Here is a 57,671-nt window from a genome sequence, read left to right as displayed (position 1 = left end):
GTCATATCCACAGGCTGGCGTAATAATGCACGTAAGTAGCGATCATTTTTTAATTCAGTCATAAATTTTTAATCCTCTGCACAGAGTGCTAATGTTGTTTTAATTAATTTGCGCGCAATTGTTCCTTCGGGCGGTAATTGCGGTAACGGTTTATCATAACGGAACCATTTTGCATCATGAATTTCACTATCTTGTAGGTGAATATCGCCACTCTCATAATCAGCTAAAAAGCCAACCATCAAAGAATTAGGAAATGCCCAAGGCTGACTAGCAAAATAACGAACATTTTTTACTTTAATACCTACCTCTTCAAAAATTTCACGATGTACGGTTTGTTCCAAACTTTCTCCCGCTTCTACAAACCCGGCTAACGTTGTATAAATACCACCAATATGGCGTTGATGATTGGCTAATAAAATTTCTTTTCCTCGTCTTACTGCAACAATAATCGACGGACAAATGACTGGATAGTGACGGTAGCCACATTTTGGACATTCCACTGCAAATTCATCTGTTGGTAAGTAATTATGTTCACCACATTTACTGCAAAAACGGTGTGTTGTAAAAAAATAATTTAACACCACACCTCTATTTAATAGATTGAACTCATCTTCGCTGCGATAAAGTTGATCCCGTAAAGAGGTATATGAATGTTGCTGATCATTTGGAATTTCTGCAATTAACCATAATGGTTGCTGTCTAAATTCACCAATCACACAGCCCTGTAATCCAACAACACCACATTGTTCAGCAGTGCCAAAAGGTAATTCTCCATCTTGTAAATAAAGTGCTGATCCTTGAGTTAATAACCAATATCCTTGATCTGTTAGTTGAATAGTCTGCATCATTGTTTTTTCCTCATTTTAATTATTAACGTGCGACTTTCTAAAAAGTTCTTTTCCCGGCAGCTATTATAGCTGAATTTCCAGTGTTTCTTGGCTTTTTCCTTAATCTTCTAACGGATTTAATGCATTAATTACCCGAATCTCTTCAAATAACGATAATTCATCCACATAAATCGGACGTAATTGTAATTGCTGATGATCTAAAAGATATTGGCGTTGTGTTCCTGCAAGTAATGGTGTATCCGGTGTGAACCATTCTCCTTGTCGTAAAAAAGCTAAATTACCAATACTGCAATCAGTCACTTTATCTTGTTGAATAATCAAAATCTCATCTGCTGTTTTCCGCTGTTGATATAACAGGTTGAGTTGCTGACGATCACAATACTTAAATTGATAATTTAGATTTTCAGCCACAATAGGCTGGAAAGAACGAAACTGGCGCCGTTGATAAGGATAAAACTGAACCTGAATTTGGGTTTTGCCGTAATCAACTCGACAGCGTACTAGCCCTTGCTGAAATTCAGGTGGAATAGCAATCATACTTGCTAAATCAACCAATCCATTCTCATCCTGTGGATAAAGCGCTTCCATCGTCCGCTGATAACGTGCTTGATGGTATGCCAAACGCTGAATTCGCCCGTCCTGGATCGCTAATGTTTCAAAACATCGAAACATACTTTACCTCTTATTTATCGGAATATAGACTTTTGCCAATAATTCTTCATATTCACTAGTAACTTCACTATGTCGAGTAATGCCGCCTCCACTGCGAAATTGTAAGCCTTCTTCTGTCTGTTCGATATAACGAATAATCACCGCACTTTCTAAATTTTCACCATCAAAATAACCAAATATACCAGTATAAAACCCACGAGGCTGTTGTTCCGCTTGTTGAATAATTGCGATAGTTTTCTCTTTTGGAGCACCACTAATGGAACCAGCAGGCAATAATGTTTTCAGTAATGAAATAGGATCTTCACGCCAGCTTTCATTGAGATCACCACAAATTTCTGAACTTGTTTGCCAGATTGCACCACGTGCTGTCTGAATTAATTCAGCATAACGAAAGCGAGAAACTTCTATATTTGTTGCGACCATCGCAAGATCATTCCTGAGCAAATCTACAATGGTATTGTGTTCCCAAAGCTCTTTTTTACAGGACAAAAGCTGTTCTCTAGCATTAGGCACATCTGCTTTAATCGTCCCTTTCATTGGATAGGTATAAATTTTATTGTTGTTGATCCTGATAAAACATTCTGGAGAAAAACACACAAAACGATCTTGGAAATATAATTTATATGGCGCTTCACTCAGCATAAAAATATCACGCAAACTATAATTAGTTTCAATCTTTGTCGGATAAGTCAAATTTAATAAATAACTATTTCCACGCTGAATCTGCTCCTGTACCAAATTAAACCCTTGCTGGTAATCACTAAATGCCATTGGTTTGGCTGTTAAAGAAAGTGGTTTTACCGGTGTAATAAATGATGAAGGAATGTTATTAATCCCTAAAATATTAAAATAAATTCCTTGTTCTGCTGCTTCGGCAAATGGGATAACTCGTGGCTGTTGCTGTTCAAAATCAATTAAAAAGAAAAAAGGTTCAGTCATGACATTACAATAAAAATGGTGCGCAACACTGTTTAAATTTTTTGCCTGATTCACATAAACAAGGTTGTTTCATAGTTAATTTTGGCAGCACTGTTGGATCAAGAAAATACCAACGATCATGGCTATACACAAAGGCGGATAATTCATGATGGGCCATAGTTGTGCCATTTTGTTGATAATAGGCTTTAAATTCAACTAAAGCGTGATTCTTATCTGCTTCAGGAACAAATTTTATTACTTCTAGCCCACACCATTCTGTACTTAGTGACCATTGTCGCAGTGCTTTAGCATTTAATAATGGCTGTTGAGCAGGCACAGTAGTTGCAATGATATAATCAATTTCTGCTAATACAAATGCTGCATAACGTGAACGCATTAATTGTTCTGCATTTTGTGCAAACTTTGTTTGTTGGTGTAATGGCTGACAACAATCTGTATAGTTTAAACCTGATTGGCATGGACACTGCATAACTTCTGACCTATAAAAAATAATTGCGTAGAATACGAAAAATTCCAGCAAAGAGAAAGAGTTATCTAGAGTTTATAGACGTTTTATTTTTCTATTTGTATGGTAGGCAAATGGTTGTCATTGATTTTGACAATATTAGAAAAACAAAACCTCAGCCAACCGACTGAGGTTTTTATGTATCTAGAATAATTAGAAATTATTCTGCAACAATAATTACGTTTAATGACGCAAACACTTCGCCATGGAATTGGAAACGCACTTCGTGTTCACCAAGGGCACGTAATGGGCCAGTAGGAAGACGCACTTCGCTCTTCGCAACTTCAACACCTTTTGCAGTGATCGCATCAGCGATATCACGTGTACCAATAGAACCGAATAAACGTCCTTCATCACCTGCTTTAGAAGCGATAGTCACTGAACCTAATGCTTGAAGTTTTTCAGCACGGTCAAGTGCAGCTGCTAATGCTTTCGCAGCTTTTTCTTCTAATTCAGCACGACGAGTTTCGAAATACTCGATGTTTGCTTTAGTTGCCATAACTGCTTTTCCTTGTGGGATTAAGAAGTTACGTGCATAACCAGATTTTACATTTACTTGATCACCTACATTACCAAGGTGAACAACTTTATCTAAAAGAATGACTTGCATTACCGTATCCTCTCTTGTTGATTACTGATGATTGTCAGTGTACGGTAACAACGCTAAGTAACGTGCACGTTTGATTGCACGAGCTAATTGGCGTTGGTACTTCGCACGAGTACCGGTAATACGGCTAGGGACAATTTTGCCGCTCTCTGTAATGTAGTTCTTTAATGTAGCGATATCTTTATAATCGATTTCTACTACATTTTCCGCTGTGAAACGGCAGAACTTACGACGACGGAAATAACGTGCCATGTGGCTATTCTCCTAATCTATAAATTCGATTTGCTCGGCATGTAACACTAATTGGTCAATACCCTGATTAGTTTTATGTGAGTGGATAAATCCTGAAACACAAACTTTACTGCCGACCGTAATGCCTTGAGTTTTACTTGTTAATTGATGACCGCTAAGTTGAATAGGGATTTTGCACCATGCTTGCCTAGTTAATCCAGCTTCTTGCTGCTGTGAACGATGTTCTAACCAAAATTGGCAATGCGCTATTCCACTTGGGCTTTGATGTCGTTTTGGCTGTGAAACTACAGTTCCGATTAGCGAAAAACGATTATCAATCCTCAAATTACTCTTCAGCATCCTCAAAATCGTTGTTATCAACATCAGCTAAAGCTTTACGATCATCTTTTGCTTTAACCATTGGGGACGCTTCGGTTACGGCGTGCTTAGTACGAATAATTACGTTACGAAGAATTGCATCGTTGTAACGGAAAGTTGTTTCAAGCTCGTCGATGACTTCTTGCGGTGCTTCTACATTCATTAACACATAGTGTGCTTTATGTAGTTTATTAATTGGGTAAGCCAATTGACGGCGGCCCCAATCTTCTAAGCGATGAATTTGACCACCAGCTTCTTTTACAGAACCTGTGTAGCGTTCAATCATGCCAGGTACTTGTTCACTTTGATCTGGGTGAACCATAAACACGATTTCGTAGTGACGCATTACTGCTCCTTACGGGTTAATCAGCCTCCGACTATAGACCAGTCGCCAATCTGCGGAAGCAAGGAACGAAAAAACGGAACGACTGTGAGGCGCAGATTTTACTCAAATCTGCTCAAAAAGCAAGTTAAAAAACTATTTTAGCTGTAAAAGTTGCCACATTTTTTCTGCCACTTGATCCACACTAATCTGTGCCATCAAATCCTTACCGTACACTTTAGTTCCCCACGGTAATTCCTGCCACTTTTTACCATATTGCTTTTGTGCATTTTCTGCATAGACAGAAACAACATTTTCAACATCATAATAAGGGCCAGTACGTTGTGGATTATGATACGCATATAGTCCCAACACACGAGTTCCTTGCATTGTTGCCATATGTGCTGGCCCTGAATCTGGCGTAATTACAAGATCGACTTCTCCCAGTAAGGCAACTAATTGTTGCAAGCTTGTTTTACCAGCCAAATTCAAAATAGGGAGTGGGCAACGTTGGCAAATTTGTTCTGCCACCGCCATTTCATGTTGAGTTGGTGCACCAGAAATAATCACCTGTACATTTTTTTTGGCGGCCAAACATGCAATTTCTACATAACGTTCTAGTAACCAATCCTTCTCTTTTTTACTTGAACAAGGTGAAATTAATACTGTTTTACGGGTTGAATCGACAAATTGGCGAACATACTGAAGCTCTTGTTCACTGATTGGGAAATGCCAGCGAGGTGTCTGAATCGGTACACCAATATATTCAACAAAACTTAAAAATCCATCTAATACGTGATAGCCTTTGGCCTCCCCTACTTTTTTATTGGTAAATAACCACTGCCCCTCTTTCGCTCTTTGTTTATTAAAACCAATTCGATACGTTGCTCGAATACCTAACGAAAGAATCGAGGCTCGAATAGCAACTTGCATATCTAACAACGCATCGAATTTATAAGGGCGTAATTTTTTCCATAACGCTAATACCCCTTTCCAACCCTGTTTTTTATCAAAAACAATAAATTCAATTCCCGGGATATTTTGCAATAATTGCGCTTCTACCTTACCAATAATCCAAGTAATTTTTGTATTTGGATAAAATGCTTGTATCTGTTGAACCGCCGCTAACGCATTACACACATCCCCAATAGCGGATAATCGTAAAATACATAATGATTTTGGTGGTTGAGAAAATAGAGTCATTATCTTTGCTCACAATATGCTAAAATTGTTGCCTATTTTAATCAAAAACTGGTTTGTTCGCAGTACATTGAGTATAAAAATGAGTCAAATCCACTATTTATTCCACCCCAACTTAGCACAACAAAATCTAGAAAATTATTTTGACCCTGCTTATTGGAAACGACAAAACAAAATTTTAGGCTCCGCAACAGGGCGCGGAGTAACTTGGTTTCTCGCTACTGAGCAGCAAGTAAAGTGTAATTCAGCGTTACGCCATTACTATCGTGGTGGCTTATTCGGTAAGCTTATCAAAGATCACTTTTTGTTTACTGGCTTAAATCAATGTCGCAGTATCAAAGAATTTCAGCTATTGCAACAACTAAAACAAAAAGGATTACCTGTTCCTACGCCTATTGCTGCGAGAGTAAAACGGACATTACTCTGTTACCAAGCAGATATTTTGATTGAATTAATTGAAAATGGACGAGATCTTGTTGCGATATTGCAAGAAAAAATCTTATCTGATGACATTTGGCGACAAATCGGCAAGCTAATTCGCCAATTACATGACCAACAGGTATTTCATAGCGATCTTAATGCTCACAACATTCTGCTGCAATCGCTAGATAATCAGCAATATAAGTTATGGTTACTTGATTTTGATAAATGTGATTTTCGTCAAGGAGATGAATGGAAAGCCGCCAATTTACAACGGCTTTATCGATCATTTCAAAAAGAGATACATCGTTATCAAATTCAGTTTACACCACAAAATTGGCAAACTTTACTGCAAGGTTATCATTCACATTGAGCAATATATTGAAAAACACGCTCTGGCACTAATTTACCAATATCCCCACCATGCAGTAAGATTTCTCTCACCATAGTTGAAGAAACATAAGACCATTTTTCTGATGGTGGGAAAAATAGACTCTCTACTCCATTGGTTAGCAGACGATTTAGATGAGCTAATTGTAGTTCATAGTCAAAATCACTTGATGTTCTTGCACCACGAATAATCCCTTGCACATTTTTCTCTAAAATAAGGTGAGCCAATAACCCATCAAAAGCAATAATCTCAACATTTGGTAATTCCACCGTTGCTGCTTTTACCATTTCCAACCGCTGTTGCAAAGAGAACATCGGCTTTTTACTTGGGCTAGCCGCAACCGCTACAATTAATTTAGGAAATAACTTCGCCGCACGACAAATAATATCAAGATGTCCATTTGTAATTGGATCAAACGTTCCAGGATAAATCATTGTAATCATGATGTTTTTACTCACTCAAATAAGGTTTTAATAAAGCTAAAGTTTGCTGTAAAGCACCACGGTTTTGTTGTAAAAAAGAAAATCCTTTTTCTCCATACTGTTTTACGGCTTCAGGATCGGCAAGTAGTAATGATAATGCTAAAGCTAAACTTGTCACCGAACTTTCCACAATCATTACTGCTTGGATTAAGGTTAATTGTTGATAAATTTGTTTAAAATTAAAGGTATATTGACCAGAGATAACAGGAATTTTAAATAACAAAGGCTCTAATGGGTTATGCCCACCTCGCTCAATAAGACTACCACCTACAAAAGCAAGATCGGCTAAAGCATAGAGTTTCAACAACTCTCCCATTGTATCTCCTAACATGACTTGCGTATCTGCAGAAATTATCCCACCCTCACTACGTTTTTGATAACTTAATCCTGAATTTTGTACTAAGGCTTCCACTTCCGCAAATCGCGCTGAATGACGAGGAACTAAAATTAATAATAAATTAGGATAAGTTGCCAGCAGTTGTTGATGTACCTCTAAAATTAATTTCTCTTCGCCTGCGTGTGTACTTCCTGCAATCCAAACAGGACGATCATTAAACATCTGTTGCTTTTGCTGACGATAAGTCGCAATCACCTCATCCGATAAATTTAAATCAAACTTTAAATTACCTGTACAGCTCACTTTTTCTGCTGGTACGCCTAAATCTCGATAACGCATAGCACTTAATTCATCTTGTGCTGCAACGGCAGTAAATCCTTGCCATACATTGGTTAGTGCAGCCTGAAAATAACGATAATGTTTTGCTGATTTTGCTGATAATCGTGCATTAATTAATAAGGTAGGAGTTTGTGTTATGCGTAATTGATGTAATAAATTAAACCACAATTCAGTTTCTACAATAATAAATGCTTTTGACTGTAACTGTTGTAAAAACCGCTTCATCAACAAAGGTAAATCAAACGGCAGATAACAATGTTGCACTTGTTCACCAAATAACGATTTAACTTGGTCAGAACCACCTGGTGTGAATGTAGTAATGGTTAATCTTGTGTTGGGATATTGTGCCAATATCTGTCGAATCAGTGGTGCGAGCAATAATACTTCACCCACAGAAGCTGCATGAATCACAATACTGTTTTTCTGCAATGGAACTTTAAATAAAGCAAAACGTTCTGCCCACCGTTGCCGATACCCTTTTTCCTTACGGCTTTTAACCAAAAACAACAGTAAGATAAATGGTAATAATAGAAAGAATAATAGTGTATAAATTAGACGTAGCATCTTTATCCATCATTAATGATTATAAGCCTGAATCTTATCATCTTTTTACTGAATATGTTAAACTGAACGCATTATTCTAAAGATTCAACATTCTCAAGGAAAGAACTATGTCATCACCACGTCTTGCTGTAGCATTAATTGTTAAAAATGAAGCAGAAAATCTAATTTCTTGTTTAGAAAGTATTAAAGATTGGGTTGATGAAATTGTTATTGTTGATTCAGGTAGTACCGATTCAACTTTAAATATAGCTCATCAATATACTAATAAAGTTTTTTCTCATCCACATTGGCAAGGTTTTGGAAAACAAAGGCAAATTGCACAAAGCTATATTGAAAGTGAATATGTATTATGGTTAGACGCAGACGAGATCATTACTCCTGAATTAAAACAAAGTATCCTTTCTGCTATACAACAAAATAAACCTAATACAATCTACCAAATTGGTAGACTTAGTGAAGTTTTTGGCAGAGAAATTCGTCACTCTGGTTGGTATCCTGACTTTGTTACTAGACTTTATCGCACTCAAGATACTCAATATAATGATTCCCTTGTTCATGAAAAAGTTATACAACCAAAAGGCTTTACTTTAGAAAAATTAAATGGTGATTTATTACACTATACTTATAAAGATCTTCATCATTATTTAGTTAAATCAGCGAACTATGCAAAAGCATGGGCTGACCAAAAAGAGACTCAAGGTAAAACATCTTCTCTTGCTAAAGGTCTATCTCATGCTTTAGGTTGCTTTATCAAAATGTATCTACTTAAAGCTGGATTTCTAGATGGTAAACAAGGATTTTTATTAGCAATCTTATCATCACACTCTACTTTTATTAAATATGCTGATTTGTGGATTAGAAAACAAAATCATTAAAGATTCAATGACTTAATAAACGGTATAGCTCTTTCTATCACTACTGTAATATCTATTTGTGACATTTGTGTTTCTTCTGGATTTTTATGATCTGCACTAATTAATAACTGCTTAGTTGTTTCATTGATTGGTTGCCAACGCAATGCACAAGCCGATCGTTTACTAGGATAAAACCCGATAACAGGTTTATTTAATGAAGCTGCCAGATGTAAAGGTCCTGTCGAACCAGCAATAAACAAATCACAACACGCAATAGACTTTGCGAAATCCACTAATCCATCATTTTTATCGTATATGATTACTCGCTCATCATTAATAAGACGCTGTAATTTTAATGCATTTTCACACTCACCTTTACCAGCAGTTAATATAATTTGATAATCAAAATAACTCATTAATGCCTTAGCTAATTGAGCATACTGCTGTAATGTTAAATTTTTTGCTGATCCTCCAGTACCTGAGTGAATAAAACACCACTTTCTCTCTGTTGATAATTTAAGTTGTTGAATAAGTTTAGTACGTTGCAATTTAAGGATATCATTTTCAAATTGAAAGTAAGGTAATTTTGGCTCAATAGCTTCAATATTATTTGTTTTTAGAAAATATCTTACAAGATCCAAATTATAAACAAACTCCGGTTTTTCTGATTTAGAACGTCGTTGGGATAGCCGATAGTTATATAAGAATTGAATTATTTTTGTTGCAGGTGCTAACCGATAAGGTATTTTTGCTCTCCATAACAAAGTAGCATTATACCGATCTGAGAAAAAAGCAATTACACTATCAAAATGTTGTTGCCGTATTTTTGATAACATTTTTTTCTTTTCAGCTTTAGAACTATTTTTTCCTACATCAATAATCACATTATCAATGTAAGGGCATGCTTGAGCTAACTCCGAAGTATATTCAGGAACAAGTGCCGTAATTCTGGATAATGGTAATGAGCGTTTTAACATAGCAAACGCAGGCCATGCTAATAAAAAGTCTCCTAACTTATCATTTCTAACAACTAAAATATTCTGATTCTTCACTTTAGTCTCCTTTTAATGTTCATAAAAATACCCTAAATAATCTCTTATTTAGGGTATTTCATTATCCACTAATACTTAATTATTAGTCCTTCACACGTGATACATATTCGCCAGAACGAGTATCAACACGGATTACTTCACCAATTTGTACGAAAAGTGGTACACGAACAACTGCACCAGTGCTTAATGTAGCTGGTTTACCACCAGTTCCCGCAGTATCCCCTTTTAAACCTGGATCAGTATCAACAACTTCTAACTCTACGAAGTTTGGTGGAGTTACACTGATCGGTGAACCATTCCATAAAGTAACGATACATTCTGCTTGATCTAACAACCATTTATCATTATCACCAACTGCTTTTGCATCCGCTGCAAGTTGTTCAAATGTTTCGTTGTTCATAAAATGCCAGAACTCTTCATCTTTGTATAAGAAAGTTAAGTTAGTATCAACAACATCAGCTGCTTCAACAGTAGTACCTGATTTGAAGTTTACATCTAATACTTTGCCAGAAATAAGTTTGCGAATACGAGTACGGGTAAATGCTTGACCTTTACCTGGTTTCACAAATTCATTTTCAACAATTACACAAGGCTCACCGTCTTGCATAAATTTAAGACCTGGTTTGAAATCACTGGTAGAATAACTTGCCATAATATCCTCATTAATGAAAAAATAGCGTCCTTTATTTTAAATACAAAGGCTCACGTTTTTAAAAGTGCTTATGATAACTCAAAACCACCTGATTAGAGAAGTATCAAGTTGGACAGATTATCTCGCGACTGCAATTTCTGATCCAATTGAATTACTCAAATTATTAGAGCTTCCTATTGAAAACTATCAGCAAGACTTAGCCGCACGCCGCTTATTTGCTATGCGTGTTCCATCACCTTTTATTGCAAAAATGCGTAAAGGGGATGCTAATGACCCACTTTTTTTACAAGTTATGACGAATCAATCAGAGTTTTTAGCAACACCTGGATTTGTCAAAGATCCTCTACAAGAACAAGATAATCCTGTTCCTAATTTATTACATAAATATCACAATCGTGTCTTACTAATGGTTAAAGGTGGCTGTGCTATTAATTGTCGTTACTGTTTTCGTCGTCATTTCCCTTATGCAGACAACCCTGGCAATAAAGCTAATTGGCAACAAGCATTAACGTATATTGCTCAACACCCAGAAATAGAAGAAGTGATTTTTTCTGGTGGTGATCCTTTAATGGCAAAAGATCATGAGCTTGATTGGCTGATAACTGAATTAAAAAAAATTACCCACCTTAAAACGTTGCGGATTCATACCCGCTTACCGGTGGTAATTCCACAACGTATTACAGATGATTTGGTACAACGATTAGCTCGTTTATCGCTTAATAAAGTCATGGTGTTACATATTAATCATGCAAATGAAATTGATCCTTTATTATCCAGTTATCTGAATAAACTCAAACAAGCGGGTATTGTATTACTGAATCAATCTGTTTTATTAAAAGGGATTAATGATCGTGCAGAAATTTTAAAAGCATTAAATGATAAGCTGTTTGCTAATGGTGTACTACCTTATTATTTACACCTTTTAGATAAAGTAGAAGGTGCTAGCCATTTTTGGATCGATGATCAACAAGCTCTTGCCATCTATCGTAAACTAATAACCCTTTCTTCTGGCTATCTTGTGCCTAAATTAGCCCGAGAAATTGCAGGAGAACCGAGTAAAACTTGGTACAGTTAAAATTTTCTACCATAAATCAAGATTAGGCTTAGTAATACAACTTTTTTTCCTTTAAAATAGCAAATCTAACTAAGCCTAGTGAGTAACAAAACTTCTCACACAGCATTAAGAATTCTCAATATAAGGCTATCATCCATAGTCCTTATACTATTAGCAAAAATCTTTACCCTATGTATTTAATAATTTGAGGTATATCGTGAGTAATATCGACAAGGAACAGCAACCTGATCAAGCAGATAATAAACAAAATGAATTGAACTTAGATTTTGATGAGTTCGAACCAATCACTCCAAAAAGAGCAACAAAAGCACCTGAAGCAGCACCTTCATTTTTAGATAAATTAAAAGGATTACTGCCGAAAAAAGCAGCAAAACAAGAGACTGCACAACCATCCTTTGAACCAGCTCAGGACAATAATCAAGCTCAATACAATGAATTTGATGCTGAGCCTGTTGCCGTAACTAAAGCAAGTGCAATTAAAAACTTACCAACACGTTATCGCCGTTTAGCTATTAGTTTGGTTGTTCTATTGGTTATTATCGGTTTATTTATTTGGTTAAAACCAAATAGTCAACCAGTCGATAACCTACAATCACAAGATAATAATTTACCAATTGAATTCCAACCAATTGATCCAAATGCAGCAGCAGAAGCAAATACACCGCCGCAACCAAATGCGACACCAGAAGGAGCTACTGCACCAACAACTGAAACCGCAACTACTACAAATGATGCTGCTGCGACAGCAAATACTTTAACCCAAGATGCAGCAGTAAATCCAACAGCTCAACCTGCGCCAGTCGATAATACGCCAATCACTACTGATGCGCCTACTGCTGCGAACGTTGCTGGATCTGATAGTTCAAGTGTTACACCGGCAGCACCAGCTGAAAAACCAGCTCAACCTGCACTTTCTCAAGAACAAATTAATCAAATTGAGAAAAAAGCTTACCAAGAAGAACAAGCACGTCTTATCGCTCAAGCTAAAGCGCGTGCTGAACAACGTGCTCGCGAAGAATTTAGAGCAAAACAACAGCAAGAAAGTCGTAAAGCACAAGCCTTATTAAATGGCAAAGAAGTTCCTGTTGTTGAAGCTAAACCTGTACCAAGAACAGCGCCAAAAGCGACAACTTCATCTACCGCCTCTACTTCCGGTGGGCAAAGTAAGATGTTAACTGTTCCAGCTGGTACTTCATTAATGCAGGTATTCCGTGATAACAAATTAAATATTGCTGATGTTAATGCAATGACTAAAGCAAACGGTGCAGGTAATGCATTAAGCAGCTTTAAACCTGGCGATAAAGTAGCCGTCAAAGTAAATAATGATGGTCGCGTTTCTGAACTACAATTACCAAATGGTTCAAAATTTATTCGCCAAAGCAACGGTACCTATATCTATAAAAAATAATCTGATAAAAAGCCTATTGCCAAGTGGCAATAGGCTGTTTTTTATATTCCAATATTACCTACTGCTTCTCTATCGTCTATTCAGCCAATAAACCAATGACAGCATAACTGGTACTTCGACTAATACGCCAACAACTGTTGCTAATGCAGCGCCTGAATGTAACCCAAACAATGAAATTGCAACTGCAACAGCTAATTCAAAAAAATTACTCGTTCCAATTAAACAGGCTGGTCCAGTAATATCTTTAGGCAACTTCAATATTCTTGCAGAAAAGTATCCAAGGAAAAAAATTCCATAAGTTTGCACTAATAACGGAATCGCAATCAGAATAATAATAAAAGGTTGTTGTAAAATAACTTCTGCTTGAAATGCAAACAGTAACACAACAGTAAGTAATAAACTTAATATAGAAAAAGGTTTCATTTTTAGACAAAAATCACTTACCGATTTTTGCTTATCTAATAAAGCCTTTCTTGTTAGTACCCCAAATACAAGAGGCAAAATGATATAAAGCACTGTACTATAAAATAAGGTGGCTAATGGAATTTCAATCTGATTTATACCAAGTAAAAAATTCGCAATTGGAACAAAAGCAAAGATCATTACAATATCATTTACGGATACTTGTACTAATGTGTAATTAGGATTTCCTCTCACTAATTGTGACCAAACAAATACCATTGCAGTACAAGGCGCGACACCCAATAAAATCATACCGGATATGTATTCTTTAGCAGCTTGAGGCTCAACCCAACTTTCAAAAACAAAGTTAAAAAATAACCATCCAATTAATGCCATTGAAAAAGGTTTAATTAACCAGTTAATCACTAAAGTTAGGAATAGCCCCTGCGGTTTTTTCCCTACATCTTTTATTGCATCCCAATCGACTTGAATCATCATGGGATAGATCATCAGCCAAATTAGAATAGCAACTGGAATATTAATATGTGCTACTTCAAGTAAAGCAATATTCTTTATCTGTTCAGGTATTATCATACCTATCAATACACCTAAAACAATTGCTAAACTTACCCATACACTTAAAAAACGTTCGAATAATCCCATAATTATCTTGCTCTCGCTGCAATAATTTCACCATCTTCTTTAACAAAATCTTGAGTCAATGTTTTCGGTAAAATTGTTAAAACAGTTTCTGATGGGCGACATAATTTCACTCCCATTGAAGAAATAACAATTGGACGATTAATTAAGATTGGAAACTCAACCATTTTTTGAATCAAAAAATCTTCTGTTAAATCAAGACTATCTAAATGTAATTCTGTATATGGCGGAACATTCACTCTCAATAGTTGACGAGCTGTTATCTCCATTTTTTGTAATAAATTACGCAGCTCTTTTTCAGTCGGTGGGGTATCTAAATAATAGATAATATTTGTAGGGAACCCTAAATACTTAATTAAAGCTAATACATTTCTAGAGGTTCCACAATTAGGATTATGATAAATTGTAATAGTTTCCATAAATAAACATTTCAATAATTATTGAAATAAAATAGTAAAAAATTTTGCAATTTATCTGCAAAATTCTTCACAACGATGATAGCTATCACTTTTCGCACAACAATTCTTAGTAAGAAAAGAAATAAGCGCTGTCATTAAATCTAAATTTGCATAGTATCTAACAAATCGACCATTTATTTCACACGAAACTAATCCTGACTTACTTAAATTTTTCAAATGGAAAGAAAGATTATTTGGTGCAATATTAAGTACTTTAGCCAGATCCCCAGCTATCATTCCTTCTACACCTGTTTCCATCAGAGTTTGAAAAATCCGCAAGCGAACTGGCGAAGCTAAACTATCAAAAAGTATACTAGCTGTTTTTGTATTCATATTTTCTATCATAAACTTCTCTCTCAATTATTTCAATAATTATTGAAATAATAGTAATTACTGAATATAAAAAGGTCTAGCAAATTGCTAGACCTTAAACTTCAACGATAAAACTAATTAAAAGAATCTTTTAGACGTTCGCTAGCTCGTCTTGCTTCTCCTTTATGTTGTAATTTATTAAGTTGGCGTTCTAATTTTTCTTGTACATCATTAATTGCACAATACATATCTTCATGTTCTGCTTTTGCGACCAGATCTCCGAACGGAGTTCCTATCATTGCTTCCACCCCAAATCCTTTTGGTAGTTTTTGTAAAATAAAATGAGGATTAATTAATTGGGTTTGCCATTTGCCTAATTTCGCTAAGCGTTCCTCAATATGAGAACGAATTGCAGGGGTAATATCCATTTGTTTACTAGTAATATTTAGGGTCATAACATTTACCTCTCATTGTATGAAAGCTGTTTCCAGCCAAGAAAAAAATCCTGTTCTTGTTTAAAAACATAATGCCATCAAATTCTCTTTTCAAGCCTTTTTATGTTTATTTTTCAGAATAGTGAAGTAAATCAAACTTACTGAATAAATTACTTCATCTTAAAATTTCTCTGTTTTTTTATCCTATTAGATTTTTATGTTAGAATCCCGCAATTATTTTGTGCAACCAAGAAAATTATGCAAACTGATTTCTCTGACTTACAATACTCCACTCAATTAGAACAGAAAAAAAATTATTTATCTCAATTATTTAAACCGTTTTTTGATGGTCAAATTGCAATCTTCCCATCTGAGAAAAAACATTATCGGATGCGTGCCGAATTTCGAGTTTGGCATGAACAAGATGAATTGTTCCATATTATGTTTGATCCTCAAACCAAACAACGTCAGCGCATTGATACTTTCCCCATTGCGAGTCAATTAATCAATCGCATGATGAGTGAGCTATTACCCTTATTAAAACAACAAGAATTATTACGCTATAAACTATTTCAGATTGATTATCTCAGTACATTAAGTAATAAAATTATTGTTAGCTTGCTCTATCACAAAACACTTAATGATGACTGGATTAGTGCTGCAAAAAACCTTAAACAACAACTACAACAATTAAACTTTGATGTGCAAATTATTGGTCGTGCCAATAAGCAGAAAATCTGTTTAGATCAAGATTTTATTGATGAAGTACTTCCTATCAATGGCAAGAACTATATCTATCGCCAAATTGAAAACAGCTTCACCCAGCCTAATGCGGGCGTGAATTGTAAAATGATTCAATGGGCTTTAGATTGTACTAAAAATGCACAAGGTGATTTATTAGAACTCTATTGTGGTAACGGAAATTTTTCTGTTGCTTTAGCACAAAATTTTAATCAAGTGCTTGCAACAGAAATAGCTAAACCTTCCGTTCATGCAGCACAATTTAATATTGCAGCTAATCAAGTCGATAATTTACAAATTATCCGAATGTCTGCGGAAGAATTTACCCAAGCATTGCAAGGTGTACGTGAATTTAATCGCTTAAAAGGGATTGATTTAAAACAGTATCAATGCCAAACCATTTTTGTTGATCCACCGCGTGCTGGGCTTGATCCAGCAACATTAAATATGGTGCAACACTACGAGAATATTCTCTATATTTCATGCAACCCAGAAACATTAGTGCAAAATTTAGCGACACTCTCACAAACCCATCGAATTGAAAAAGCAGCGCTTTTCGATCAATTCCCTTATACCCACCATATTGAAAGTGGTGTTTATCTTGTGAGGAAATAATGGAAATTCAATTAATTAATGAAAGCCAACAATCCGAAAAATTTCAACAATTAATTGATAAATGGCAATTCTCTCACTATCAGCAGGCATTATTTGCATTAGTTTTGACTGAACAACAACTAGAATTACGTAAAACTGATGAACCCAAATTAGGTGCTATTGCGGTTGATTTTGTACAAGGTACGATGGCACATCGCCGTAAATTTGGTGGGGGTCGAGGGGAAGCTGTTGCCAAAGCTGTTGGTATCAAAAAAGGTAAACTTCCTCATGTTCTTGACGCAACGGCAGGCTTAGGCAGAGATGCATTTGTATTAGCCGCTATTGGCTGTCAAGTAAGCCTCGTTGAGCGTCATCCCGTTGTAGCTGCATTATTAGAAGATGGCTTACAACGCGCCTATCAAGATGAAGAAATTGGTGAGTTTATGCGGCAACGAATGCAATTACTACCAATAAAAACTATCGCAGAATTAGATCCTACAACAGATAGATTTGATGTTGTTTATTTAGATCCTATGTTTCCACATAAAAATAAAAGTGCTTTAGTAAAAAAAGAGATGAGAGTATTTCAATCTTTGGTTGGTGCTGATTTAGATGCAGATGCCTTACTTGAGATCGCATTAAAATTGGCACATCGAGTAGTAGTGAAACGTCCCGATTATGCCAATTATTTGGCTGATAAAGTCCCTCATTTCAGCCAAAAAACGAAAAATCATCGTTTTGATATTTATATTGCAAACGAAACTTAACTTTGCATTTCTGCTGTTTGCGCAAGACTTAATAATGCTAACTTGCGCATAATCGCATTTAATGCGACACCATAAATTGGTACAAAAAATAATAGTCCAATCAATAGTTTAAATAAATAATCTACAAAACCAATTTCAACCCAATTCGCTGCCATAAAGGGATCGCTACTTTGATAAAAAGCAATCGCAAAGAACGCAAAGGTATCACATAAGCTCCCAAACACCATTGAGCTTGTTGGTGCAATCCACCAAGTTTTTAGCTGTCTTAATCGATTAAAGACTAATACATCCAGCAGTTGTCCTAGCACATAAGCGGAAAAACTCGCAAAGGAAATACGAAATACAAACATATTAAAAGTTGCTAATGCGGATAACCCTTGATATTGCGTATCGGAAAAAAGCGTTGAAATCACATAACTTACTACTAACGCAGGCAACATCACCCAAAAGATAATCCAACGAGCTTCTTTTGCACTAAAAACTCGTACTGTTAAATCAGTCGCTAAAAAGATAAATGGAAAAGTTAGTGTTCCCCAAGTACTATGAAAACTAAAATCTAGCCATGATAAATCAATAGTAAATGGAATTTGAACCAGGTAATTGCTAATTGCAATGATAAAAATATGGAAAAAAGTTAATAAAATTAGTGCGCGACGTTTTTCACGATCGCTAAATAGCGTTTGTGCTGAAATCATTTTGTAGTCCTTTTTATTACATTAACATCATTTGGGGTGAGGGAACCCAACCTAAAAACAAGGTGTTGCATCATACGCCGATCACAAAAATTTTCAATAAAAAAGCGTATAATGTGATCCATTTAACTAAAAAAGGAGAAAGCTTATGACACTAAAAATCGCATTACTTTTAGCTCAAGGTTTTGAAGAAGCAGAAGCATTAGTACCTACTGATGTATTTAGACGTGTTGGGTTACAAGTCGATTTAATCTCTCTAGATAATACAGAAATTGTGACTTCAGCCCATAACGTTAAAGTGGTTACAGATCGCTTATTACAACAAACAGATTTGAACCATTACGATATGCTCTTTTTACCAGGTGGACATGAAAGTCTTGACAGTAAATACAGCAAATTAAACTCAATATATCAACAATTTATCGCAGAAAATAAACGTATTGCCGCAATTTGTGCCGCACCAACCTCATTAGCAAAATTAGGCTTATTAACTGATAAAAATGCGGTTTGTTATCCAACGATGCGTCAGATTTTTACCGACAATCAAGTTCATTATCACCATATCCCTGCAGTAGTTGATGCGCCATTTATCACAGGTCGAGGTCCAGGTGCTGCGTTTGATTTTGCATTAACTATTGTGAGTGAGTTACTCGGTGTAGAAACTGCTGAACAAGTAAAACAACAATTATTTTATTAAACAGGAGGTGCTTATGCGCAATTATGGTGCAACTATTAGCGAATTTGGTGAAGCTGATGTACTGGTATTCCAACCAGAATTACCTATGCCCGTCATTTCAGAACAACAAGTTCTGATCGAAAATCATTTTGCTGGAATTAACCCTGTTGATTTCAAAACACGTAAAGGCTTAGGTTGGGGAGCAGAAAAATTCAAATCTCAATTTCCAGCTATATTAGGTTTTGATGTTGCTGGTATTGTTGCCAAAGCTGGTAAAAATAGTGGTTTCCAAGTTGGTGATCGTGTTGCAGCTTTAACCTTTGAAGGAGGTTGTTATGCTCGCTATGTTGCTGTGAATGCCGATTTAGTAACGAAAGTACCGGAATCCGTTTCGTTAACTGAAGCAGGCGCAATGCCAACCGCAGCAATTACAGCTTATCAAATTGTAAAACAGGCTAACTTACAAGCTGGGCAACATATTTTAGTTTCTGCACCATTAGGTGGTGTTGGTCATTTATTATTGCAACTATTAGCTCAACATCAGGTAAAAATATCTGTGATTTGTTCTCCTGCTAAAAATCAAGCTGCATTAAAATTAGGTGCAATGCAATGCTTTGATTATCATCATCCAGAACAATATCCTGATTTACAGGCAGATCTGTTTATTGATCTTGTGGGTGGTGATAGCGGTGTTGCCGCACTTAAAATGGTAAAACCTGGTGGGCGTGTAATTTGTATTCCAACGATTCATGTGCCATTACTACAACAAGCTGGCGCAGAACAACATTTATTAGTTGAAAAAATGTTAGCTGTACCAAATCGTGATGATCTGGCAACAATGTTAAGCTATCTAGCAGATCACCGTTTGCAATTACAAATTGCACAAGTGTTCCCAATTTCACAAATTCAACAAGCACACCGCGCTCTTGAAAGCGGTCATACCCAAGGGAAAATCGTGTTAGACCTGACAGATAAATAAAAGTCTATCTTGCCATAAAAGCGTTGCTTTAACTTTTAAGCAAGAAAGCACTATACAAGTATTACTATCAGACTTTAAAATAACAATCCGCACGTAAAACGTGCGGTTTTTAGGCTACCCTATAAGGGCCTATTGCTTCACATGCCCCTCAAGGGGCATGTGAAAACTGACAACCGCACAATAGTGCTACCATTACCCCTTAAAGGGGTCAATATATTCTTTCTTTGATAAATTATCTGATATCATATCTTCCTTTTCCTGATTCCTTATATATTCCTCTACTACTTTCGTATTTAATCCTACTGTACTCACATAATATCCTTTTGCCCAAAAATTCCGGTTTCCATACTTATATTTTAAATTAGCATGTCTTTCAAATATCATCAGCGATGATTTCCCCTTCAAATATCCCATAAAACTTGATACAGCTAATTTCGGTGGGATTTTTAATAACATATGAATATGATCCCTCATTGCATGGGCTTCTATTATTTCTACACTTTTGTAATCACATAACTGCCTTAATATACTTCCTATATCCATTCGTAATTTGCCATAAATCGCCTTACGTCTATATTTGGGAATAAAGACTATATGATACTTACAGTTCCAACGGGTGTGTGATAGACTTAAATCGTCATTAGCCTTAGTGGGCATTGATATTTCCTCCTATATTTTGAATTTTGGTTGTCGGCCTTATTCATTATATAGTGAGGATTTTTCTTTTCATCGCTTAAGCTTTTTGACTCCATACGCATAGCGTATGGTTTTTATAGCTAGACCTCGTCTAGCTATAATAAAAAAAGCCGCTCTGTTGAGCGGCAATAACCTAAGGAACTAATTTAAACAACCATTATGTTGCAGCTTATAAGACCAAGCGATTTTGAAAAAGTTCCATTAAAATTTATAAAAAATAAGGATTTTTGTTATGCCGTTATTAGATAGTTTTAAAGTTGACCATATAAAAATGCAAGCGCCAGCTGTGCGTGTTGCTAAAACTATGCAAACACCAAAAGGCGACCAAATTACTGTTTTCGATTTACGTTTTTGCAAACCAAATAAAGACAACATCTCTCCAAAAGGTATTCATACTCTTGAACATCTATTTGCGGGCTTTATGCGTGATCACCTAAACAGTGATAATGTTGAAATTATCGATATTTCCCCAATGGGATGCCGTACTGGCTTTTATATGAGCCTTATTGGTTCACCAACTGAACAACAAGTTGTTGTTGCTTGGGAAAAAGCAATGCAAGATGTGTTAAAAGTGGAAAGTGAAAAACAAATTCCAGAATTAAATGAATATCAATGTGGTACTTATACCGAACATTCATTAGCAGATGCACAACTTGCCGCGAAAAAAGTTTTAGAGCAAGGCATTGGCATCAACAATAACCAAGACCTGCTTCTTGATGAAAGTTTCTTAAACCAATAATTCGAAAGCCAAGTTTATACTTGGCTTTTTTATTTGCACACAACAGAGGAAAACTTATCTATGACAACATTGGGTACACCACTTACACCAACAGCAACCAAAGTAATGATGTTAGGCTCAGGTGAATTAGGAAAAGAAGTCGTTATTGAATTACAACGTTTAGGCGTTGAAGTAATTGCAGTCGATCGTTATGACAATGCGCCTGCACAACAAGTTGCTCATCGTGCTTACACAATTTCTATGTTGGACGGTGATGCACTAAAATCTCTTATCGAAAAAGAAAAGCCTGATTATATCGTACCCGAAGTTGAAGCCATTGCGACAGATACCTTAGTCGCTTTAGAACAACAAGGTTTTACTGTTATTCCGACTGCAAAAGCCGTGAAACTCACGATGAATCGTGAGGGTATTCGCTGCCTCGCTGCTGAAGAACTTTCATTACCAACTTCACCATTCCGCTTTGTAGATAATTTTGCCGATTTTAAACAAGCTGTTAGTGAAATTGGGCTACCTTGTGTAGTGAAACCAATTATGAGCTCATCTGGACATGGTCAGAGTGTATTAAAAACCGAAACTGATTTAGAACATGCTTGGAAATATGCACAAGAAGGCGGTCGTGCTGGAGGCGGACGCGTTATCGTTGAAGGCTTTGTCCGCTTTGATTATGAAATCACCCTCTTAACTGTTCGTCATCGTGGTGGAACGTCTTTCCTTGCTCCGATTGGTCATGTTCAAATTGATGGTGATTATCGAGAATCATGGCAACCACAAGCAATGAGTGAAGTTGCTTTACAAAAAGCACAACAGATTGCAGAGAAAATTACTGGCGCATTAGGTGGCTATGGTATTTTTGGTGTAGAAATGTTTGTATGTGGTGATGATGTCATTTTTAATGAAGTCTCTCCACGCCCACATGATACAGGTATGGTAACGTTAATCTCTCAAGATCTTTCTGAATTTGCATTACATGCGCGAGCTATTCTTGGCTTACCAATCCCGCAAATTAAATTGCTAGCACCAAGTGCTTCTAAAGCGATTGTCGTAGAGGGGAAATCAACACAAGTCAGTTTTGGCAATTTAGAAAATGTATTAGCTGAACCAGATACAGGCTTACGCTTATTTGGTAAAGGTGAAGTGAATGGCCACCGTCGTTTAGGCGTTTTATTAGCCAGCGCAGAAAATACTGAAAAAGCTCGAGAAAAAGCAAATCGGGCTTATGAAAAATTGGAAATTACCCTTTAAATTAAATACTCATAGATAAAACCGAGCAACGCTCGGTTTTATTTTTAGACTCAACGAATTAGCGTATTTTTTCCAAATAAACTTTGAACTAATTCTACTGCAATATTTCCAGTTAAATTACGCACATCTAATGCTGGATTTAACTCAACAATATCGAGCGATCCCATCAATTTGGTATCTGCAATCATCTCCATACATAACTGCGCTTCTCGATAATTAACCCCGCCTCGTACAGTTGTTCCTACTCCAGGTGCAATTTCAGGATCAAGAAAATCAACATCAAAACTAACGTGCAGGTGCACATTATCGTTTAATCCCTCTAGTGCTTTCTCCATCACATGTCGCATACCAATTTCATCAATATGTCGCATATCGAAAATTTGAATGCCTGCTTCGTGAATAAAATGTTTTTCCTGTTCATCCACACTACGAATTCCAATCTGTCGGATATTCTTTGCTTCTAATGTTGGAACATGACCTGACAAATTCACTAGCTCTAATGGTCCATGCCCGAATAAACAGGCGACTGGCATACCATGCATATTTCCCGATGGTGTAATCTCTGCCGTATTAAAATCAGTATGTGCATCTAACCAGATTACACGTAATTCTTTATCTTGTTCACGGCAATAACGAGCAACTGCACTGATTGATCCAGCTCCCAAACAGTGGTCGCCACCTAACATGATAGGCATATGCCCACGCGTTAATTCTGCATAAATCGCATCATGTGTTAGTTGATTCCACTGTATCACCTCTTTGAAATGACGATACCCGTCTATTGCTTCCATGCAAGGATTAGCTGGGCCATGTAAATTCCCCATATCATAGACATCTAGCCCCATTCCTTCTAGCATTTCGGTAATTCCTGCAACGCGTAATGCTTCAGGCCCCATACTCGACCCGCGATGGCCAGCGCCCACATCTGTCGGTACACCAACCAAACTCACTTTTTTACGCATGTTGTTTCCTCTTTTGTTCAATAGATTGGTACATTATGATCGTACGAGAACAGAAAAATCACATACTTAACACACAAATATTACAAATTAGTTACATTTTATCAATAAAAAAATAGCTGTGTCGTCTAAACCACACAGCTACCCATTCATATCACATGATCTAAAATCAGGTTACTTAAACAATTTCTATTGCTAATTCGCCCAGCTTATCAATACCTAATCGAATTTTATCGCCCGGCCCAACTTTACTTACACCTTCAGGTGTTCCTGTAAAAATAAGATCCCCCGCTTCTAATGCAAATAATGTTGATAAATGGGCTATTGTTTCTGCAACCGACCAAATCAAATCACTAATATCACTATGTTGTTTTTCCACATTATTAACCGTGAGCCAAATTACACCAGAAGTAATATGTCCTACTTTACTTACAGGGTAGATTGGTCCAATCGGTGCAGAACCATCAAACGCTTTACCAATTTCCCAAGGGCGCCCCATCTCTTTCATTTGATTTTGTAAATCACGACGTGTCATATCTAACCCAACTGCATATCCCCAAACATGTTCTAATGCTGTTTCTACTGGAATATTGCTGCCAGCTTTACCAATTACCGCCACTAATTCTCCCTCATAGTGCAAATTCTGAGTAATTGTTGGGTAAGGAAAAGCATAGGTTTCGCCTGGTTTGACAGGTCTAATCGCATCAGCCGGTTTACAGAAGAAAAAAGGCGGTTCACGATCTGGATCGTGTCCCATTTCTCTTGCATGTGCTGCATAATTACGTCCAACACAATAAATTCGACGTACTGCAAATAAATCTTCACTCTCAATCACTGGAATTGCAGCAACTGGTGGCGGGGTAAAAACGTATGACATTGTGGTGCTCCTTTATTTATTTTATACATTATGCGTTGTTAGCATATCGTTTCTATCGCGTTTGTTGAAGCGACTAATTGCATTTTTTTCTTGATTAAATTTGGTGACTTTAGCCAAATATTCACGACTTTCTGTCCTTCTAAAGAACCTACTTTTGTTAAAAATTTATTTTTTGATCGGCTTCACAAATTTAAACATTGCTTATTTTCAGTCATACAAAACTTCTCTATCATCTCTATCGAAACGTTTCGATGACTAAAAATAGGAGTAAAAAATGAAAAAAGTAGGTATTTTAAATGCACACCTCTCTCACGTCATTGCAACTTTAGGGCATACAGATTTACTTACAATTTGTGATGCAGGATTACCCATTCCAAAACAAGCTGATTGTGTTGATTTAGCATTAACACCGGGGATTCCTAGTTTTTTAGCCAGTTTTGATGCGGTAATTAGTGAATGTTTTGTTGAAAAAGTAATTCTTGCTGAAGAAATTAAACAGAAAAATCCTCTTATCCATAATGCGTTATTACAACGTTTAGAACAGTTAAGTAAACAACAAAATAATCAAATTGAAATAGATTATGTTTCCCATACAGAATTCAAACAATTAAGCCAAGCGAGTAAAGGTTTTGTACGCTCTGGGGAATGTACTCCTTACGCCAATATCATCATCTCTTGTGGTGTTCCTTTTTAAATGGAGAGAATCATGCAGCCAATTCTTAAATTAGACAATATCTGCAAATCCTTCCCTGGCGTACGAGCTTTATATAAAGCGGGGCTTTCTGTTTATCCGGGCAGAGTTATGGCGTTAATGGGCGAAAATGGCGCAGGTAAATCGACATTAATGAAAATTCTTACTGGTATCTATAGCAAAGATGAAGGGACTATTCACTATCTTGGTCAAGAAGTAACATTTAAGAACCCGAAAGCTTCACAGCTCGCAGGAATTAGTATTATCCACCAAGAATTGAATATTATTCCTAACCTCACTATTGCCGAAAATATTTTCCTAGGTCGTGAGTTTACCCATCGTTTTGGTGGAATTGATTGGCAGAAAATGACCGCAGAGTCAGAAAAGTTATTACGTCGTTTAAAAATTAAACACAGCCCTGCTACCCCAGTAGATCAACTCTCTTTAGGTGAATTACAAATGATCGAAATTGCCAAAGCGTTAAGCTTTGATGCAAAAGTGATCATTATGGATGAACCAACAGATGCTTTAACTGATACTGAAACAGAAGCCTTGTTCAATGTTATCAGGGAATTAAAAGCGCAAGGTTGTGGCATTGTCTTTATTTCCCACCGTATGCAAGATATTTTTACTATTTGTGATGATGTGACTATTCTTCGTGATGGTGAACTAATTGCTGAATGTGAACTTAATACCATTAACGAGGAACAGCTTATTGAATTAATGGTAGGACGCAAGTTATCCGAACAATATCCGCACATTCATTCTCCAATTGGCGAAACCGTTTTAGAAGTAAAAAATCTTAGTGGGCATGGTGTACACAATGCTTCATTCCATCTCAATAAAGGAGAAATTTTGGGAATTTCTGGTTTAATGGGTGCAGGTAGAACTGAATTAATGAAATTAATCTACGGTGCGTTACATAAAACTCAAGGAGATATTTATTTACACCAAAAATTACTTTCCATCCGTTCACCACAAGATGGTCTAAATAACGGTATCGTCTATATTTCAGAAGATCGAAAAGGCGATGGCTTAGTCTTAGGAATGACGATCAAAGAAAATATGACTTTAACTGCCTTAAAACAGTTAACTGAACACTATTCTATTAATCATAAAAAAGAAAAGATGACGGTAAATGACTTCATCGATCTCTTTAATATCAAAACGCCTTCAATGAATCAAACTATTGGTTTGCTCTCTGGTGGGAATCAACAAAAAGTGGCTATCGCCAAAGGGCTAATGACTCGCCCTGATGTATTGATTCTTGATGAACCAACACGTGGTATTGATGTAGGAGCAAAGAAAGAAATCTACCAATTAATCAATAAATTTAAAGAAGAAGGGATGAGTATCATCATTGTTTCTTCCGATATGCCAGAAATTATCGGAATGAGTGACCGAGTTTTAGTTATGAATAACGGTGAAATCAGTGCTGAGTTTTTACGTGATGAAGTCACTCAAGAAAAACTCCTCACCGCTGCAATTACACAAATTCATTAATCAATTAAGGATGTATTATGGCTACCCAAACCATGACCAATAAACAATTCAACCTCAAAGAGTTTTTGATTGAGCAACGTTCTATTATTGCGTTACTTGTCTTGATTGTTATCGTTTCGTTTATTAGTCCTAACTTTTTTACTATCGATAATTTACTCAATATCTTACGTCAAACTTCTGTAAACGCCATTATTGCGGTTGGGATGACTTTTGTTATTCTAACTGCCGGAATTGACCTTTCTGTTGGTTCAATTTTAGCGCTAACTGGTGCAGTGGCAGCCTCTTTAGTCAATTTAGAGTTATCCTTTTTTGTTGTCATTCCATTAGTCCTTCTCTTCGGTACCTTACTTGGTGGGATCAGTGGTGTCATTATTGCTAAAGGCAAAGTACAAGCCTTTATTGCGACTTTAGTTACAATGACGCTATTACGTGGTGTTACTATGGTTTACACAGATGGTCGTCCAATTAGTATTGGTTTTTCCGATACAGCAGATTATTTTACATTCCTCGGAACAGGTTACTTATTCGGCATTCCATTCCCAATTTGGTTAATGGCAATCATCTTTTTCGTGGCTTGGTACTTACTCAAACATACCCCAATCGGTCGCTATATTTATGCACTTGGTGGCAATGAATCAGCAACACGTTTATCTGGGATTAATGTCGATAAAGTAAAAATCTTTGTGTATGCCGTAAGTGGATTCTTGGCAACTGTCGCCGGTTTGATTGTTACTTCTCGCTTATCCTCTGCTCAACCAACCGCTGGTGTATCTTATGAATTAGATGCAATTGCTGCTGTGGTTGTTGGTGGTACAAGTTTAATGGGTGGTAAAGGACGTATTGCTGGCACATTAATTGGGGCATTGATTATCGGTTTCCTTAACAATGCACTCAATCTGCTCGATATTTCTTCTTACTATCAAATGATTGCTAAATCTATCGTGATCTTACTAGCAGTACTTACTGATCATTTTTGCAGTCGTAAATCAGCCTAACTTATTTAGTCAACCCTAATTAAAGGAGAAACCTTATGAAAAAACTTACCCTTATCGCTTCTGCATTCGTTTTAGGATCACTTGCGAGCAATGTTGCTTTAGCAAAAGATACTATTGCCCTTGCTGTATCAACGCTTGATAATCCTTTCTTTGTATCCTTAAAAGAAGGGGCTGAAAAAGAAGCGAATAAATTGGGCTATAACTTAGTGGTACTAGATTCACAAAACGATCCTTCTAAAGAACTTGCTAATGTTGAAGACATTACTGTTCGTGGAGCAAAAGTATTATTAATTAACCCAACTGACTCTACTGCGGTTGCTAACGCTGTTCGTGTAGCGAATAAGAAAAAAATTCCAGTCATCACATTAGACCGTGGTGCAGCTCAAGGCGATGTAGTTAGTCATATTGCTTCCGATAACGTAGCTGGCGGTAAAATGGCTGGTGACTTTATTGCACAAAAATTAGGTGATAATGCTAAAGTCATTCAATTAGAAGGTATTGCAGGAACTTCCGCAGCACGTGAACGTGGTGAAGGTTTTAAACAATCTGTTGCTGCACATCACTTTAATGTTTTAGCTAGCCAACCAGCTGATTTTGATCGTACAAAAGGTTTGAATGTAATGGAGAATCTATTAACTGCACAACCAAGTGTACAAGCTGTATTTGCACAAAACGATGAAATGGCTTTAGGTGCACTTCGTGCTGTTCAAGCGGCTAATAAATCTGTGATGATTGTTGGTTTTGATGGTACTGATGATGGTGTTAAAGCAGTGAAAAGCGGCAAACTTGCTGCAACTATTGCTCAACAACCAGAATTAATTGGTGCATTAGGTGTACAAACTGCGGATAAAGTAATCAAAGGTCAAGCAGTTGAAGCAAAAATCCCAGTTCCGTTAAAAGTAGTTACTAAAGAATAATAATTAAAAATAGTGGGTGAAAAATGATTTTTCACCCGCTTATAGTCGTTTACGTTCAAAACAAAACAAGATAAGACAATAAACATAAGACAGGATAAATAATATACCTGACGATGTAACACAGTATTATTTTGCAATCAAACGACTCTATTTAGCCAAGCTATTTAGCCAAGCTATTTACCGTATTAATTCAAATCTAAGGAGTGTTTTATGGCTGTTAAGACAACGCTTACCGTACTTGGTAGTATCAATGCAGATCACGTGATTCAAGTTCCACATTTTCCACAACCTGGTGAAACCCTTGCGGGAGAAAATTACCATATTGTTTTTGGTGGTAAAGGTGCAAATCAAGCAGTAGCCGCAGCTCGCTTAGGCGCAAATGTGAATTTTATTGCCTGCATTGGTAGTGACGATATCGGTCAGCAAATGAAAAACTCCTTTCAACAACAAGGTATCAATGTAGAAACCATCACGACTATTCCACAACAAACCACAGGTATTGCAATGATTCAAGTTGCGAGCAATGGCGAAAACAGTATCGTGATTTCTGCGGGCGCTAATGCACATCTTACTCCTGAAATTGTTGATAAATTTAAACAGCAAATTATTAATTCTGATGCACTATTAATGCAATTAGAAACACCTTTAGAGGCTATTATTCACGCAACTCAAATTGCCAAACAGGCAGGAAAACATACGATTTTAAATCCAGCACCCGCAAAACCATTGCCTGATGAATTACTTTCTCTTCTCACTATGATTACTCCCAATGAAACAGAAGCTGAAGTCTTAACTGGGGTTAAGGTAGTTGATGAACAAAGTGCAGCACAAGCTGCAGCGGTTTTCCATCAAAAAGGCGTAGCGATTGTATTAATTACCTTAGGTGCCAAAGGTGTCTTCATTAGTCATAACCAATTACAAAAAATCATTCCTGGTTTCCGTGTCCAAGCTAAAGATACTACTGCCGCCGGCGATACCTTTAATGGTGCATTGATGACAGCACTACTCGAACAAAAATCACTTGAGGAAGCAATTCAATTTGCACATGCCGCTGCTGCGATTAGTGTTACCCGTTTCGGGGCACAATCTTCCATTCCTACAAGAGAAGAAACACTCGATTTTTTACAAGCAGCTCAATAAAATTAACCTATAAGCAGTATAGTAAGGGGTAATTTATGGCAACCATGAAAGATATTGCAAGGATTGCAAAAGTTTCAACATCTACCGTTTCTCATGTGATTAATAACAGTCGTTATGTTAGTGATGAAATGCGTGAAAAAATTATGAAAGTTGTCCATGAACTAAATTACACCCCTTCTGCCGTAGCCCGTAGTTTAAAAGTTAAAGAAACCAAAACATTAGGAATGTTAGTTACTGCCACCAGTAACCCTTTCTTTGCGGAAGTGGTAAGTGGTGTGGAACATTACTGTAATCAACATCAATATAATTTAATTATTTCCAGTACTGATGGCGATGAAGCTCGTTTATTACAAAATATCCAAACCTTAATTCAAAAACAGGTTGATGGTCTATTATTAATGTATTCTGACTCTCGCCACTCCATTGTTAAACAGCTAAATGTTCAACTTCCTATGGTGATTATGGACTGGTGGCCAACAGCTTTAAATGCGGATCGAATCTATGAAAATTCAGAGTCTGGGGCGTACCTTGCCACAAAAACTTTAATCGAACAGAGACATCAAAAAATTGCAATTATTACCGGTAAATTAGACAAATCCTTAGCCCATAACCGCCTCATTGGTTATAAAAAAGCGTTGCAAGATGCTAATTTAACTGTCCACCCTGAGTGGATTATTGAAAGTCATTTTGACTTTGAAGGTGGCGTAGAAGGTATGAAGAAATTATTACAATGTACTGATCGTCCAACCGCCATTTTTGCGTGCAGTGATACAATTGCAGTAGGTGTTTACCAGGTTGCTTGGCAACATGGATTACGTATTCCAGAGGATCTGTCTGTTATTGGTTATGACAATATTATGCTGTCACAATACTTAACACCACCACTCACTACTATCCATCAACCTAAAGCAGAATTAGGGGAACTCGCTGTTGAAACGTTGTTACAACGCATTAAATCGCCGCAACAAGAATATAAAACATTAATGCTTGAACCACAGTTAATTTGGCGACAATCAATTAAGAAACTTTAATCCAATAAATTATTTCCTTCTTATCTAAATTGTGATCCACCACACAATTCAAATCACACCTACTTGCATATTTATGCATTAACATCTATTTTACAATTTTATTTACTTCCAATAACACAACATCGGGATGGCTCATATGGCAAACTTTAAAACTCTCTTACTTTCATCACTTTTAGTTTCATCTGTCGTTCTTGTTGGCTGTAATGATGAAAAAGAAAAACCTGCAGCAAACACTGCTGCTAATACTTCTGAACAAGCTGCACCAGCACCAGCTGCTAACAGTGCACCAAAACTTGCTTCCAAATTCGTCACTATTGCAACTGGTGGTGCATCAGGTCCTTACAACATCATTGGTACAACTTTAGCTGAGGTGTATTCCACCGAATTAAAAGCCAATTCTAAAACCCAAACCACCGGAGCTTCAGTAGAAAATATTAACCTGCTTAATAGTAAGAAGGTCGAAATGGCATTTGTAATGCGTGATGCATTAAGTGATGCTGTAAACGGTTTAGGTAGCTTTGAAAATAAAAAAATCAATACTGTCAGTGAGTTAGCAGGGCTTTATCCAAACTTCGTACAAATTATTACTTCTAAAAAAACAGGAATTAAAACCATTGCCGACTTAAAAGGACACCGTGTTGCAACTGGCGCACAAAACTCTGGTGTAGAAGTCAACGCACGTAAATTACTCGAGGGTTTTGGTATTACTTATAACGATATTACTGTTGATTACTTAGGTTATGCAGAAGCCGTAGACGCATTAAAAGCAGGACGTATTGATGCAGCATTCTTAACCAGTGGCTTACCAAATTCTTCATTAATGGAATTACAACAAGGTTTTGATTTGCAACTTGTAAGTATTCCTAAAGAGGGTGCTGAAAAAATTATGCAAGAATATCCTTACTTCACTTCAATGGTTATTCCAGCAGGCACTTACAACAATCCTGAAGATATTCAAACTATTGCTATCCGTAACGCCCTCGTGGTTCGTTCAGATTTAAGTGATGATGATGTCTATCTGCTTACAAAAACTTTCTTTGAAGGATTAGATAAATTGAAAGCTTCTCACCAAGCAGCAAAAGATATTACTTTAGAAGAAGCACAAAAAGGCTCAATTGCCCCATTACATCCGGGTGCAAAACGTTATTATGACGAAATGAGTAAAAAATAACGATGAAAACAAGTTTTAAGATCGCTGTATTTCTGCTTATTGTTGCAGTAGCGATCTTAGCTTACCCTCTCGACACGATTTATCTAAAATTTAATGATAAATCGTGTCGTTTACCGATTAACAACTTTACACTACAGTGGAAACACTCTGTCGAAAAACAATTATGGCAAGAACATTACACTTTACAAGGTAATGTCTTGATTTTAGACAAAGTATTTCAGCAAACCTTTGGTGCTGGTTCACCAGCGGATGGTAATAACATTGCTGCACCGGAGGGTTTTGTTGGTTTTGAAAAACACATTACTTTGCCAGAAATTAATTGGATTGTTTCATCCAATATGCAAGGAGTTCTATTTTCTGACGACTTTATTCTTCCTGTTTATCAACTCGTCCCTGATTATAACGAGATAAAAATTATTCCAATAAAACAAAATATTCTATCTTTTTTATTAGGAGTGAAATGCAATGTCAAACCTCGAACACACTAACCAAGAGAAGAATTATCAAGATATTCTCGAAAAATACGACAAAGAATCGGTAGTCAAATCTGTACAATCTAAATGGCAAAATTACGCCATCTCATTTGTTGCGGTTATCTACTCCCTTTTTCATCTCTACATCACTTTTTATCCGATGCCAACATTATTACAACGTGCGCTCCACGTTGGTATCGGTGCATTACTTATTTTCTTAATTTATCCAGTAAGTAAGAAATACAGTAAAAGTGGGATTATGTGGTTTGACTGGATCCTAGGAATTGTTGCACTCGTTACCGCAGGCTATCTCTGTTACGAATATGAAGCACTTATGACAACACGTGGTGGAATTCCTAATCAAGCCGATATTATCTTCGCAATTCTTACAACGTTAATTGTGATTGAAGCTGCACGCAGAATAACTGGGTATATCTTAATTATTTTTGCATTAATCTTCTTAATCTATCCATTTGTTAGTTCCATGGATTTTATGCCCGACCGTTTATTAACTCGTTATTACGATATTGGGGATATCTTTGGACAACTTTATTTAAAAACTGAAGGACTATACTCTTCTGCCATTGGCGCTTCAGTCAGTTTTATTTTCTTATTTATCTTATTTGGTGCATTCTTAGCCAAATCAGGAATGGGAAAATTATTTAACGATCTCGCACTTGCACTCGCAGGTAGTCGCCAAGGTGGGCCAGCGAAAGTGGCTGTTATCTCCAGTGGTTTTATGGGAAGTATTAATGGCGCGGCAGTTGCCAATGTAGTAAGTACTGGTGCATTTACTATTCCATTAATGAAAAAAATTGGGTATCACCCGAACTTTGCTGGTGCAGTTGAAGCAAGCGCCTCTGTTGGTGGCCAAATATTACCACCAATTATGGGGGCCAGTGCGTTTATTATGGCTGAAACAACAGGTGTTAAATACAGTACAATCGCCTTAGCAGCACTGTTACCTGCTCTTCTCTACTACATTAGCGTCATTGCGCAAGTCCATTTCCGAGCTGGAAAACGCAACCTTAAAGGACTCTCTAAAGATCAATTACCACAACTTAAATTAGTGATGAAAGAACGTGGTCATATGTTCATTCCGATTGTGGCTCTCGTTGTATTCTTAATGGAATCTGTTCCTGTTGGTTATGCGGCCGCTTACACTATTTTAATCACGATTATTGTGAGCTGGTTCCGCAAGGAAACTCGGATGGGTGTAAAAGAGATTATTGAGGCACTTGAAGATGGCGCTAAACAGTCCCTTTCTGTTATGGCGGCTTGTGCGGTAGTAGGTATTATTATCGGTGTCGTTAACCTCACCAGTTTTGGTACCGTAATGACTTCTTATATCGTGACTTTTGGTGCAGGTTCATTACTTCTTACCTTAATCTTAACCATGCTTGCTTCCATTGTGCTAGGTATGGGCTTACCATCCATTCCAGCATATATCATCACAGCAACTATGGCAGCGCCTGCTTTAGCGGATTTCAATATTCCACTTTTAGTAAGCCATATGTTTGTCTTCTATTTTGGTATCTTCGCTAACATTACTCCACCAGTGGCTTTAGCCTCTTTCGCTGGTGCTGGAATCGCAGGCGGTAATCCGATGAAAACAGGTTGGCAATCATTACGCTTAGCCCTAGCAGGCTTCATCATTCCATTTATCTTTGTCTATAATCCAAGTATGTTGATGATTGATATTCACAATTCAGCGATTACAGCAAATTCATTCCCATTGCCGGCAATCAGTGAAATTATTTCTGTTTGTGTGACATCGATCTTAGGGGTTATTGGTCTATCTGCCGCAGTAGAGGGCTATTTCAAACATAATATCAATATGGTATTCCGCATTATTCTTGCAATTGGTTCAGTCTTATTAATTTCACCTGAATTTATTTCTGATATTGTCGGTATTGTGATTTTATTGATTATGTTATTTATCAATCTTAAACAGAAAGACAAAATTACATCATAAGTTAGCAATTAAGCACCTATTATTAGGTGCTTAATTTATTTCCTCTGATACCCTACAATCACCTGTAAAAAAGGTTGAGCATAACGTTCTAGTTTTTTAAAACCTACCCCATTAATCTGTAACATTTCTGATAACGATGTTGGCATTTCACGGGTCATTTCTTCTAGAGTGGCATCATTAAACACTGCGTACGGTGGAATATTATCCCGGTCGGCGAGCTGCTTACGTAATTGACGTAATTGATTAAATAATTGTCGATCACCTTGGCGGGCTTGTAGTTGGTGGGCATGATTAATCATCGACAGATTTTGACGTGGTAATGCCAACGATAATGGAATTTCACTACGCAAAATAGGTCTTGCTGCTTCGGTTAATTGTAATGCTGAAAAATTAGTAATATTTTGTGTTAAAAAACCAAGATGAACTAACTGACGAATCACACTGTGCCAATATTCTTGTGATTTATCTTTACCAATACCATAAACGGATAACTTATCATGTTGTAATTCTTGGATCTTTTGGTTATTTACCCCACGTAATACCGCGATCACATAATAACTACCAAAGCGTTGCCCAGTACGATATACGGTAGATAAAATTTTCTGTGCATCAATTAAACCATCATATTTCTGTGGTGGATTTAAACAAATATCACAATTTTGACAAGGTTGATGGCGATGTTCCGCAAAATAATTTAATAACACTAAACGGCGGCAAGTTTGAGCTTCTGCAAATTCGCCCATCGCTTGTAATTTGTGTTGCTCAATCATTTTTTGTGAAGAATCAGGTTTTTCCTGTAATAATTTATTTAACCAAATATAATCCTGATGATCATAGAACAATACCGCCTCTGCGGGTAGGTCATCTCGCCCTGCACGTCCTGTTTCTTGATAATAAGATTCTATGCTGCGAGGTAAATCATAATGCAATACAAAGCGAATATTGGGTTTATTAATTCCCATACCAAACGCAATAGTCGCAACAATCACTTGGATATTATCACGTTGAAAATCGTGCTGAACTCGTTCACGTACTTCATTACTAAAGCCTGCATGATAGGCTTTTGCAGCAATACCTCGCCGTTGTAATAGTTCTGCTAAACGTTCGACTTTATTACGGCTATTAGCATACACAATCCCGCTTTTTCCTTTTTGTGCTAAAACAAACTGGAGTAATTGTTCCTGCGGTTTAAACTTTTCCACCACCGTATAACGAATATTTGGACGATCAAAACTACCAATATAGATAAATGGTTGCTGTAAATTGAGAAGCGATAAAATATCCTGCCGTGTCACACGATCCGCTGTTGCGGTTAAAGCCATAATCGGTACATTAGGAAAAACTCGGGTAAGATTGCTTAACCTTGCATATTCTGGACGAAAATCATGCCCCCATTGCGAAATACAGTGAGCTTCATCAATCGCTATTAAACTCACTTGGCACTGCTGAATAAAATAGAAAAATGCACTGGTCATCACTTTCTCTGGTGAAATATAGAGTAATTTTAGTTGTCCAGAGAGCGCTTGTTGTTCTGTGGCTCGTTGCTGTTCTAACGTTTGGCTAGAATTTAGGTAAGCAGCAGCCACACCATTAGCAACTAACTGATCCACTTGATCTTGCATTAAAGCGATCAAGGGAGAAATTACTAAAGTCAGCCCAGTGAAACAGAGTGCAGGAATTTGGTAACAGAGCGATTTACCACCCCCTGTTGCCATTAAAATAAAACTACTTTGTCCTTGTAGCGTGGCTTCAATAATTTGTTGTTGTCCTTGGCGGAATTGTTGATAGCCAAACACCTCTTGTAAGATGGTTTTAGCTTGTGCAAAAGCAGGTGAATCCGTAACTGATAATGCCACCTGCTCTAGCGGATTAGAAGACATTATTTAAACTAATACCTAGTCCAATACGATCAATGGAACGATTATAATCAATCAAGGATTCACCATAACCATGATAATATTGTGCATATAAACGTACATATTTGGCGATTGGATAACTCCAAGAAAGCTCCATTCCACCTTTATTTGAAGCAGTATTATAGCGCGCAGTTGTTTTCACGATATGATCACCAAAACGATAACCTACGCTTAAATCACCATAACCATAATAATCCACAATATCAGGATTATCATCACTAGCTGCTTTTTCTGGGATCCGCCAATATGGTTTTAATTCCACTAACCAATCATCTTTAGTAAAGCTCGCTCGTAAATATAGACGATTCCAACTGCGTGATTTAGCTTGTTGATCACTACGTCCATTAGAGAGATGCACAAATCCCGTTTCTATATCCGCTAACTTCCACCCCCACCATAAATCATAATTGGTCGCCCAAGCAAGGAATAATTGTGGTTGGTAGTTACTTTCTCTAAATGGTGAAGATTGTTCATGATTACTTAATTGGAACCATGATCGCTGTGTATAAGACCCCGCAAGTACCGAATTCTTACCTAAAATCCCTTTCCACAATGGTAACGCAACACTGATTTGAAACTTCACTTCATCATGTTTCATATTTTCAGGGTAATTAAAGTTTCGATTAGAATAAGTTTCCATTAAGTAGTTCTGTTCGTATGGTCTTAAACCAACAAAATTTTCCGGCGCCGCTTGCAATAATAATGCTGTACGACTCTCATATGGCAACACACTCGCCATGGCAGTTGGTAATGTAATTAAAGTAGAAAATGCTAAAAAATAATGAGTGAAGCGCATCGTTATTCCTTTTTATTAAGTAAAATCAACTTGTTCACCATGAGCAAGACAAGCTGCTGTTAAATAGTCCCAGAAATTTTTTCCTTCTGCATTTAACCATTGTCCTTGCTGATAAGTGAAATGATAACCGCCTAACTTACTTGCCAACCAGAGTTCTTGCAGCGGTTCTTGTTTGTTAATCACAATCTGGCTGCGATCAGCAAAAGTAATCGTAAATACCGATCCTTGAGTGTCGCAATCAACATCGCAATCTTGTTCTTCTAACTGTTCTTCTACTTGTTGCCAAGTCTGTTCTACAGCTTGATGATATTCTGCGTTATTCATAACATACTCCTCAAAAAAATAGCTGGGTCATTATAGAGATTTTCCCCTCTTAGAGATAGCACAAACCACAAATTAATGGTAAAAAGAACACCTATCAAATGAGGAGTTAAGTTATGAAAAAATTATTAATTGCCATGGTTCTAAGTGGCTTTTGTTTAAGTTTAACCGCTTGTGGCGTAAAAGGCCCTTTGTATCATCTCGTTCAAGAACAACCTGTCCAACAAAAAACAGATTCCCAATAATATCGAGGTTTAAGACGTAGTTATGGACTATTTTAATTATAAAAATAATCAACTGATGGCAGAAGAATTGCCAGTAAGTCAGCTAGCACAACAATTTGGTACTCCGTTATATATTTACTCTCGTGCGACGTTAGAACGTCATTGGCACGCCTTTGATTCAGCACTCACTGGTCATCCTCATTTAATTTGCTTTGCCGTCAAATCTAATCCCAATATTGCTTTACTTAATCTGTTAGCAAAACGGGGTTCTGGTTTTGATATTGTTTCACAAGGCGAATTAGAACGTGTCTTAGCTGCTGGTGGCGATCCGAATAAAGTCGTTTTTTCAGGTGTTGCTAAATCACCCACTGAGATCGCGCGTGCTTTAGAAGTTGGAATTCGCTGCTTTAATGTTGAATCAGAAGCAGAATTACTGCGTATCAACCAAGTTGCAGCAGAGATGAAGAAGCAAGCACCAATTTCTTTGCGAGTTAATCCAGATGTTGATGCGAAAACTCACCCTTATATCTCTACAGGTTTAAAGAAAAATAAATTTGGGGTGAGCGTTAAACGTGCTCGTGAAGTTTATCGTCTGGCAAAAGAATTACCTCATATTCAAATTGTTGGTATGGATTGTCATATTGGTTCACAACTTACTGAATTGCAGCCATTTTTGGATTCAGCTGATCGCTTATTAGTTTTATTAGAACAGTTACGTGAAGATGGGATTGAATTACATCATTTAGATTTAGGCGGCGGTTTAGGCGTACGTTATAGTGATGAAACACCTCCACATCCAACAGAATATGCAAGTGCATTACTTGCTAAATTTGTTGATTATCCTAATCTCGAAATTATCCTTGAGCCAGGACGTGCGATTAGTGCTAATGCCGGTATTTTGGTAACCAAAGTAGAATATTTAAAATCCAATGAAGATTTTAATTTCGCGATTGTTGATGCCGGGATGAACGATATGATTCGCCCAGCGCTCTACCAAGCATATATGGAAATTATTGAAGTTGATCGTACCCTAGCCCGCGAAAGCAAAACATACGATGTCGTTGGTCCAATTTGTGAAACTTCGGATTTCTTAGGTAAAGGACGTCAGCTTGCAATTGCTGAAGGCGATTTTATCGCGCAACGTTCTGCTGGTGCTTATGGTGCAAGTATGGCATCTAACTATAACTCACATCCAAAAGCAGCCGAAGTATTAGTCGATGGTAATAAAGCCCATCTCATTAAACGCCGTGAAAGCTTTGCTGAGTTATGGGCAAATGAACAGTTAATTAAAGAATAACTTTACTATACTTGTTGTATCGGATGCCTTACATCCAACAACTGATGCCATTTTCAGGTAGCTAGGTTTAGATAATAGGATTAGATAAATTTCAAAATATGGTGCCAATTATTGACATCCCCCAATAACAAAAAGGTAAATTATGATGAATATGTCCTACATAAAAGAGATGATTGCTCCTTTAACACACATCGAAAAAGAACAGGTATTAACTGAGCAATATAATGCTGCCATTGAACAGGATAATCTAAATTTAGCTGCTGATATTGCTAATTATGTATTAGATGAAGTTCAAACAGAATTCCATATTCGTTTTCGGGCGCATTGCTTTCGTTTTTTGTTGCAATACACTCAGGAAAAATTAAGTAATCTGCCAGAAACAGCTCCTGAAAGTGAATCTGACAAATATTTTGAGAATTTGATGGAGCTGATATGGAAATTCAAATGGATTATTCCACATATACCAGAAGATGCTAATGCTACTATGGAAGAAATAGACTATATGTTGGAATTAATGAAAGATTATTATCAATATTTTGAATTTTCTATGGCTCCTGTTTACACATCCAAAATGCTACAATATATGGCTAGAGGTGATCGGGACAAAGCACAAGAATACTTTAAATTATGGCAAAATGAACCTGCCGATGATATGAATGACTGTCCTGCTTGTGTCGCAGCAGATAAAGTAAATTATTATTATTTTATTGGTGACTATGCCAAAGTATTAGACTTATCCGAAGATATTCTATCTGGGAAATTAGCTTGTGCTGAAGTACCTCACATTACTTATGCTGCAATCCTATATAGCTTATTAGAAACACATCAATTTGATAAAGCAAAGAAACTATTACCAAAAGCTGTTAAATTAATTGAGCAAGAAAAAATGCTAAGAGAATTACCTGATTTAATGATTATTGCTTATCAATTAGGTGAAACTGAAATTGCAGCTAACCTTATTGAAAAATACCATGAATCTATTTTCCAAATAGGAGAAAGCGTCCATATCTTAAAAGTCTTAATGGCACTTTCCTACCACGATACCCAAAATTATGATACTGCAAAAGAGCTTGCATTAACTTTAGATCAACGTAATGGTAACCAATTTTACCAAAATAAGATTGATTCTTTAGGTAAGCAAATCGGTGTGTTACCACATATTTTACAATAATATTTAAACTAAAGTAGCTTAGCAATATTATTGCTAAGCTACAAAAGTCCTGCATATAGGACACAACACATCTAATATATGTATTAAGTTTCTTGATGACTTTTCAAATAAGTTAAAGCTACTGTCGAAATTAACAATACTATTGCAACACCAATATAAAGATCCTGTTTATCCCAGCCTTGATCTAATAATAGACCTGCGATTGTCGGTGCAAGAATTGCCCCGATTCGTCCTACCCCAATGGCTGTACCCACGCCAGTACTACGAATATCTGCCGCATATACACTAGGATTTAAGGTATAAAGTCCACTAATACATCCGTTAATTAATGCACCGACTAAAATTCCTAACACCATCTCCAACCATAACACCGTACTCGATAAAATAAATAGTACTACTACGCCAGCGGCGACAACGGTAAAAAAGAGTAACACTGATTTTGCTCGCCAATAAGTGGCTAATAAACCATATAATAAAGCACCAACTGTCCCACCTAATGAGATCATCATACCGATACTAACACTCTGCTCTACTGTCATTCCTGCTTCTTTTAATAATGCTGGCGTCCATGAACTAATAAAGTAAAAACTAAACATAATTGAGAAGAACGCAAGCCATAACAGAATACTAGAACGGCGATAAGTTTGATCTAATAAGCGAGAAAAAGGTAAGCGTGTTACAGCAGTAGGTACTGGCTTTTCTGGTAATGTCCATTGATTACCTAACCCTATTTTAGCGGTAATACGATTCAATTTCGCTTGTGCATTTTTCGGTTGTTTAACTAACAAGAAATCTATTGATTCAGGCAACCAAACAACAATTACTACCAAGCAAATTGTGGTTAATACCGCTCCAGCTAACAAGACAGAACGCCAACCATACTCTGTTTGTAACATGACGGCAAACATTCCTCCTAATACTGCACCAACCCCAAATCCTGCTGCATAGATACTGATTGCTAAACTACGCCAACGACGTGAAGAATATTCACTGGTTAGTACATTGGTTCCAACTAAAATACCACCCACGCCTAAGCCAGTAATCACTCGCCAAACACCTAACCAAAATTGACTGCCAGAAATAAGCAGAACCAAACATTCCCACAGCAGACAATAACACAGCAATCATCAACAATGGACGACGACCAATTTTATCTGCCATAGGCGCTAAAAAGAGTGAACCTGCTGTCATACCAAACAATCCAGCACTTAACAAAGTTCCCAACTGTATACCATTTAAGCCAAATTCTTGGCGAATCGCCGTTGCGGTAAACGCCAATGCCAAAACATCAAATCCATCTAATAAATTCATAATTGCCGCAATTACCACGACACCCCATTGATAGGCACTCATCGGGCTACTGCTAATCGTATTACGTAAATTCATTGCTCTTCCTTACTCATTTAATCACAACAAAGGTTTTAGATAATGACGGAAATAAATCAGCAAAGAAATGGGTCAATCAGAAAGAGAGATAAAAAAACAGTAGCCGAAACGACTACTGTAAACTGCGGGGTAACTAAAATTTAATTGTTATAATTTAAGAAAGTGACTAGTGACGACAATCTTTAGTGATTATGTTTTCTATGTCTATGTGGAGCATACATCTCCTCTACTTCATTCCTAATAACTTCTGAGGTTACGGCATCAATCCTAACTTCCCTAATTTGTTTCTCCTTAGTAAGAATTTCTACATCATAGCTTGGATTTCCTCGTTTACGTGGTTGGAACTTCGCTTCCAGTACTTTGCCATCTACTTTTTTACTTGCAATATCAATTGCTTCAACAAGCGTAATTTTACTGCTATTTAATGCGGTTTCTAAACGTTGAAAATCAACATCATCGGCCATTGCGAATTTCGCTGTCCCGATCGTAATTAGTGCAATTGTTGAAAAAATTGCCACATTTTTACTTAGTTTAGACATATTCGTCTCCTTTGTTATTATGTTATACCTACTGAAATTCAAAATTTGCCTCCTGTCTCCTTTTCGTCTTTCAGCGGAGCGTAGTCTAGCTAAGCAAAATTAGAGAAAAATTAGTAACTTTAATCTTATGAATATGGTTACCAGAAAAATCGATACAGAATACTGATCATTCCTGAAATCTTAGCTATACTAATTCCCTTTTTTTCATTATTACAATACGTTGTCAGGACAATAAGAATAAATATGCAACAGACAAATAACTCAATCTCTCAAGGTTTCCGAGATGCCTTTCCCGTATTAATCGGTTTTATTCCTTTTGGTTTGGTATTAGGTGCGCAAGGTACCGCCAGCCATATGACTTTATGGCAAGTCCCTTTAATGACCGGAGTCAATTTTGCAGGCGGTTCCGAATTTGCTGCGATTGGCTTATGGGCTTCACCGCCCCCCTTACTGCTGATTATGTTTACCACTTTTCTGGTAAATTGCCGTCATATTTTAATGAGTGCAGCGCTTACACCTTATTTAAAAGGGCTACCCTTACGTAAAACATTACTGGTACTCTTTTTTATGTGTGATGAAGCTTGGGCCTTAGCGTTAAATCATATTAAGCAACGCGCATTACGCCAGCTTGATTTGCGTTATTATTTTTCAATGGCACTTTCTCTTTATCTTGCTTGGATTATTTCAACTGGTATTGGTGCTTGGATAGGCCCATTCTTAGGTGACATCAAACAATATGGTTTTGATATTGCTTTTGTCGCAGTATTTTTGGTATTACTCAAAGGAATGTGGACAGGTTTTCGTCCTGCAATTGCTTGGTTAGTCAGTCTTGTGGTAGCGGCAATCAGTTATCAACTCTTTGCTGGCGCTTGGTATGTGCTGTTTGGCACATTAAGTGGTTTAATCATCGCCTATTTCTTGGAGAAACATAAATGAGTTGGGAAGTATTAACTATTTTTGCAATGGCTTCTGTTACCTATTCTACCCGTCTATTGGGCTTTTTCTTATTACAGAAAAAACAACTTTCACCTATGGCAAAAAACTTATTAGCTCAAGTACCGCCTTGTGTTTTAATTTCGGTGATTGCCCCAGAATTTACTAGCACCAATATCGCTGATTGGATTGGTTTAATCGCCACATTTTTGGCTGCTACACGTTTCTCTGTATTACCCACAGTGGTCATTGGCATTATTGTCACTGCGTTGGCTCGACATTTTATTTAACTAACTGAGAATTCTGCTATTCCGCCTTGTACAGGCTAATGCTAGAATACGGGCAATTTTTTTGTTTTATGATGGAATTTTATTATGCGTACTAGTCAATATTTACTTGCAACTCTGAAAGAAACTCCAGCTGATGCTGAAGTTGTTAGCCATCAGCTTATGTTACGAGCTGGTATGATCCGTAAACTCGCTGCGGGTTTATACACATGGATGCCTACTGGTGTGCGTGTATTGAAAAAAGTGGAAAATATCGTACGAGAAGAGATGAACAAAAGTGGGGCAATCGAAGTGATTATGCCCGTTGTTCAACCTGCTGATTTATGGCAAGAATCACAACGTTGGGATCAATACGGTCCAGAATTATTACGTTTTACGGATCGTGGTGATCGCCCTTTTGTATTAGGACCAACTCACGAAGAAGTAATCACGGATCTTGCTCGTCGTGAGCTTTCTTCTTATAAACAACTTCCATTAAATCTTTATCAAATTCAAACTAAATTCCGTGATGAAGTCCGTCCTCGTTTTGGTGTAATGCGTTCACGTGAATTTATTATGAAAGATGCTTATTCATTCCATCTCTCTAAAGAGAGTTTGCAAGAAACTTATGATGTTATGCATCAAACCTATTGCAATATCTTTAACCGTTTAGGTTTAGATTTCCGTCCAGTTCAAGCTGATACCGGTTCTATTGGTGGTAGTGCTTCACATGAATTCCAAGTATTAGCAGCAAGTGGTGAAGATGATATTGTTTTCTCTACCGAATCAGATTATGCCGCAAACATTGAATTAGCTGAGGCAGTTGCCTTAGGTGAACGTACCGCAGCAACCGAAGAGTTACGTATCGTTGATACCCCAAATGCTAAAACGATTGCCGCTTTAGTTGAACAATTTAATTTACCCATTGAAAAAACAGTAAAAACTTTAATCGTTCATGGTGTAGAAAAAGGTCAATTGATCGCTTTATTAGTGCGTGGCGATCATGAACTAAATGAAGTCAAAGTAGAAAAATTACCTCAAGTAGCAAGCCCACTGACCTTTGCCACAGAAGAAGAAATTCGTGCTGCAGTAGGTGCTGGTCCAGGTTCACTTGGCCCAATTAAGCTACCATTAGAAATTATCATTGATCGTACAGTTGCCAATATGAGCGATTTTGGTGCAGGTGCAAATATTGATGGTAAACACTATTTTGGCATTAACTGGGAACGTGATTTGCCAACACCACAAATTGCTGATTTACGTAATGTAGTAGAAGGCGATCCAAGTCCTTGTGGTAAAGGAACATTGCAAATTAAACGTGGTATTGAAGTTGGGCATATTTTCCAACTTGGTAAAAAATATTCTGATGCAATGAATGCAACGGTACAAGGTGAAGATGGTAAGCCACAAACTATGATGATGGGTTGTTATGGTATTGGCGTAACACGTGTTGTTGCTGCCGCTATCGAACAAAGTCATGATGATCGTGGTATTATCTGGAGTGATGCACTTGCACCATTCCAAATAGCAATCGTGCCAATGAATATGCATAAATCTCCCTCAGTACAACAATATGCAGAAGAACTTTATCAAACCTTAACGCAACAAGGTGTTGAAGTTCTCTTCGACGATCGTAAAGAACGTCCGGGTGTAATGTTTGCAGATATGGAGCTTATTGGTATCCCACATATGATTGTGATTGGCGAAAAAAACCTCGAAAAAGGTGAAATTGAATATAAATCACGTCGTACTGGTGAAAAAGAGATGATTAGCAAACAGCAATTAGTTGAATTCATTATGAATAAATTGAAATAAAACTAAGTTACGCTAAGATGAGAAAGGCTTGATGAGTAATCAAGCCTTTTTGTTCACAACAATATTGTGAAAATTACAGGAAGTCAAAAATAGATGCTATTACAACAGCTCTCTAAAAGGAGATAAAAGTGCAAAAATTTGAACGTTATCGCCAAGCAACAAAAGAGGCAAAAATTACTTTATTTGTTGCAATTCTTTATGTCATTGGTTGGTGTTTATGTGCCTACCTGCCTACAAACACTCATGGTCCATTAGGTTTTCCACTCTGGTTTGAATTGGCCTGTATTTATTTACCTATTCTCTTTATTGTTATCGGGTATTGGACAATTCGGATCTTTTTCCAAGATCTACCATTAGAAAATGATGATAAGGAGTAACCATGAATTTAGGCGTTATTTTTCCATTGGTTATTTACTTAGTCTTTATTTTCGGGGCCGCACTCTACGCATACAGTAAACGTCATCAAGGTGATTTTCTAACTGAATATTATGTTGGTAATCGCTCTATGACGGGATTTGTGTTAGCTATGACAACCGCCGCGACCTATGCCAGTGCAAGTTCTTTCGTTGGTGGGCCTGGTGCTGCTTATAAGTTTGGTTTAGGGTGGGTATTACTTGCGATGATCCAAGTACCTGTGGTTTGGTTCGCCTTAGGCACACTAGGTAAAAAATTTGCTATGCTTTCTCGAGAAACCAATGCCCTCACGATTAATGACTTACTGCTCTATCGTTATAAAAATAAATATCTCGTCTGGATCGCTTGTATCGCACTATTATTAGCCTTTTTTGCCGCAATGACGGTGCAATTTATTGGGGGAGCGAGATTATTAGAAACCACTATCGGCTTAAATTATACGCAAGCGCTCCTTATTTTTGCGGTTACCGTTGGTTTATATACTTTTATTGGTGGGTTCCGGGCAGTCGTACTAACAGATGCTATCCAAGGTACTGTGATGATTTTAGGAACTGTCATTTTATTAGGTGGCGTGATTTATGCTGCTGGCGGTGTAGAATCCGCAGTCAATAAATTAGCAACTATTGATCCCTCTCTAATTTCCCCATATGGGCCAAATGAAATGTTAAGTTTTTCCTTTATGGCATCATTCTGGGTTTTAGTCTGTTTTGGTGTAATTGGTTTGCCTCATACTGCGGTTCGCTGTATGTCTTATAAAGATAGTAAAGCACTCCATCGCGGTATGATTATCGGTACTATTGTACTTAGCGTAATTATGCTAGGAATGCATCTTGCTGGTGCATTAGGACGTGTGATTATTCCTGACCTAACGATCCCTGACCAAGTTATTCCAGCTTTAATGGTTAAAGTGTTACCGCCAATTGTTGCAGGAATTTTCCTTGCAGCACCAATGTCGGCAATTATGTCCACCATTGATGCCCAACTCATTCAGTCTTCTTCTATCTTTGTCAAAGACTTATACCTTTCAGCAAAACCTGAAGCTGCAAAGAATCAAAAGAAGATTAGTCGTTTTTCTTCTTTAATTACGCTATTACTCAGTGCGTTATTAGTTATTGCTGCATTAAATCCACCAGATATGATCATTTGGTTAAATTTATTTGCTTTTGGTGGTTTGGAAGCAGCCTTTTTATGGGTTATTATTCTCGGCCTTTATTGGGAAAAAGCGAATGCATATGGTGCAATTGCTTCAATGATTACGGGTTTAGGCATTTATATTGGCTTTACCACAGCAGCAATTAAACCTTTCAATTTACACGCAATTGTGCCATCTCTTGTATTAGGCTTAATTGCGTTCTTAATTGCAAATAAATTTGGTGAAAAACAAATTAAGGATACTTATGGCGTGGTTACAAATTAGATTAAACAGCACAAATGAACAAGCAGAACAACTTAGCGATAGTTTAGAAGAGCTTGGTGCGGTTTCTGTTACATTTATGGATAGTAAAGATACCCCTATTTTTGAACCATTACCAGGTGAAACTCGCCTTTGGGGGAATACAGATGTAATGGCATTATTTGATGCAGAAACAGATATGCAAGCGATTGTTGAAGCACTATTTGCAGAACAAGCTATTACCGCTGAAACCGCTTATAAAATTGAACAAATTGAAGATAAAGATTGGGAAAGAGAATGGATGGATAACTTTCATCCACTCAAATTTGGCCAACGTTTATGGATCTGCCCAAGTTGGCGAGAGATTCCTGATCCAACTGCGGTCAATGTTATGTTGGATCCGGGGCTTGCTTTTGGCACAGGGACACACCCAACTACCGCACTTTGCTTAGAATGGCTTGATTCTCTTGATTTACAAGATAAAACTGTCATTGATTTTGGTTGTGGTTCAGGTATTTTAGCCATTGCTGCACTAAAATTGGGTGCTAAACAAGCTATTGGTATTGATATTGATCCACAAGCGATTCAGGCTAGTCGTGAAAATGCAAAACGCAATGGTGTTGAGGATCGCTTACAACTTTATTTATCCGCAGATACCCCACAAGATCTCACCGCAGATGTAGTAGTTGCTAATATTTTAGCTGGTCCATTAAAAGAGTTAGCGCCTATCATCTCTAACTTAGTTATTCCACAAGGGCATTTAGGTCTATCTGGGATTCTCGCTACACAAAGCAACGCGGTTGCTGCTGCCTATGCTGATCAATTTGCCTTAGATGACGTTGCTGAACGTGAAGAGTGGTGTCGAATTACAGGAATTAAAAAATAGGCTTACAGGACGAAAAATAATGAATGTCGGATACAGTGTTCCGACATTCATTTATCTAAAGACTTAACGTCTAATTGAACGCAAAAACGCATTGGTTCTTGGGTTAGTGCTATGTTCAAATAGCTGTTCTGGCGTACCCTGTTCAATGATTTGTCCATCCCCCATCAAAATCACATGATCCGCAACTTCACGAGCAAATTGGATTTCATGGGTCACAATCACCATTGTCCATCCTTCACTCGCCAAAGATTTCATTAATGCCAACATACCTTGCACTAACTCAGGATCTAATGCTGAAGTCGGTTCGTCAAACAACATTAATTCTGGCTCAATCGCCAATGCACGAGCAATTCCTACTCGTTGTTGTTGCCCACCAGAAAGTTGGAATGGATAAAAATTAGCTTTATCTGCTAGCTCTACTCGAGCCAATAAATGATGTGCTTTTGCCTCTGCTTCCGCTTTAGCAACTTTTTGCACAACAATTAAACCTTCGGTAATATTCTCTAATGCGGTTTTATGGGGAAATAAATTATAGTTTTGAAAAACCATACCGCTTTTTTTACGTAATGCCTGTACTTTTTCTTTCGTTAAAGGTTTTGCAAAATCAATCGCCAATGAACCATCATCGAATTCTATTGTGCCAGCATCTGGTGTTTCTAATAAATTTAGACAACGTAATAATGTTGTTTTACCCGAACCAGAAGCCCCTAATAATACGATAACTTCACCTTTATTAATCCGTAAATCAATGCCTTTTAGGACTTGGTGATCACCAAATGCTTTATGTAAATTCTTAATCGATAACATACTTACCTCGCCACATACCGTTCAAAATGTTTTTCTAAACGTTGTTGCACATAACTTAATAATGCACACACAACCCAGTACATTAATGCAGCTTCACAATAAATCAGTAAGAACTCATAAGTACGTGATGAGATAATATTTGCCTGACGCATCATTTCTGGCACTAACACCACACTCGCTAAAGAAGTTTCTTTAACTAAGCCAATAAAACTATTGGAAAGTGGCGGTACAGCAACTCGTAACGCTTGTGGTCCAATAATTCGGAAAAAATTCTGCCAATAGCTCATACCAATTGTATAACCTGCCTCCCATTGTCCTTTTGGCACAGATAAGATGGCTGCCCGCACGGTTTCTGAAGCATAAGCCCCTGTATTTAATGAAAAAGCAATAATTGCGGTTGGCAATGGATCTAAAGTAATTCCAACATTTGGCAAAGCATAGAAAATAATAAATAACTGTGCCAATAATGGGGTACCACGAATCGCAGAAATATAAAAATTGGCTACACCATTTGCCACTTTGTGTACAAAATGTTTTTGTGGCGTTACTCGAATTAAAGCAATCGCTAATGCAATTAACATACCGAGTAAAAATGAAATAATAGTTAGTGGAATCGTGAAATAAACCATTCCCTCTAACATAGGAAAAAAAGCATCAATCGCAATTGATGCTTTATTATCATCCATCCAAGGAAGTGCACTCAGAATTGAGTGGGAAATTGCGGAGATGCTCTCCGTAATACTACTGCTCACTAATATCTACTCCAAAAAATTGTTTAGAAATGGCGGCTAATTTACCTTCCTTTTTCAGTTCTGTTAAGGCTTGATTTAATTTTTTTAACTTATCATTGTCATCTTTTCTAACGATAAATCCTGCACTTACTTTACCTTCTTCAGGTAAATCAATTACTTGGATCTTATCATTAGCATTTAATTTTTTCTGGTAATACAACACCGCAAGACGATCATTAAGTGTAAAATCGACACGTCCTTGTGCCACCAGTGCCATTTCTTGACCTAAGCCACCTTCGACTGGTACAACTTCTCCTTGATTCTGACGAACTAAATCAGCAAAGTTACTGGTAAATGCTAAACCACCTTTTAAGCCCTTAAGATCTTTTACTGCATGAACTTGGCTCAAACTACTACGTACGGCTAATGCTGCACCAGAATAACTATAAGGTAATGAACTTTGATATTTCTTTCTTCTTTCATCATTCATAGTAACTTGGTTTACCACTGTATCAAAACGCCCATTATTTAATCCTGCTAATAATGCATTCCAGGCAGTTTCTTTAAATTCAATTTTTAAACCAAGTTTTTCCGCTACTGCTCTAGCAACTTCAACATCGTAGCCGGTTAATTTGCCATTTTCATCATGATAAGTAAAAGGCGGGTAAGTTCCTTCGGTACCGACTGTCAGTGTATCTTTTGTCATCCAATCAGCTTGGTTAGCGAAAGCCGCTGTCGCACTAAAGAAGCCTAACACTACTAATCCTTTAACAATCTTACGTAGTAACATACCCACCTCCACTTATAAATACTGATTTAATTATTCAATAACAGAAACATCTTCACCAAAGAATTGAGTTGAAAGTTCTTTTAATTTACCTTCTTTCTTTAATTTTTCGATAGCTGCATTAAATTTCGCAATCACCGCTTGGTTACCTTTATTGAAGATAAAACCAGAACCGACTGGTTGTGATTTATCACGTAATACAATTTCTAAATTTGCATTTGGGTGTTTATGTAAGAAATCTAATACTGCAAGGCGATCATTTAAGGTGACATCTGCACGGTTTTGTAACACGAGTTGGATTGCTTGTGCTAAGCCATCAACACCAACAATCTCTGCACCATTTTTAGTTGCTAATTCACCGTAATTACTGGTGAAAGATTGTGCTGATTTTAAACCTTTTAGATCTGCCCAGTCTTTAACACGGGTTTCACCTTTACGAGCCACCACAACTGCACCAGAATAGCTATATTCTGTTGTTTTATCATATTTTGCACGACGTTCTGGTGAAGTTAAACCGACTTGGTTAGCAACAATATCAAAACGGTGGTTATTTAAGCCTGATAACATTGCATCCCATTGTGTTTCTTTAAAATCCACTTTCACGCCAAGCTCTTTCGCCACTAAACGAGTTAATTCAACATCATACCCGGTTAGTTTTCCTGACTCATCATGGTAAGTGAACGGAGGATAAGTTCCCTCTGTTCCTACAACGATTGTGCCATGTTCATTAACACGTTTTGCTAAATCTGCCGCTGCTTCTTCATTAGTTAATGCTAATGCAGATTGTGCTAACGCTAAACCTAAAGAAAGAACAAATGTTCCTTTCAAATATTTTTTAAATGTTGTTTTCATTGTGAATTCCTTAAATTAAATTTTAGACTTTATGAATAAATTTTAATGAGATGTTGATAGAAAGGAAAATAGCTATTTTGCTTTATATATAGCTATAAGTTATAAGTAAAACCAATTTTGTGATTAAATTACCGGAAATTAGGTATAAAAATACCCATAATTTCTAGATTACTGCAAATCATGGGTATTTTTTACTTATAACAAAATACAAATGTTTATTACATCACTAAACCACTTAATGTAAAACTAAAACAGATCCGTTCCGTTGCAGGAATACGATATTCAGGGTGGACTTCTGCTCCCCAACTATCATCACCACCTATGCCCATTTGTTTGGCAGCTACGGTCACTACTGTGTAATGGATTGGCGGTAATTCATAATGATGTTGTGCATTTTCTATTTCAAATACTGTATAAGGTAAGAAGTTACACTCTAATGGCTGATCAACGGCTTCTATTTGGAAGCCAGCTGTTGCTGCTTGGTTATAACATTTTACCCAACGTACTCCTGTTCGATTCCCTGTTTCCTGTGGAATACTATAAGGTGCATAATTTTCGCTTACACAATTATGGAAAATCCCTAATTTTGCACCGCGACAACGATCTTGGTAATTTTCTGCTTCACCTAAAGCATACCAACTTAATTGTTGATATTCCGCATCTGTCCGAAAACTTAATGCAAAAATAGGCAAGTCAGGTAATCCCTCTTGCCCTTCATATTCACAAATCACCCTAATTTCACCAGAAGCAAAGACACGATAAATTACAACTACGTTCAGTTGTTGATAAATTGGATAAATATAGGTGAATTTCACCTCCACACACTCATCAGAAATAGATTGCCATACCATTTCTTTGCAACGCCCTGATAAGCTCGCCATTAACCAATATCCTGCTTTAAAACGTCTTGCTGTACCACGATCATTATCTGTTGTTGCACGCCAAAACAGTGGCATTGGTGCGGTCTTGATCAATTCTTTACCGTGATAAACCAAAGAAATTAGGCTTCCCTCTTGGCGAGAAAATAGTGCAGAAAAATGTTCCCCTCTCACGCCAAGATTAATATCCCCATTAATCACTGTTAATTTTTGGGTTACTAATGCGGCTTCAACTGGAGTATCTTCGGCTTGACTAAAAATAAATTGCCCAAAAGCAATCTCACTATCTGCTTCTGCCCACACTGTTTTTTGCTTTAAATGGGCGGTTATTTGTACACAATACTCACCCGCTTGCTGTAAATTTTCTTGAGTCCATTCTAGTGGGATTTCTTCTGTGGATAAGGCAGGAATTATCGGTTCAAATCGAATTTGTTGCTGTTCTACGCCATTCAACAGCAAATGTGCAATAAAGTAATACTCTTGCGTATCAATAAAGCAATTTTCATTACGAATCAAAACCTTATCTTGTTGTGGCAATAATTTTAAATTTTGATAAAGGTATTTCACCTCTTGCATTTTAGGAGATAAAGTACGATCAGCAAATACTAGACCATTACAGCAGAAATTACGGTCCGTTGGACGATCATCAAAATCACCGCCATAAGCAAGATAAGGCTTGCCATAACGATCTTTCTGCAATAATCCCTGATCGATAAAATCCCAAATAAAACCACCTTGATACTGTTCATATTTTTCTAAGGCAATATATTTATTCAGATTGCCATTTGAATTTCCCATTGCATGAGTAAACTCACAGCTAATATATGGCTTAGCAGGTTGTTGTTGCAGATAAGCTTCTATTTCATCTGGTTTTGCATACATTCTGCTTTCCATATCGCTGATCTGATCAAATTCACGACAATGGAATACGCCTTCATAATGTACTAAACGATAAGGATCTTGTTGATGAAAATAACGAGAAACATTTAATAACACTTCTCCAGCATAAGATTCATTACCACAAGACCAAATTAAGATCGAGGCATGATTTTTATCTCGTTGATACATTGATTTAGCACGATCTAATACAATCTCATTCCAACGCAGATCACTTCCTGGAATGTTCCAAGATGGCTCAACTTTTCCCATTTTTTGCCATGAACCGTGTGTTTCTAGATTCATTTCATCTATCACATATAAGCCATACTGATCACAAAGTTCATACCAAAGGGTTTGATTTGGATAATGTGAAGTACGTACAGCATTAAAATTATGCTGTTTTAATATTTGAATATCCCACAGCATATCTTCTTGAGTAATCGCCCGCCCACGAACACAATTAAATTCATGTCGATTTACGCCTTTGAAGACAATGCGCTTACCATTTAATTGCATCACGCCATTCTTTAGTTCAAAACGACGAAGACCTAATTGTTGAGGTATAACTTCAATCAGTTGTTGTTGCTCATCAAAGATTTCTAGATATAACTGATATAAATAAGGGGATTCAGCACTCCATAAATTTGGCGATTGTACGAATAACGCTAATTCTGCTTGTTCTGCTGTGGTAGTACATTCTGTTGTAGCGATTAATTGATCTTGTTGATCAAACAATGAAGCTTTAATTGTTTTTATCCCCATTGGACTAGCGGATAAAAATTGAGTTTTAAGTGTAATGTCTGCGTGGTTGAGATCTTCACTCACCACAATTTTACTATCAAGATCATAGAGATGAATTTTAGGTACGGTATAAAGATAAACATCACGAAAAATCCCTGAGAAACGCCAAAAATCCTGATCTTCTAACCAACTGCCGGTACTACGTTGATAAACTGCTACTGCTAATTTATTTTCGCCTGGCTGTAAAAAAGGCGTAAGTTCAAACTCTGCTGGCGTAAAAGAGTCTTCACTATATCCAACAAATTCGCCATTTAACCAAATGAAAAATGCCGTTTCTACCCCTTGAAACGAAATAAACACAGGTTGAGTTTGCCAAGTTGTGGGAACAGAAAAATAGGTTACATAACTTCCCACACTGTTCTCCGTGACAGGAATCGCTGGTGGGCGAATATTTGCTTTACCGTCCCAAGGATACATCGTATTTACATAATGTGGTTGCACAAACCCTTGTAACTGAATATGTCCTGGTACTCTTATGGTTTGCCAGCTGCGATTATCATAGTCTAATTGATAAAAATCTGATGGCTGTTGTGCTAGGTTCTTTGCATAATGAAAAAACCAATCACCATTCAATGAATATCGCATTGGCATTTCACCTCTGCGTTTTGCTTCTCTTGTTGTAGCGTAATAACGATGATCTGAATGTGCTTGCAATCTATTGACTGCAAAAATGGCAGGATCGGATAACCATTGTAAGTCAGGTTTTCTCTGTTCCATATATTCTCCTTATTCCTTTGCGTTTGCACCTGAGAAATGTCATATGGAAAGAAATCATCGCTTTTTATTCCCTTTTTAGCAATTAGGTTTGATCAATTTTCGATTTTAATCATAAAAATTTTACATTGTTTAAACTTTCAGCGAATTAAGTCGAAAAAAAGTACACTTTTTCTTCGTAAAATCGCATTTAGGGCTTCACTATTGCTATAAAAGTGCGTATTATAAGCGACCGTTTCAGTCCCAAAGACTGGCGATTTTGTCATCATCAATTAATCCATAGAAGAACGAAAAAACGATAGGTAGCAATAGGTAATAAGTGTGCAGATTGGTCAATTTATTTTGAAAAATCCCGTCATCTTAGCGCCTATGGCAGGGATTACTGATCTTCCTTTTCGGCGTATTTGTTCGCAATATGGTGCGGCATTAACTTTCTCTGAAATGATGTCGACAAATCCTGATGTATGGCATACCGAAAAATCTAAATTACGTTTGGCTCATCATCCTGAGATTGGGATCAATGCTGTGCAAATTGCAGGTAGTGATCCGGATGAAATGGCTCAAGCAGCACAGGTTAATGTCGGTTACGGCGCAGAAATCATTGATATTAATATGGGTTGTCCTGCCAAGAAAGTGAATAAGAAATTGGCGGGTTCAGCGTTATTACAATATCCTGATCTCGTTGCTAAGATTTTAAAAGCCGTGGTAGATGCGGTTGATGTTCCCGTTACGTTAAAAATAAGAACTGGTTGGGATCAACAACATCGCAATTGCAGTTTAATTGCAAAAATAGCAGAAGATGCTGGAATTCAAGCACTCACTATTCATGGTCGCACTCGTGCTTGTCTATTTAATGGGCAAGCAGAATACGACAGTATTAAAGCTGTAAAACAAGCTGTATCAATTCCCGTCATTGCCAATGGCGATATTGATTCCGCAAGCAAAGCCAAGGAAGTCTTAGATTATACAGGTGCTGATGCTGTTATGCTTGGCCGTGGAGCATTGGGAAATACATGGATTTTTCGAGAAATTACCGAATTATTAGAGAAGAATAGCCCAGCATCTGACTTACCATTTTCTGAAAAGAAAGCGGTAATATTGCAGCATATTGCAAACTTGCATCAATTTTATGGTGCCGAGAAAGGTTATCGTATTGCACGTAAACACGTTGCTTGGTATGTGGATCGCTTCTGTTCATGCTCTGATTTTAAGAGATCTTTTAATGTTTTAACTGATCCAAATGATCAATTAGATGCATTAGAGGAATTTTTGTGTTCAATCCGACTAATGTCGTAATCATAATAAAGTAGATAAAGGGAAAAAATGTTCGAACAACGTAGCACTGCCGAAGCTTTAACTGTATCAACGTTAAATGCTCAAGCTCAAGTAACTAATAAACCATTACGTGATTCTGTAAAACAAGCATTAAAAAACTATTTAGCACAACTAAATGGACAAGATGTGAATGATCTCTATGAATTAGTATTAGCAGAAGTTGAGCATCCAATGTTGGATATGGTTATGCAATATACCCGTGGTAATCAAACTCGTGCTGCAACTATGTTAGGCATTAACCGCGGTACATTACGTAAAAAATTAAAAAAATACGGTATGGGCTGATTAAATACTGACCTTTTACAATAGAATCAAAAAGCTCCCAAATTGTCCTTAATTTGGGAGCTATTTTTTTACACTGCTAATCAATTATTGTGTTTGTTTGTCTATGTATTTTACTCAATCGTCATTCTCTCCTTATTTTTCTCAAAAATTGCACTACCAATTCCTTTTACTTCAGTAAGCTGTTCTAAGGCTACAAACGGTCCATGCTGATCGCGATACTCAACAATAGCTTGTGCTTTTTTAGCACCAATGCCAACCAATCCTTTCTGTAACTGTTCAGCCGTCGCAGTATTTAAATTCACCTTATCGCTTTGTACTACCGTCGCTTCAACTTGTGTTTGGTCAGTCGCTTCTGTTGTTGCCATCGAAAAAGGGGTAAATAACACAGACAAAGAACCACAAATCATAAATAGAAGATGTTTTAATTTCATAAATACCTCATCAATAAATAACCATAGAATGTCATAGCATTATGACGAGAGTCATTGTGTAAAAGAGTCAAAACTGAATCTATGTTGAGGTATAGAAAATGGAAGTGAGATCGCAAAAAATAAATTTAATTAAATTGTGTTACATATTGAACTCAAGCTACTGGCAAACCTAAATTTATGCACAAATCTTAATAAATGTTTAATGGGTTCCCTCTCACACTTGCCCGAATGCAAATAAGATTTTTAGGCAAAAAAAGTGATCTTTTTTCGAACGGAGTGAGAAAAATCTCTGTTTTTGCCGCCCGGAAAATCTTATTGGAATGAGGATTAGCAAGTGGTGTGAGGGCGTGTTTATTCGCTTCGCTCACCCTTCGGGCTGTTGCTTTTAGCAACATTCAACGCTTTGCGTTGTCTTTTGCTTCGTTTTCTTTACACGAGTAATGACAAAAAGCGTTAGCTTTTTGAACGTTGCTTGCAACGGCCCGTTAGGGTGAGCAAGCTTGCTTGCGAATAAAATGAAGTCGCCCTTTAGGGCGAAACCTAAATGCTAATTAGATAACAGGCAGAAACCTATACCACAAACAGTAAAGCTATCAATAATCGTACCTTCTTTAATCAACTTAATAATATTATCAATAGTTTCCCATTTAAAATCTTCTATATTTTCCTCGGATTGCAAATGAATTTCTGGCAAGGACTGCTTAAGTTCAATTAAATAAAATGGCGTCATTGTTGCCATAATAGAAGAACTTACTGCAATTTCACCTAATCTCTTAATTGAATCAATTTCAGGATTAAATGTAATGCCTGTTTCTTCAAATAATTCTCTAATCGCACACGTTTCCAAAGTTTCTCCTTGTTCAACATAACCTCTAGGAAACTCCAGACTCATTCGATCAATCCCATAACGATAGTTATTAATTAATAATAATTTATCTTCAAATTTACAAATAGCGACTGCACCAGGATAAATTGTTTCTTTTTCTATTAAACGAAGATGTTCAAAAGATTTATTTGTTGTTTCCTCTATGACATTATTATTTTGCAATTCTAAGTATTTATTTTTAAATATCGTATTAATTTTTATTGTCTTTAACACTTGCCTTTACTCCTATTAATAAATTCTTAGACTCTGCTACACCAAGTAACCTTGTCTTTGGTAAAAGATAAGATATTGCTTTATGTGCAGCACTCACACCTCTATCGCTCGCTTCATTTAATAGTTCATCAACAAGATAATTTACAATACCTGCAGGATTCGATACCAAGTCTAAGATCTCAATTTTTGATTTAATTTTTTTAATTGTTTTATATAAATTATAAGCTGTTATTAATATGTAGAAGATCAAACCTAATCTGACAGTCCCCGTTTAAAATTACAGCGCCTGTCAGATTAATTTGAGCTTAAATTCTT

At 36.9% G+C, this 57,671-nt stretch carries 63 protein-coding genes and 1 pseudogene (1 of these 64 running past the window's edge); 30 read left to right on the top strand and 34 right to left on the bottom strand.

Going from position 1 to position 57,671, the window contains the following annotated elements:
* The 10 genes from hemE to PF272_RS11980 all read right to left on the bottom strand — a co-directional run.
* On the bottom strand, window positions 1-62 hold the 5' end (the start) of the coding sequence (hemE, locus tag PF272_RS12025) for a uroporphyrinogen decarboxylase (protein ID WP_065234358.1). 1,006 nt of this gene lie to the left of the window's left edge; the window shows 62 of its 1,068 coding nt (coding positions 1-62); its start codon is at window positions 60-62; its stop codon lies off the left edge, out of view.
* A gap of 6 nt (window positions 63-68) precedes the next feature.
* Window positions 69-845, bottom strand: a complete 777-nt coding sequence (nudC, locus tag PF272_RS12020; RefSeq protein WP_271142938.1) for an NAD(+) diphosphatase — start codon at window positions 843-845, stop codon at window positions 69-71.
* A gap of 102 nt (window positions 846-947) precedes the next feature.
* The gene (locus PF272_RS12015; RefSeq protein WP_271142933.1) at window positions 948-1,520 is read right to left on the bottom strand and encodes an aminotransferase class IV family protein; all 573 of its coding nucleotides are present in this window, start codon (window positions 1,518-1,520) and stop codon (window positions 948-950) included.
* A 3-nt stretch (window positions 1,521-1,523) separates the two neighbouring features.
* Window positions 1,524-2,459: an aminodeoxychorismate synthase component I gene (locus tag PF272_RS12010; protein ID WP_271142932.1), complete on the bottom strand. Its 936-nt coding sequence runs from the start codon at window positions 2,457-2,459 to the stop codon at window positions 1,524-1,526.
* A gap of 4 nt (window positions 2,460-2,463) precedes the next feature.
* The gene (locus PF272_RS12005) at window positions 2,464-2,928 is read right to left on the bottom strand and encodes a YchJ family protein (RefSeq protein ID WP_065239697.1); all 465 of its coding nucleotides are present in this window, start codon (window positions 2,926-2,928) and stop codon (window positions 2,464-2,466) included.
* A 196-nt stretch (window positions 2,929-3,124) separates the two neighbouring features.
* Window positions 3,125-3,574: a 50S ribosomal protein L9 gene (rplI, locus tag PF272_RS12000; RefSeq protein ID WP_271142931.1), complete on the bottom strand. Its 450-nt coding sequence runs from the start codon at window positions 3,572-3,574 to the stop codon at window positions 3,125-3,127.
* 21 nt (window positions 3,575-3,595) lie between these two features.
* Complete coding sequence (rpsR, locus tag PF272_RS11995) at window positions 3,596-3,823, bottom strand: 30S ribosomal protein S18 (RefSeq protein ID WP_005759927.1); 228 nt, start codon at window positions 3,821-3,823, stop codon at window positions 3,596-3,598.
* Window positions 3,824-3,835: 12 nt separating this feature from the next.
* Window positions 3,836-4,162, bottom strand: a complete 327-nt coding sequence (priB, locus tag PF272_RS11990) for a primosomal replication protein N (protein WP_065234352.1) — start codon at window positions 4,160-4,162, stop codon at window positions 3,836-3,838.
* Entirely contained in the window at window positions 4,149-4,526 is a 378-nt protein-coding gene (gene rpsF, locus PF272_RS11985; protein ID WP_065234351.1) for a 30S ribosomal protein S6, read from the bottom strand. The genes priB and rpsF overlap by 14 nt, the downstream gene beginning before the upstream one ends.
* A gap of 132 nt (window positions 4,527-4,658) precedes the next feature.
* Window positions 4,659-5,705 (bottom strand): glycosyltransferase family 9 protein, encoded by a 1,047-nt coding sequence (locus tag PF272_RS11980; protein WP_271142930.1) that lies wholly within the window; start codon window positions 5,703-5,705, stop codon window positions 4,659-4,661.
* Between the two features lie 16 nt (window positions 5,706-5,721).
* Here PF272_RS11980 and PF272_RS11975 point away from each other — a divergent pair, with 16 nt between their 5' ends.
* On the top strand, window positions 5,722-6,495 hold the full coding sequence (locus PF272_RS11975; protein ID WP_413789457.1) for a 3-deoxy-D-manno-octulosonic acid kinase: 774 nt from the start codon (window positions 5,722-5,724) through the stop codon (window positions 6,493-6,495).
* On the opposite strand, the gene coaD is transcribed toward PF272_RS11975, so the two are convergent.
* Both coaD and waaA read right to left on the bottom strand, forming a co-directional pair.
* Window positions 6,483-6,956: a pantetheine-phosphate adenylyltransferase gene (gene coaD, locus PF272_RS11970; protein ID WP_065234348.1), complete on the bottom strand. Its 474-nt coding sequence runs from the start codon at window positions 6,954-6,956 to the stop codon at window positions 6,483-6,485. The two genes, PF272_RS11975 and coaD, sit on opposite strands and share 13 nt — an antisense overlap.
* Before the next feature lie 7 nt (window positions 6,957-6,963).
* Window positions 6,964-8,235, bottom strand: coding sequence for a lipid IV(A) 3-deoxy-D-manno-octulosonic acid transferase (gene waaA / locus PF272_RS11965; protein WP_271142928.1), 1,272 nt, complete (start codon window positions 8,233-8,235; stop codon window positions 6,964-6,966).
* A gap of 107 nt (window positions 8,236-8,342) precedes the next feature.
* Here waaA and PF272_RS11960 point away from each other — a divergent pair, with 107 nt between their 5' ends.
* Entirely contained in the window at window positions 8,343-9,110 is a 768-nt protein-coding gene (locus PF272_RS11960; protein ID WP_065237344.1) for a glycosyltransferase family 2 protein, read from the top strand.
* Here the strand turns inward: PF272_RS11960 and PF272_RS11955 are convergent.
* Window positions 9,107-10,141 (bottom strand): glycosyltransferase family 9 protein, encoded by a 1,035-nt coding sequence (locus PF272_RS11955; RefSeq protein ID WP_271142927.1) that lies wholly within the window; start codon window positions 10,139-10,141, stop codon window positions 9,107-9,109. The genes PF272_RS11960 and PF272_RS11955 overlap by 4 nt on opposite strands.
* An 82-nt stretch (window positions 10,142-10,223) precedes the next feature.
* Window positions 10,224-10,793, bottom strand: a complete 570-nt coding sequence (gene efp, locus PF272_RS11950; protein ID WP_065234346.1) for an elongation factor P — start codon at window positions 10,791-10,793, stop codon at window positions 10,224-10,226.
* 64 nt (window positions 10,794-10,857) lie between these two features.
* Here efp and epmB point away from each other — a divergent pair, with 64 nt between their 5' ends.
* Entirely contained in the window at window positions 10,858-11,868 is a 1,011-nt protein-coding gene (gene epmB, locus PF272_RS11945; protein WP_271142926.1) for an EF-P beta-lysylation protein EpmB, read from the top strand.
* 196 nt (window positions 11,869-12,064) lie between these two features.
* Window positions 12,065-13,276 (top strand): LysM-like peptidoglycan-binding domain-containing protein, encoded by a 1,212-nt coding sequence (locus PF272_RS11940; RefSeq protein WP_271142925.1) that lies wholly within the window; start codon window positions 12,065-12,067, stop codon window positions 13,274-13,276.
* 69 nt (window positions 13,277-13,345) lie between these two features.
* Here the strand turns inward: PF272_RS11940 and arsB are convergent, their stop codons facing one another.
* The 4 genes from arsB to raiA form a co-directional block, all read right to left on the bottom strand.
* Complete coding sequence (gene arsB / locus PF272_RS11935; RefSeq protein WP_065232584.1) at window positions 13,346-14,341, bottom strand: ACR3 family arsenite efflux transporter; 996 nt, start codon at window positions 14,339-14,341, stop codon at window positions 13,346-13,348.
* 2 nt (window positions 14,342-14,343) lie between these two features.
* Complete coding sequence (gene arsC / locus PF272_RS11930; protein WP_271142924.1) at window positions 14,344-14,757, bottom strand: arsenate reductase (glutaredoxin); 414 nt, start codon at window positions 14,755-14,757, stop codon at window positions 14,344-14,346.
* Between the two features lie 51 nt (window positions 14,758-14,808).
* Window positions 14,809-15,129 (bottom strand): ArsR/SmtB family transcription factor, encoded by a 321-nt coding sequence (locus PF272_RS11925; protein WP_333781503.1) that lies wholly within the window; start codon window positions 15,127-15,129, stop codon window positions 14,809-14,811.
* 113 nt (window positions 15,130-15,242) lie between these two features.
* Window positions 15,243-15,563 (bottom strand): ribosome-associated translation inhibitor RaiA, encoded by a 321-nt coding sequence (gene raiA, locus PF272_RS11920; RefSeq protein WP_065235281.1) that lies wholly within the window; start codon window positions 15,561-15,563, stop codon window positions 15,243-15,245.
* Between the two features lie 237 nt (window positions 15,564-15,800).
* On the opposite strand from raiA, the gene trmA reads away from it, so the two are divergent.
* Together trmA and PF272_RS11910 are read left to right on the top strand one after the other, a co-directional pair.
* Window positions 15,801-16,898 (top strand): tRNA (uridine(54)-C5)-methyltransferase TrmA, encoded by a 1,098-nt coding sequence (gene trmA, locus PF272_RS11915; RefSeq protein WP_271142922.1) that lies wholly within the window; start codon window positions 15,801-15,803, stop codon window positions 16,896-16,898.
* Window positions 16,898-17,644 (top strand): class I SAM-dependent methyltransferase, encoded by a 747-nt coding sequence (locus tag PF272_RS11910; protein WP_271142921.1) that lies wholly within the window; start codon window positions 16,898-16,900, stop codon window positions 17,642-17,644. Before trmA ends, PF272_RS11910 begins: the two co-directional genes overlap by 1 nt.
* Here PF272_RS11910 and PF272_RS11905 read toward each other — a convergent pair.
* Entirely contained in the window at window positions 17,641-18,339 is a 699-nt protein-coding gene (locus PF272_RS11905; protein ID WP_271142920.1) for a 7-cyano-7-deazaguanine/7-aminomethyl-7-deazaguanine transporter, read from the bottom strand. The genes PF272_RS11910 and PF272_RS11905 overlap by 4 nt on opposite strands.
* Window positions 18,340-18,484: 145 nt before the next feature.
* Between PF272_RS11905 and PF272_RS11900 the strand changes: the two genes are divergently transcribed.
* Window positions 18,485-19,033 (top strand): DJ-1 family glyoxalase III, encoded by a 549-nt coding sequence (locus tag PF272_RS11900; RefSeq protein WP_271142919.1) that lies wholly within the window; start codon window positions 18,485-18,487, stop codon window positions 19,031-19,033.
* Between the two features lie 13 nt (window positions 19,034-19,046).
* Window positions 19,047-19,991, top strand: a complete 945-nt coding sequence (locus tag PF272_RS11895) for an NADP-dependent oxidoreductase (protein ID WP_271142918.1) — start codon at window positions 19,047-19,049, stop codon at window positions 19,989-19,991.
* 192 nt (window positions 19,992-20,183) lie between these two features.
* Here the strand turns inward: PF272_RS11895 and tnpA are convergent, their stop codons facing one another.
* Window positions 20,184-20,648, bottom strand: a complete 465-nt coding sequence (tnpA, locus tag PF272_RS11890; protein WP_271142465.1) for an IS200/IS605 family transposase — start codon at window positions 20,646-20,648, stop codon at window positions 20,184-20,186.
* Between the two features lie 271 nt (window positions 20,649-20,919).
* On the opposite strand from tnpA, the gene luxS reads away from it, so the two are divergent.
* On the top strand, window positions 20,920-21,426 hold the full coding sequence (luxS, locus tag PF272_RS11885; protein WP_065239233.1) for an S-ribosylhomocysteine lyase: 507 nt from the start codon (window positions 20,920-20,922) through the stop codon (window positions 21,424-21,426).
* Window positions 21,427-21,486: 60 nt separating this feature from the next.
* Window positions 21,487-22,668: a formate-dependent phosphoribosylglycinamide formyltransferase gene (gene purT / locus PF272_RS11880; protein ID WP_271142917.1), complete on the top strand. Its 1,182-nt coding sequence runs from the start codon at window positions 21,487-21,489 to the stop codon at window positions 22,666-22,668.
* Between the two features lie 50 nt (window positions 22,669-22,718).
* Here purT and rocF read toward each other — a convergent pair whose 3' ends face one another.
* Window positions 22,719-23,630: an arginase gene (rocF, locus tag PF272_RS11875; RefSeq protein ID WP_271142916.1), complete on the bottom strand. Its 912-nt coding sequence runs from the start codon at window positions 23,628-23,630 to the stop codon at window positions 22,719-22,721.
* 175 nt (window positions 23,631-23,805) lie between these two features.
* The gene (locus PF272_RS11870) at window positions 23,806-24,504 is read right to left on the bottom strand and encodes a fumarylacetoacetate hydrolase family protein (protein WP_271142915.1); all 699 of its coding nucleotides are present in this window, start codon (window positions 24,502-24,504) and stop codon (window positions 23,806-23,808) included.
* Window positions 24,505-24,778: 274 nt separating this feature from the next.
* On the opposite strand from PF272_RS11870, the gene rbsD reads away from it, so the two are divergent.
* The 9 genes from rbsD (at window position 24,779) to PF272_RS11825 (ending at window position 34,400) form a co-directional block, all read left to right on the top strand.
* On the top strand, window positions 24,779-25,198 hold the full coding sequence (gene rbsD, locus PF272_RS11865; protein WP_065234654.1) for a D-ribose pyranase: 420 nt from the start codon (window positions 24,779-24,781) through the stop codon (window positions 25,196-25,198).
* Between the two features lie 12 nt (window positions 25,199-25,210).
* A complete protein-coding gene (rbsA, locus tag PF272_RS11860) occupies window positions 25,211-26,698 on the top strand; it encodes a ribose ABC transporter ATP-binding protein RbsA (RefSeq protein ID WP_271142914.1) in 1,488 nt (495 codons plus the stop codon).
* 17 nt (window positions 26,699-26,715) lie between these two features.
* Window positions 26,716-27,693: a ribose ABC transporter permease gene (rbsC, locus tag PF272_RS11855; RefSeq protein WP_271142913.1), complete on the top strand. Its 978-nt coding sequence runs from the start codon at window positions 26,716-26,718 to the stop codon at window positions 27,691-27,693.
* Between the two features lie 35 nt (window positions 27,694-27,728).
* On the top strand, window positions 27,729-28,610 hold the full coding sequence (gene rbsB, locus PF272_RS11850; RefSeq protein WP_065239238.1) for a ribose ABC transporter substrate-binding protein RbsB: 882 nt from the start codon (window positions 27,729-27,731) through the stop codon (window positions 28,608-28,610).
* 210 nt (window positions 28,611-28,820) lie between these two features.
* Window positions 28,821-29,750 (top strand): ribokinase, encoded by a 930-nt coding sequence (rbsK, locus tag PF272_RS11845; RefSeq protein WP_271142912.1) that lies wholly within the window; start codon window positions 28,821-28,823, stop codon window positions 29,748-29,750.
* A gap of 35 nt (window positions 29,751-29,785) precedes the next feature.
* On the top strand, window positions 29,786-30,781 hold the full coding sequence (locus PF272_RS11840) for a substrate-binding domain-containing protein (RefSeq protein ID WP_271142911.1): 996 nt from the start codon (window positions 29,786-29,788) through the stop codon (window positions 30,779-30,781).
* A 136-nt stretch (window positions 30,782-30,917) separates the two neighbouring features.
* Window positions 30,918-31,952, top strand: coding sequence for a TAXI family TRAP transporter solute-binding subunit (locus PF272_RS11835; protein ID WP_271142910.1), 1,035 nt, complete (start codon window positions 30,918-30,920; stop codon window positions 31,950-31,952).
* Window positions 31,953-31,954: 2 nt separating this feature from the next.
* Window positions 31,955-32,440: a DUF1850 domain-containing protein gene (locus PF272_RS11830; RefSeq protein WP_271142909.1), complete on the top strand. Its 486-nt coding sequence runs from the start codon at window positions 31,955-31,957 to the stop codon at window positions 32,438-32,440.
* Entirely contained in the window at window positions 32,418-34,400 is a 1,983-nt protein-coding gene (locus PF272_RS11825) for a TRAP transporter permease (protein ID WP_271142908.1), read from the top strand. The genes PF272_RS11830 and PF272_RS11825 overlap by 23 nt, the downstream gene beginning before the upstream one ends.
* A gap of 35 nt (window positions 34,401-34,435) precedes the next feature.
* Here the strand turns inward: PF272_RS11825 and recQ are convergent, their stop codons facing one another.
* The 3 genes from recQ to cyaY form a co-directional block, all read right to left on the bottom strand.
* Window positions 34,436-36,280, bottom strand: coding sequence for a DNA helicase RecQ (recQ, locus tag PF272_RS11820; protein WP_271142907.1), 1,845 nt, complete (start codon window positions 36,278-36,280; stop codon window positions 34,436-34,438).
* A complete protein-coding gene (locus tag PF272_RS11815; RefSeq protein WP_271142937.1) occupies window positions 36,270-37,055 on the bottom strand; it encodes a phospholipase A in 786 nt (261 codons plus the stop codon). The genes recQ and PF272_RS11815 overlap by 11 nt, the downstream gene beginning before the upstream one ends.
* A gap of 72 nt (window positions 37,056-37,127) precedes the next feature.
* Window positions 37,128-37,436, bottom strand: coding sequence for an iron donor protein CyaY (gene cyaY, locus PF272_RS11810; RefSeq protein WP_065234875.1), 309 nt, complete (start codon window positions 37,434-37,436; stop codon window positions 37,128-37,130).
* Window positions 37,437-37,549: 113 nt separating this feature from the next.
* Between cyaY and lptM the strand changes: the two genes are divergently transcribed.
* From lptM to PF272_RS11795, 3 genes are all read left to right on the top strand, one after another.
* Complete coding sequence (lptM, locus tag PF272_RS11805) at window positions 37,550-37,678, top strand: LPS translocon maturation chaperone LptM (protein ID WP_271142906.1); 129 nt, start codon at window positions 37,550-37,552, stop codon at window positions 37,676-37,678.
* A 22-nt stretch (window positions 37,679-37,700) separates the two neighbouring features.
* Window positions 37,701-38,954: a diaminopimelate decarboxylase gene (lysA, locus tag PF272_RS11800; protein WP_271142905.1), complete on the top strand. Its 1,254-nt coding sequence runs from the start codon at window positions 37,701-37,703 to the stop codon at window positions 38,952-38,954.
* 142 nt (window positions 38,955-39,096) lie between these two features.
* Entirely contained in the window at window positions 39,097-40,125 is a 1,029-nt protein-coding gene (locus PF272_RS11795; protein ID WP_271142904.1) for a hypothetical protein, read from the top strand.
* A gap of 83 nt (window positions 40,126-40,208) precedes the next feature.
* Here PF272_RS11795 and PF272_RS11790 read toward each other — a convergent pair.
* Window positions 40,209-41,511: pseudogene (locus tag PF272_RS11790) on the bottom strand (MFS transporter).
* 182 nt (window positions 41,512-41,693) lie between these two features.
* Complete coding sequence (locus PF272_RS11780) at window positions 41,694-42,050, bottom strand: PepSY domain-containing protein (protein WP_271142901.1); 357 nt, start codon at window positions 42,048-42,050, stop codon at window positions 41,694-41,696.
* Window positions 42,051-42,293: 243 nt separating this feature from the next.
* Here PF272_RS11780 and PF272_RS11775 point away from each other — a divergent pair, with 243 nt between their 5' ends.
* The 6 genes from PF272_RS11775 to prmA all read left to right on the top strand — a co-directional run bounded on the left by PF272_RS11775 (window position 42,294) and on the right by prmA (window position 47,757).
* Complete coding sequence (locus PF272_RS11775; protein ID WP_271142900.1) at window positions 42,294-42,986, top strand: AzlC family ABC transporter permease; 693 nt, start codon at window positions 42,294-42,296, stop codon at window positions 42,984-42,986.
* Window positions 42,983-43,273, top strand: coding sequence for an AzlD family protein (locus PF272_RS11770; protein ID WP_065234180.1), 291 nt, complete (start codon window positions 42,983-42,985; stop codon window positions 43,271-43,273). The genes PF272_RS11775 and PF272_RS11770 overlap by 4 nt, the downstream gene beginning before the upstream one ends.
* Window positions 43,274-43,357: 84 nt before the next feature.
* Window positions 43,358-45,064: a proline--tRNA ligase gene (gene proS / locus PF272_RS11765; protein ID WP_271142899.1), complete on the top strand. Its 1,707-nt coding sequence runs from the start codon at window positions 43,358-43,360 to the stop codon at window positions 45,062-45,064.
* 128 nt (window positions 45,065-45,192) lie between these two features.
* Entirely contained in the window at window positions 45,193-45,441 is a 249-nt protein-coding gene (locus tag PF272_RS11760; RefSeq protein WP_065234178.1) for a YhdT family protein, read from the top strand.
* 2 nt (window positions 45,442-45,443) lie between these two features.
* Window positions 45,444-46,895, top strand: coding sequence for a sodium/pantothenate symporter (gene panF / locus PF272_RS11755; protein ID WP_271142898.1), 1,452 nt, complete (start codon window positions 45,444-45,446; stop codon window positions 46,893-46,895).
* Window positions 46,876-47,757, top strand: coding sequence for a 50S ribosomal protein L11 methyltransferase (gene prmA, locus PF272_RS11750; protein WP_271142897.1), 882 nt, complete (start codon window positions 46,876-46,878; stop codon window positions 47,755-47,757). The genes panF and prmA overlap by 20 nt, the downstream gene beginning before the upstream one ends.
* 63 nt (window positions 47,758-47,820) lie before the next feature.
* Here prmA and PF272_RS11745 read toward each other — a convergent pair whose 3' ends face one another.
* The 5 genes from PF272_RS11745 to lacZ form a co-directional block, all read right to left on the bottom strand.
* The gene (locus PF272_RS11745) at window positions 47,821-48,564 is read right to left on the bottom strand and encodes an amino acid ABC transporter ATP-binding protein (protein WP_271142896.1); all 744 of its coding nucleotides are present in this window, start codon (window positions 48,562-48,564) and stop codon (window positions 47,821-47,823) included.
* 2 nt (window positions 48,565-48,566) lie between these two features.
* Window positions 48,567-49,283, bottom strand: a complete 717-nt coding sequence (locus PF272_RS11740) for an amino acid ABC transporter permease (RefSeq protein ID WP_209435897.1) — start codon at window positions 49,281-49,283, stop codon at window positions 48,567-48,569.
* 22 nt (window positions 49,284-49,305) lie between these two features.
* A complete protein-coding gene (locus PF272_RS11735; RefSeq protein ID WP_065234173.1) occupies window positions 49,306-50,085 on the bottom strand; it encodes a transporter substrate-binding domain-containing protein in 780 nt (259 codons plus the stop codon).
* A 30-nt stretch (window positions 50,086-50,115) separates the two neighbouring features.
* Window positions 50,116-50,934: a transporter substrate-binding domain-containing protein gene (locus PF272_RS11730; RefSeq protein WP_271142895.1), complete on the bottom strand. Its 819-nt coding sequence runs from the start codon at window positions 50,932-50,934 to the stop codon at window positions 50,116-50,118.
* A 218-nt stretch (window positions 50,935-51,152) separates the two neighbouring features.
* Window positions 51,153-54,209 carry a beta-galactosidase, LacZ type gene (gene lacZ / locus PF272_RS11725; protein WP_271142894.1) on the bottom strand — a complete coding sequence of 1,019 codons (3,057 nt, stop codon included), beginning with the start codon at window positions 54,207-54,209 and terminating at the stop codon, window positions 51,153-51,155.
* Between the two features lie 318 nt (window positions 54,210-54,527).
* On the opposite strand from lacZ, the gene dusB reads away from it, so the two are divergent.
* Together dusB and fis are read left to right on the top strand one after the other, a co-directional pair.
* The gene (gene dusB, locus PF272_RS11720) at window positions 54,528-55,502 is read left to right on the top strand and encodes a tRNA dihydrouridine synthase DusB (protein ID WP_271142893.1); all 975 of its coding nucleotides are present in this window, start codon (window positions 54,528-54,530) and stop codon (window positions 55,500-55,502) included.
* 27 nt (window positions 55,503-55,529) lie between these two features.
* Complete coding sequence (fis, locus tag PF272_RS11715) at window positions 55,530-55,826, top strand: DNA-binding transcriptional regulator Fis (protein ID WP_065234168.1); 297 nt, start codon at window positions 55,530-55,532, stop codon at window positions 55,824-55,826.
* A 110-nt stretch (window positions 55,827-55,936) separates the two neighbouring features.
* Here the strand turns inward: fis and PF272_RS11710 are convergent, their stop codons facing one another.
* A complete protein-coding gene (locus PF272_RS11710) occupies window positions 55,937-56,257 on the bottom strand; it encodes a ComEA family DNA-binding protein (RefSeq protein ID WP_065239258.1) in 321 nt (106 codons plus the stop codon).
* Window positions 56,258-56,804: 547 nt separating this feature from the next.
* The gene (locus tag PF272_RS11705) at window positions 56,805-57,356 is read right to left on the bottom strand and encodes an NUDIX hydrolase (RefSeq protein WP_065239638.1); all 552 of its coding nucleotides are present in this window, start codon (window positions 57,354-57,356) and stop codon (window positions 56,805-56,807) included.
* Window positions 57,357-57,671: the final 315 nt, after the last annotated feature.

This window comes from Gallibacterium faecale, assembly GCF_027920745.1.
GTDB lineage: Bacteria > Pseudomonadota > Gammaproteobacteria > Enterobacterales > Pasteurellaceae > Gallibacterium > Gallibacterium faecale.
Note: the sequence above shows the minus strand (reverse complement) of the source record. Positions and strands in the feature narration are given on the sequence as shown.

What these genes read in the sequence shown, in the direction of transcription:
- lysA (WP_271142905.1), top strand. Translation starts at nt 37,701, where the DNA reads ATGGACTATTTTAATTATAAAAATAATCAACTGATGGCAGAAGAATTG.
- purT (WP_271142917.1), top strand. Translation starts at nt 21,487, where the DNA reads ATGACAACATTGGGTACACCACTTACACCAACAGCAACCAAAGTAATG.
- waaA (WP_271142928.1), bottom strand. Translation starts at nt 8,235, where the DNA reads ATGCTACGTCTAATTTATACACTATTATTCTTTCTATTATTACCATTT.
- PF272_RS11975 (WP_413789457.1), top strand. Translation starts at nt 5,722, where the DNA reads ATGCTAAAATTGTTGCCTATTTTAATCAAAAACTGGTTTGTTCGCAGT.
- PF272_RS12015 (WP_271142933.1), bottom strand. Translation starts at nt 1,520, where the DNA reads ATGTTTCGATGTTTTGAAACATTAGCGATCCAGGACGGGCGAATTCAG.
- proS (WP_271142899.1), top strand. Translation starts at nt 43,358, where the DNA reads ATGCGTACTAGTCAATATTTACTTGCAACTCTGAAAGAAACTCCAGCT.
- rbsB (WP_065239238.1), top strand. Translation starts at nt 27,729, where the DNA reads ATGAAAAAACTTACCCTTATCGCTTCTGCATTCGTTTTAGGATCACTT.
- PF272_RS11795 (WP_271142904.1), top strand. Translation starts at nt 39,097, where the DNA reads ATGATGAATATGTCCTACATAAAAGAGATGATTGCTCCTTTAACACAC.
- PF272_RS11960 (WP_065237344.1), top strand. Translation starts at nt 8,343, where the DNA reads ATGTCATCACCACGTCTTGCTGTAGCATTAATTGTTAAAAATGAAGCA.
- tnpA (WP_271142465.1), bottom strand. Translation starts at nt 20,648, where the DNA reads ATGCCCACTAAGGCTAATGACGATTTAAGTCTATCACACACCCGTTGG.
- PF272_RS11925 (WP_333781503.1), bottom strand. Translation starts at nt 15,129, where the DNA reads ATGAATACAAAAACAGCTAGTATACTTTTTGATAGTTTAGCTTCGCCA.
- priB (WP_065234352.1), bottom strand. Translation starts at nt 4,162, where the DNA reads ATGCTGAAGAGTAATTTGAGGATTGATAATCGTTTTTCGCTAATCGGA.
- rpsF (WP_065234351.1), bottom strand. Translation starts at nt 4,526, where the DNA reads ATGCGTCACTACGAAATCGTGTTTATGGTTCACCCAGATCAAAGTGAA.
- PF272_RS11900 (WP_271142919.1), top strand. Translation starts at nt 18,485, where the DNA reads ATGACACTAAAAATCGCATTACTTTTAGCTCAAGGTTTTGAAGAAGCA.
- PF272_RS12005 (WP_065239697.1), bottom strand. Translation starts at nt 2,928, where the DNA reads ATGCAGTGTCCATGCCAATCAGGTTTAAACTATACAGATTGTTGTCAG.
- lptM (WP_271142906.1), top strand. Translation starts at nt 37,550, where the DNA reads ATGAAAAAATTATTAATTGCCATGGTTCTAAGTGGCTTTTGTTTAAGT.
- efp (WP_065234346.1), bottom strand. Translation starts at nt 10,793, where the DNA reads ATGGCAAGTTATTCTACCAGTGATTTCAAACCAGGTCTTAAATTTATG.
- lacZ (WP_271142894.1), bottom strand. Translation starts at nt 54,209, where the DNA reads ATGGAACAGAGAAAACCTGACTTACAATGGTTATCCGATCCTGCCATT.
- PF272_RS11830 (WP_271142909.1), top strand. Translation starts at nt 31,955, where the DNA reads ATGAAAACAAGTTTTAAGATCGCTGTATTTCTGCTTATTGTTGCAGTA.
- rbsK (WP_271142912.1), top strand. Translation starts at nt 28,821, where the DNA reads ATGGCTGTTAAGACAACGCTTACCGTACTTGGTAGTATCAATGCAGAT.
- PF272_RS11825 (WP_271142908.1), top strand. Translation starts at nt 32,418, where the DNA reads ATGTCAAACCTCGAACACACTAACCAAGAGAAGAATTATCAAGATATT.
- PF272_RS11840 (WP_271142911.1), top strand. Translation starts at nt 29,786, where the DNA reads ATGGCAACCATGAAAGATATTGCAAGGATTGCAAAAGTTTCAACATCT.
- rpsR (WP_005759927.1), bottom strand. Translation starts at nt 3,823, where the DNA reads ATGGCACGTTATTTCCGTCGTCGTAAGTTCTGCCGTTTCACAGCGGAA.
- PF272_RS11815 (WP_271142937.1), bottom strand. Translation starts at nt 37,055, where the DNA reads ATGGCGAGTGTGTTGCCATATGAGAGTCGTACAGCATTATTATTGCAA.
- prmA (WP_271142897.1), top strand. Translation starts at nt 46,876, where the DNA reads ATGGCGTGGTTACAAATTAGATTAAACAGCACAAATGAACAAGCAGAA.
- rocF (WP_271142916.1), bottom strand. Translation starts at nt 23,630, where the DNA reads ATGCGTAAAAAAGTGAGTTTGGTTGGTGTACCGACAGATGTGGGCGCT.
- coaD (WP_065234348.1), bottom strand. Translation starts at nt 6,956, where the DNA reads ATGATTACAATGATTTATCCTGGAACGTTTGATCCAATTACAAATGGA.
- PF272_RS11910 (WP_271142921.1), top strand. Translation starts at nt 16,898, where the DNA reads ATGGAAATTCAATTAATTAATGAAAGCCAACAATCCGAAAAATTTCAA.
- PF272_RS11745 (WP_271142896.1), bottom strand. Translation starts at nt 48,564, where the DNA reads ATGTTATCGATTAAGAATTTACATAAAGCATTTGGTGATCACCAAGTC.
- panF (WP_271142898.1), top strand. Translation starts at nt 45,444, where the DNA reads ATGAATTTAGGCGTTATTTTTCCATTGGTTATTTACTTAGTCTTTATT.
- PF272_RS11905 (WP_271142920.1), bottom strand. Translation starts at nt 18,339, where the DNA reads ATGATTTCAGCACAAACGCTATTTAGCGATCGTGAAAAACGTCGCGCA.
- PF272_RS11870 (WP_271142915.1), bottom strand. Translation starts at nt 24,504, where the DNA reads ATGTCATACGTTTTTACCCCGCCACCAGTTGCTGCAATTCCAGTGATT.
- PF272_RS11780 (WP_271142901.1), bottom strand. Translation starts at nt 42,050, where the DNA reads ATGTCTAAACTAAGTAAAAATGTGGCAATTTTTTCAACAATTGCACTA.
- arsB (WP_065232584.1), bottom strand. Translation starts at nt 14,341, where the DNA reads ATGGGATTATTCGAACGTTTTTTAAGTGTATGGGTAAGTTTAGCAATT.
- PF272_RS11980 (WP_271142930.1), bottom strand. Translation starts at nt 5,705, where the DNA reads ATGACTCTATTTTCTCAACCACCAAAATCATTATGTATTTTACGATTA.
- PF272_RS11735 (WP_065234173.1), bottom strand. Translation starts at nt 50,085, where the DNA reads ATGTTACTACGTAAGATTGTTAAAGGATTAGTAGTGTTAGGCTTCTTT.
- trmA (WP_271142922.1), top strand. Translation starts at nt 15,801, where the DNA reads ATGCAAACTGATTTCTCTGACTTACAATACTCCACTCAATTAGAACAG.
- cyaY (WP_065234875.1), bottom strand. Translation starts at nt 37,436, where the DNA reads ATGAATAACGCAGAATATCATCAAGCTGTAGAACAGACTTGGCAACAA.
- PF272_RS11835 (WP_271142910.1), top strand. Translation starts at nt 30,918, where the DNA reads ATGGCAAACTTTAAAACTCTCTTACTTTCATCACTTTTAGTTTCATCT.
- PF272_RS11775 (WP_271142900.1), top strand. Translation starts at nt 42,294, where the DNA reads ATGCAACAGACAAATAACTCAATCTCTCAAGGTTTCCGAGATGCCTTT.
- rbsA (WP_271142914.1), top strand. Translation starts at nt 25,211, where the DNA reads ATGCAGCCAATTCTTAAATTAGACAATATCTGCAAATCCTTCCCTGGC.
- fis (WP_065234168.1), top strand. Translation starts at nt 55,530, where the DNA reads ATGTTCGAACAACGTAGCACTGCCGAAGCTTTAACTGTATCAACGTTA.
- recQ (WP_271142907.1), bottom strand. Translation starts at nt 36,280, where the DNA reads ATGTCTTCTAATCCGCTAGAGCAGGTGGCATTATCAGTTACGGATTCA.
- PF272_RS11730 (WP_271142895.1), bottom strand. Translation starts at nt 50,934, where the DNA reads ATGAAAACAACATTTAAAAAATATTTGAAAGGAACATTTGTTCTTTCT.
- nudC (WP_271142938.1), bottom strand. Translation starts at nt 845, where the DNA reads ATGCAGACTATTCAACTAACAGATCAAGGATATTGGTTATTAACTCAA.
- rplI (WP_271142931.1), bottom strand. Translation starts at nt 3,574, where the DNA reads ATGCAAGTCATTCTTTTAGATAAAGTTGTTCACCTTGGTAATGTAGGT.
- PF272_RS11710 (WP_065239258.1), bottom strand. Translation starts at nt 56,257, where the DNA reads ATGAAATTAAAACATCTTCTATTTATGATTTGTGGTTCTTTGTCTGTG.
- luxS (WP_065239233.1), top strand. Translation starts at nt 20,920, where the DNA reads ATGCCGTTATTAGATAGTTTTAAAGTTGACCATATAAAAATGCAAGCG.
- rbsD (WP_065234654.1), top strand. Translation starts at nt 24,779, where the DNA reads ATGAAAAAAGTAGGTATTTTAAATGCACACCTCTCTCACGTCATTGCA.
- arsC (WP_271142924.1), bottom strand. Translation starts at nt 14,757, where the DNA reads ATGGAAACTATTACAATTTATCATAATCCTAATTGTGGAACCTCTAGA.
- raiA (WP_065235281.1), bottom strand. Translation starts at nt 15,563, where the DNA reads ATGACCCTAAATATTACTAGTAAACAAATGGATATTACCCCTGCAATT.
- rbsC (WP_271142913.1), top strand. Translation starts at nt 26,716, where the DNA reads ATGGCTACCCAAACCATGACCAATAAACAATTCAACCTCAAAGAGTTT.
- PF272_RS12010 (WP_271142932.1), bottom strand. Translation starts at nt 2,459, where the DNA reads ATGACTGAACCTTTTTTCTTTTTAATTGATTTTGAACAGCAACAGCCA.
- PF272_RS11895 (WP_271142918.1), top strand. Translation starts at nt 19,047, where the DNA reads ATGCGCAATTATGGTGCAACTATTAGCGAATTTGGTGAAGCTGATGTA.
- PF272_RS11770 (WP_065234180.1), top strand. Translation starts at nt 42,983, where the DNA reads ATGAGTTGGGAAGTATTAACTATTTTTGCAATGGCTTCTGTTACCTAT.